Origin of the sequence: Micromonospora sp. DT47 (assembly GCF_049844475.1) — a bacterium.
In the GTDB taxonomy this organism is placed as follows: domain Bacteria; phylum Actinomycetota; class Actinomycetes; order Mycobacteriales; family Micromonosporaceae; genus Micromonospora.
The window spans coordinates 224,513-280,552 of sequence record NZ_JBNCLC010000003.1 but is presented as its reverse complement, the minus strand read 5'-3'; the positions used below and the strand labels follow the sequence as shown (position 1 = coordinate 280,552).

50 protein-coding genes and 1 pseudogene (1 of these 51 running past the window's edge) are annotated in these 56,040 nt (G+C 74.7%); 29 read left to right on the top strand and 22 right to left on the bottom strand.

What is annotated here, in order from left to right; genetic code table 11:
* Nucleotides 1-919 carry the 3' portion of a flavin-containing monooxygenase gene (locus ACLQ2U_RS06360; RefSeq protein WP_425749588.1) on the top strand. Its footprint begins 491 nt before the window's first position, so only the last 919 of its 1,410 coding nucleotides appear in the window; its start codon lies off the left edge, out of view; the stop codon is at nt 917-919.
* Nucleotides 916-1,731 carry an alpha/beta hydrolase gene (locus ACLQ2U_RS06355; RefSeq protein WP_425749587.1) on the top strand — a complete coding sequence of 272 codons (816 nt, stop codon included), beginning with the start codon at nt 916-918 and terminating at the stop codon, nt 1,729-1,731. Before ACLQ2U_RS06360 ends, ACLQ2U_RS06355 begins: the two co-directional genes overlap by 4 nt.
* Before the next feature lie 9 nt (nt 1,732-1,740).
* Here the strand turns inward: ACLQ2U_RS06355 and ACLQ2U_RS06350 are convergent, their stop codons facing one another.
* Nucleotides 1,741-3,159, bottom strand: a complete 1,419-nt coding sequence (locus ACLQ2U_RS06350) for an alpha,alpha-trehalose-phosphate synthase (UDP-forming) (RefSeq protein WP_425749586.1) — start codon at nt 3,157-3,159, stop codon at nt 1,741-1,743.
* 183 nt (nt 3,160-3,342) lie between these two features.
* Nucleotides 3,343-4,212: a DUF308 domain-containing protein gene (locus tag ACLQ2U_RS06345; protein WP_425749585.1), complete on the bottom strand. Its 870-nt coding sequence runs from the start codon at nt 4,210-4,212 to the stop codon at nt 3,343-3,345.
* Between the two features lie 246 nt (nt 4,213-4,458).
* On the opposite strand from ACLQ2U_RS06345, the gene ACLQ2U_RS06340 reads away from it, so the two are divergent.
* On the top strand, nt 4,459-5,166 hold the full coding sequence (locus ACLQ2U_RS06340; RefSeq protein WP_425749584.1) for a lysophospholipid acyltransferase family protein: 708 nt from the start codon (nt 4,459-4,461) through the stop codon (nt 5,164-5,166).
* Between the two features lie 69 nt (nt 5,167-5,235).
* On the opposite strand, the gene ACLQ2U_RS06335 is transcribed toward ACLQ2U_RS06340, so the two are convergent.
* Nucleotides 5,236-8,736 carry an adenylate/guanylate cyclase domain-containing protein gene (locus tag ACLQ2U_RS06335; protein ID WP_425749744.1) on the bottom strand — a complete coding sequence of 1,167 codons (3,501 nt, stop codon included), beginning with the start codon at nt 8,734-8,736 and terminating at the stop codon, nt 5,236-5,238.
* Between the two features lie 137 nt (nt 8,737-8,873).
* Here ACLQ2U_RS06335 and ACLQ2U_RS06330 point away from each other — a divergent pair, with 137 nt between their 5' ends.
* Nucleotides 8,874-9,152, top strand: a complete 279-nt coding sequence (locus ACLQ2U_RS06330; RefSeq protein ID WP_425749583.1) for a hypothetical protein — start codon at nt 8,874-8,876, stop codon at nt 9,150-9,152.
* An 87-nt stretch (nt 9,153-9,239) separates the two neighbouring features.
* Here the strand turns inward: ACLQ2U_RS06330 and ACLQ2U_RS06325 are convergent, their stop codons facing one another.
* Nucleotides 9,240-9,932 carry a Crp/Fnr family transcriptional regulator gene (locus tag ACLQ2U_RS06325; RefSeq protein ID WP_425749582.1) on the bottom strand — a complete coding sequence of 231 codons (693 nt, stop codon included), beginning with the start codon at nt 9,930-9,932 and terminating at the stop codon, nt 9,240-9,242.
* Nucleotides 9,933-10,214: 282 nt separating this feature from the next.
* Here ACLQ2U_RS06325 and ACLQ2U_RS06320 point away from each other — a divergent pair, with 282 nt between their 5' ends.
* From ACLQ2U_RS06320 to ACLQ2U_RS06290, 7 genes are all read left to right on the top strand, one after another.
* Complete coding sequence (locus ACLQ2U_RS06320) at nt 10,215-10,712, top strand: polyadenylate-specific 3'-exoribonuclease AS (protein WP_425749581.1); 498 nt, start codon at nt 10,215-10,217, stop codon at nt 10,710-10,712.
* Between the two features lie 107 nt (nt 10,713-10,819).
* Entirely contained in the window at nt 10,820-11,323 is a 504-nt protein-coding gene (locus tag ACLQ2U_RS06315; RefSeq protein ID WP_425749580.1) for a pyridoxamine 5'-phosphate oxidase family protein, read from the top strand.
* A 179-nt stretch (nt 11,324-11,502) separates the two neighbouring features.
* The gene (locus tag ACLQ2U_RS06310; RefSeq protein ID WP_425749743.1) at nt 11,503-12,531 is read left to right on the top strand and encodes a 6-phosphofructokinase; all 1,029 of its coding nucleotides are present in this window, start codon (nt 11,503-11,505) and stop codon (nt 12,529-12,531) included.
* A 79-nt stretch (nt 12,532-12,610) separates the two neighbouring features.
* On the top strand, nt 12,611-13,429 hold the full coding sequence (proC, locus tag ACLQ2U_RS06305; protein ID WP_425749579.1) for a pyrroline-5-carboxylate reductase: 819 nt from the start codon (nt 12,611-12,613) through the stop codon (nt 13,427-13,429).
* Between the two features lie 125 nt (nt 13,430-13,554).
* Nucleotides 13,555-13,905 (top strand): DUF2203 domain-containing protein, encoded by a 351-nt coding sequence (locus ACLQ2U_RS06300; RefSeq protein ID WP_425749578.1) that lies wholly within the window; start codon nt 13,555-13,557, stop codon nt 13,903-13,905.
* Between the two features lie 89 nt (nt 13,906-13,994).
* Nucleotides 13,995-14,531 (top strand): GNAT family N-acetyltransferase, encoded by a 537-nt coding sequence (locus ACLQ2U_RS06295; protein WP_425749577.1) that lies wholly within the window; start codon nt 13,995-13,997, stop codon nt 14,529-14,531.
* On the top strand, nt 14,513-15,064 hold the full coding sequence (locus ACLQ2U_RS06290) for a GNAT family N-acetyltransferase (protein ID WP_425749576.1): 552 nt from the start codon (nt 14,513-14,515) through the stop codon (nt 15,062-15,064). The genes ACLQ2U_RS06295 and ACLQ2U_RS06290 overlap by 19 nt, the downstream gene beginning before the upstream one ends.
* Before the next feature lie 55 nt (nt 15,065-15,119).
* Here the strand turns inward: ACLQ2U_RS06290 and ACLQ2U_RS06285 are convergent, their stop codons facing one another.
* Entirely contained in the window at nt 15,120-15,806 is a 687-nt protein-coding gene (locus ACLQ2U_RS06285) for an NADPH-dependent F420 reductase (protein ID WP_425749575.1), read from the bottom strand.
* Between the two features lie 117 nt (nt 15,807-15,923).
* On the opposite strand from ACLQ2U_RS06285, the gene ACLQ2U_RS06280 reads away from it, so the two are divergent.
* Nucleotides 15,924-16,400 carry a DUF4259 domain-containing protein gene (locus ACLQ2U_RS06280; RefSeq protein ID WP_425749574.1) on the top strand — a complete coding sequence of 159 codons (477 nt, stop codon included), beginning with the start codon at nt 15,924-15,926 and terminating at the stop codon, nt 16,398-16,400.
* Between the two features lie 6 nt (nt 16,401-16,406).
* On the opposite strand, the gene ACLQ2U_RS06275 is transcribed toward ACLQ2U_RS06280, so the two are convergent.
* Both ACLQ2U_RS06275 and ACLQ2U_RS06270 read right to left on the bottom strand, forming a co-directional pair.
* Nucleotides 16,407-16,808 (bottom strand): hypothetical protein, encoded by a 402-nt coding sequence (locus ACLQ2U_RS06275; RefSeq protein ID WP_425749573.1) that lies wholly within the window; start codon nt 16,806-16,808, stop codon nt 16,407-16,409.
* An 85-nt stretch (nt 16,809-16,893) separates the two neighbouring features.
* Complete coding sequence (locus ACLQ2U_RS06270; protein ID WP_425749572.1) at nt 16,894-17,385, bottom strand: glutathione peroxidase; 492 nt, start codon at nt 17,383-17,385, stop codon at nt 16,894-16,896.
* 143 nt (nt 17,386-17,528) lie between these two features.
* Between ACLQ2U_RS06270 and ACLQ2U_RS06265 the strand changes: the two genes are divergently transcribed.
* Nucleotides 17,529-19,175 carry a glycosyl hydrolase family 18 protein gene (locus tag ACLQ2U_RS06265; RefSeq protein WP_425749571.1) on the top strand — a complete coding sequence of 549 codons (1,647 nt, stop codon included), beginning with the start codon at nt 17,529-17,531 and terminating at the stop codon, nt 19,173-19,175.
* 73 nt (nt 19,176-19,248) lie between these two features.
* Here ACLQ2U_RS06265 and ACLQ2U_RS06260 read toward each other — a convergent pair whose 3' ends face one another.
* The gene (locus ACLQ2U_RS06260; protein ID WP_425749742.1) at nt 19,249-19,407 is read right to left on the bottom strand and encodes a helix-turn-helix domain-containing protein; all 159 of its coding nucleotides are present in this window, start codon (nt 19,405-19,407) and stop codon (nt 19,249-19,251) included.
* A 127-nt stretch (nt 19,408-19,534) separates the two neighbouring features.
* Here ACLQ2U_RS06260 and ACLQ2U_RS06255 point away from each other — a divergent pair, with 127 nt between their 5' ends.
* From ACLQ2U_RS06255 to ACLQ2U_RS06245, 3 genes are all read left to right on the top strand, one after another.
* Nucleotides 19,535-20,023 carry a hypothetical protein gene (locus ACLQ2U_RS06255; RefSeq protein WP_425749570.1) on the top strand — a complete coding sequence of 163 codons (489 nt, stop codon included), beginning with the start codon at nt 19,535-19,537 and terminating at the stop codon, nt 20,021-20,023.
* 69 nt (nt 20,024-20,092) lie between these two features.
* Nucleotides 20,093-21,499 carry a class II 3-deoxy-7-phosphoheptulonate synthase gene (locus ACLQ2U_RS06250; protein WP_425749569.1) on the top strand — a complete coding sequence of 469 codons (1,407 nt, stop codon included), beginning with the start codon at nt 20,093-20,095 and terminating at the stop codon, nt 21,497-21,499.
* Nucleotides 21,492-22,520, top strand: coding sequence for a threonine aldolase family protein (locus ACLQ2U_RS06245; protein WP_425749568.1), 1,029 nt, complete (start codon nt 21,492-21,494; stop codon nt 22,518-22,520). Before ACLQ2U_RS06250 ends, ACLQ2U_RS06245 begins: the two co-directional genes overlap by 8 nt.
* Before the next feature lie 129 nt (nt 22,521-22,649).
* Here the strand turns inward: ACLQ2U_RS06245 and ACLQ2U_RS06240 are convergent, their stop codons facing one another.
* Complete coding sequence (locus tag ACLQ2U_RS06240; protein ID WP_425749567.1) at nt 22,650-23,513, bottom strand: deoxyribonuclease IV; 864 nt, start codon at nt 23,511-23,513, stop codon at nt 22,650-22,652.
* 2 nt (nt 23,514-23,515) lie between these two features.
* The gene (gene pknB / locus ACLQ2U_RS06235) at nt 23,516-25,498 is read right to left on the bottom strand and encodes a Stk1 family PASTA domain-containing Ser/Thr kinase (RefSeq protein WP_425749566.1); all 1,983 of its coding nucleotides are present in this window, start codon (nt 25,496-25,498) and stop codon (nt 23,516-23,518) included.
* A 142-nt stretch (nt 25,499-25,640) separates the two neighbouring features.
* On the opposite strand from pknB, the gene ACLQ2U_RS06230 reads away from it, so the two are divergent.
* Nucleotides 25,641-26,030, top strand: coding sequence for an Rv2175c family DNA-binding protein (locus ACLQ2U_RS06230; RefSeq protein WP_425749565.1), 390 nt, complete (start codon nt 25,641-25,643; stop codon nt 26,028-26,030).
* Nucleotides 26,031-26,148: 118 nt separating this feature from the next.
* On the opposite strand, the gene ACLQ2U_RS06225 is transcribed toward ACLQ2U_RS06230, so the two are convergent.
* Nucleotides 26,149-27,231, bottom strand: a complete 1,083-nt coding sequence (locus ACLQ2U_RS06225) for a polyprenyl synthetase family protein (RefSeq protein WP_425749564.1) — start codon at nt 27,229-27,231, stop codon at nt 26,149-26,151.
* A gap of 9 nt (nt 27,232-27,240) precedes the next feature.
* Nucleotides 27,241-28,647 carry a helix-turn-helix domain-containing protein gene (locus ACLQ2U_RS06220; protein WP_425749563.1) on the bottom strand — a complete coding sequence of 469 codons (1,407 nt, stop codon included), beginning with the start codon at nt 28,645-28,647 and terminating at the stop codon, nt 27,241-27,243.
* 250 nt (nt 28,648-28,897) lie between these two features.
* Here ACLQ2U_RS06220 and metF point away from each other — a divergent pair, with 250 nt between their 5' ends.
* On the top strand, nt 28,898-29,815 hold the full coding sequence (gene metF / locus ACLQ2U_RS06215) for a methylenetetrahydrofolate reductase [NAD(P)H] (protein ID WP_425749562.1): 918 nt from the start codon (nt 28,898-28,900) through the stop codon (nt 29,813-29,815).
* Nucleotides 29,816-29,862: 47 nt separating this feature from the next.
* Nucleotides 29,863-30,549 carry a CDP-alcohol phosphatidyltransferase family protein gene (locus ACLQ2U_RS06210; RefSeq protein ID WP_425749561.1) on the top strand — a complete coding sequence of 229 codons (687 nt, stop codon included), beginning with the start codon at nt 29,863-29,865 and terminating at the stop codon, nt 30,547-30,549.
* 121 nt (nt 30,550-30,670) lie between these two features.
* Here the strand turns inward: ACLQ2U_RS06210 and ACLQ2U_RS06205 are convergent, their stop codons facing one another.
* From ACLQ2U_RS06205 to ACLQ2U_RS06175, 7 genes are all read right to left on the bottom strand, one after another.
* The gene (locus ACLQ2U_RS06205) at nt 30,671-32,155 is read right to left on the bottom strand and encodes a phytoene desaturase family protein (RefSeq protein ID WP_425749560.1); all 1,485 of its coding nucleotides are present in this window, start codon (nt 32,153-32,155) and stop codon (nt 30,671-30,673) included.
* 12 nt (nt 32,156-32,167) lie between these two features.
* Nucleotides 32,168-33,295, bottom strand: a complete 1,128-nt coding sequence (locus ACLQ2U_RS06200; protein WP_425749559.1) for a glycosyltransferase — start codon at nt 33,293-33,295, stop codon at nt 32,168-32,170.
* A complete protein-coding gene (locus ACLQ2U_RS06195; RefSeq protein WP_425749558.1) occupies nt 33,292-34,110 on the bottom strand; it encodes a carotenoid biosynthesis protein in 819 nt (272 codons plus the stop codon). The genes ACLQ2U_RS06200 and ACLQ2U_RS06195 overlap by 4 nt, the downstream gene beginning before the upstream one ends.
* Nucleotides 34,107-34,694: a GNAT family N-acetyltransferase gene (locus tag ACLQ2U_RS06190; RefSeq protein ID WP_425749557.1), complete on the bottom strand. Its 588-nt coding sequence runs from the start codon at nt 34,692-34,694 to the stop codon at nt 34,107-34,109. Before ACLQ2U_RS06190 ends, ACLQ2U_RS06195 begins: the two co-directional genes overlap by 4 nt.
* Nucleotides 34,691-35,449, bottom strand: a complete 759-nt coding sequence (locus ACLQ2U_RS06185; RefSeq protein WP_425749556.1) for a monooxygenase — start codon at nt 35,447-35,449, stop codon at nt 34,691-34,693. Before ACLQ2U_RS06185 ends, ACLQ2U_RS06190 begins: the two co-directional genes overlap by 4 nt.
* Nucleotides 35,446-35,934 (bottom strand): YbaK/EbsC family protein, encoded by a 489-nt coding sequence (locus ACLQ2U_RS06180; RefSeq protein ID WP_425749555.1) that lies wholly within the window; start codon nt 35,932-35,934, stop codon nt 35,446-35,448. Before ACLQ2U_RS06180 ends, ACLQ2U_RS06185 begins: the two co-directional genes overlap by 4 nt.
* Before the next feature lie 215 nt (nt 35,935-36,149).
* Nucleotides 36,150-36,401, bottom strand: coding sequence for a hypothetical protein (locus tag ACLQ2U_RS06175; protein ID WP_425749554.1), 252 nt, complete (start codon nt 36,399-36,401; stop codon nt 36,150-36,152).
* Between the two features lie 519 nt (nt 36,402-36,920).
* Between ACLQ2U_RS06175 and ACLQ2U_RS06170 the strand changes: the two genes are divergently transcribed.
* From ACLQ2U_RS06170 to ACLQ2U_RS06130, 9 genes are all read left to right on the top strand, one after another.
* Nucleotides 36,921-37,370, top strand: a complete 450-nt coding sequence (locus tag ACLQ2U_RS06170) for an SAV_6107 family HEPN domain-containing protein (RefSeq protein WP_425749553.1) — start codon at nt 36,921-36,923, stop codon at nt 37,368-37,370.
* A gap of 100 nt (nt 37,371-37,470) precedes the next feature.
* Nucleotides 37,471-38,253: a hypothetical protein gene (locus ACLQ2U_RS06165; RefSeq protein WP_425749552.1), complete on the top strand. Its 783-nt coding sequence runs from the start codon at nt 37,471-37,473 to the stop codon at nt 38,251-38,253.
* On the top strand, nt 38,250-39,860 hold the full coding sequence (locus tag ACLQ2U_RS06160; protein WP_425749551.1) for a DNA polymerase Y family protein: 1,611 nt from the start codon (nt 38,250-38,252) through the stop codon (nt 39,858-39,860). Before ACLQ2U_RS06165 ends, ACLQ2U_RS06160 begins: the two co-directional genes overlap by 4 nt.
* Before the next feature lie 309 nt (nt 39,861-40,169).
* Complete coding sequence (locus tag ACLQ2U_RS06155) at nt 40,170-43,595, top strand: error-prone DNA polymerase (protein WP_425749550.1); 3,426 nt, start codon at nt 40,170-40,172, stop codon at nt 43,593-43,595.
* A 97-nt stretch (nt 43,596-43,692) separates the two neighbouring features.
* Nucleotides 43,693-43,869 carry a hypothetical protein gene (locus ACLQ2U_RS06150; RefSeq protein WP_425749549.1) on the top strand — a complete coding sequence of 59 codons (177 nt, stop codon included), beginning with the start codon at nt 43,693-43,695 and terminating at the stop codon, nt 43,867-43,869.
* A 46-nt stretch (nt 43,870-43,915) separates the two neighbouring features.
* Nucleotides 43,916-44,683 (top strand): class I SAM-dependent methyltransferase, encoded by a 768-nt coding sequence (locus tag ACLQ2U_RS06145; protein WP_425749548.1) that lies wholly within the window; start codon nt 43,916-43,918, stop codon nt 44,681-44,683.
* Nucleotides 44,680-45,855 carry an alkaline phosphatase family protein gene (locus ACLQ2U_RS06140; protein ID WP_425749547.1) on the top strand — a complete coding sequence of 392 codons (1,176 nt, stop codon included), beginning with the start codon at nt 44,680-44,682 and terminating at the stop codon, nt 45,853-45,855. Before ACLQ2U_RS06145 ends, ACLQ2U_RS06140 begins: the two co-directional genes overlap by 4 nt.
* A gap of 38 nt (nt 45,856-45,893) precedes the next feature.
* A complete protein-coding gene (locus ACLQ2U_RS06135) occupies nt 45,894-47,153 on the top strand; it encodes a DNA polymerase IV (RefSeq protein WP_425749546.1) in 1,260 nt (419 codons plus the stop codon).
* Nucleotides 47,154-47,268: 115 nt separating this feature from the next.
* Nucleotides 47,269-47,664 (top strand): DUF3040 domain-containing protein, encoded by a 396-nt coding sequence (locus ACLQ2U_RS06130; protein ID WP_425749545.1) that lies wholly within the window; start codon nt 47,269-47,271, stop codon nt 47,662-47,664.
* A gap of 235 nt (nt 47,665-47,899) precedes the next feature.
* Here the strand turns inward: ACLQ2U_RS06130 and ACLQ2U_RS06125 are convergent.
* The 3 genes and pseudogenes from ACLQ2U_RS06125 to ACLQ2U_RS06115 all read right to left on the bottom strand — a co-directional run bounded on the left by ACLQ2U_RS06125 (nt 47,900) and on the right by ACLQ2U_RS06115 (nt 52,749).
* Nucleotides 47,900-50,397 (bottom strand): annotated as a pseudogene (locus ACLQ2U_RS06125) (transglutaminase TgpA family protein).
* Nucleotides 50,394-51,692, bottom strand: coding sequence for a DUF58 domain-containing protein (locus ACLQ2U_RS06120; RefSeq protein WP_425749544.1), 1,299 nt, complete (start codon nt 51,690-51,692; stop codon nt 50,394-50,396). Before ACLQ2U_RS06120 ends, ACLQ2U_RS06125 begins: the two are co-directional and overlap by 4 nt.
* A 1-nt stretch (nt 51,693) precedes the next feature.
* A complete protein-coding gene (locus tag ACLQ2U_RS06115; protein ID WP_425749543.1) occupies nt 51,694-52,749 on the bottom strand; it encodes an AAA family ATPase in 1,056 nt (351 codons plus the stop codon).
* A 450-nt stretch (nt 52,750-53,199) separates the two neighbouring features.
* Here ACLQ2U_RS06115 and leuS point away from each other — a divergent pair, with 450 nt between their 5' ends.
* On the top strand, nt 53,200-56,040 hold the full coding sequence (gene leuS, locus ACLQ2U_RS06110; RefSeq protein WP_425749542.1) for a leucine--tRNA ligase: 2,841 nt from the start codon (nt 53,200-53,202) through the stop codon (nt 56,038-56,040).

The window sequence follows — 56,040 nt, the reverse complement described above, 5'->3', positions numbered from 1 at the left end:
GGCGGTGGTGGTGGCCAACGGGCACAACTGGTCGCCGAAGCTGCCCCGCTACGAGGGGCTGGAGGAGTTCCGGGGCGAGATCATGCACGCCTCGTCCTACAAGGACCCGGCGCAGCTGCGCGGCAAGCGGGTGCTGGTGGTCGGCGCCGGCAACACCGGCTGCGACATCGCCGTGGAGGCCGCCCAGCAGGCGTCCCGCTGCTGGCACTCCACCCGCCGCGGCTACTGGTACGCCCCGAAGTACGTCCTCGGCCGCCCGGCCGACCAGGTCAACGACACCCTGCTGGCGCTGCGGGTGCCACTGCGGATCCGGCAGTGGCTCTACCACCGGACGCTGCGGCTGACCGTCGGCGACCTGACCCGGTTCGGGCTGCCGAAGCCGGACCACCGGGTCTACGAGACCCATCCGATCGCCAACAGCCAGCTGGTCTACTACGTCGGCCACGGCGAGATCACCCCGGTGCCGGACGTCGCCCGGTTCCACGCCGGCGGGGTGACCCTCACCGACGGCCGGGAGATCGACCCGGAGCTGGTCGTCTTCGCCACCGGCTACCTGCCGCGCTTCGAGTTCCTCGAACCGAAGATCCTGGGTGACGAGGACGGTTCGGGCCGGCCCCGGCTCTGGCTGAACGCCTTCGCCCCCGGCCATCCGACCCTCGCGGTGGCCGGCCTGGTGCAGCCCGACTCCGGCATCTTCACCCTGTCGCACTGGCAGACCGTGCTCTTCGCCCGGCTGCTCCTGCTGCGGCTGAGCCGGCCGGACCGGGCCGCGGCCTTCGCGGCGAAGGTGGCGGCCGGCGCGGGGGAGCGGTACTCGGGGAAGGTCAAGGACAGCAGCCGGCACTGGTTCGAGGTGGGCCACGCCGACTACCTGCGCGCGGTGCAGCGCGCCCTCGACGAGCTGGAGAAGACCTCATGAGCGAGCGGCTGCGGATCATGCGGGGCCGGGAGTGGGCCCGCCCGGTCCGCCCGGTCCGGCGGGAGGTGCTGGGCGCGGCCCCGGAGCTGGAGGAGGGGCGGCCGCCGCTGCTCTTCGTACCGGGATTCGGGCACGGGGCCTGGGCGTTCGCCGAGCACTGGCTGGAGCACGCCGCGTCCCGCGGCTTCCCGGCGTACGCGCTGAGCCTGCGCGGGCACGGCGGCAGCGGGCCGGCGCCGGACGCGACGCTCCAGTCGTACACCCATGACGTGGTCCAGGTGGCGGCGGGCCTGCCGCGCCAGGCGGTGCTGGTGGGGCACGGCGCCGGGGCGCTGGTGGTGACCCACGCGCTGGCCCGCTACCCGGCCCGGGCCGCGGCGCTGGTCTCGCCGGTGCTGGGCGGCTGGTCGACGTTCGGCGCGGCGCTGCGCCACAACCCGGTCGGTACGCTGCCCGCGCTGGTCGGCGGGGCGCTGCGGCTCAACCGGAGACAGCTGTTCAGCCGGGAGCTGCCGGAGGCCGACGCGCGGCGGCACGTCGCCCGGCTCGGCCGGGCCGGGCGGCGCGCCCAGTGGGAGCTGCTGGCCGGCCGGGAGGCCGAGCCGGCGGTGGGCCGGCCGCCGGTGCTGGTGCTGGGCAGCCCGGACGACCGGGTGGTCCCGTCGTCCGCGCTGACCCGGGCCGCCCGCCGGTACGCCTCGGCGCCGCTGCTCTTTCCCGGCATGGGGCACGACCTGATGCTCGACGCCCGCTGGCGGGAGCCGATCGACGCGATCCTCGACTGGCTGGTGAAGGACCCGCAGCGGGCGTGACCCGGTCGGTCAGCCGGTGGTGCCGAGCCGGGTCACCAGCGAGCCGGACTCGTCCAGGGCGCTGAGGTAGGAGCGGGCCCAGGCCCGGATGTCGTGCCGGTGCAGGTGCGCGCGCATCGCCCGCATCCGGTCGCCGGCGTCCTCCGGGCCGGCCCGCAGCGCCGCCAGCAGCTCCTGCTTGAGGCCGTCCAGGTCGTGCGGGTTGACCAGGTACGCCTGGGTCAGCTCGGTGGCCGCGCCGGCGAACTCGCTGAGCAGCAGCGCGCCGGTGTCGTCGACCCGGGCCGCCACGTACTCCTTGGCGACCAGGTTCATCCCCTCCCGCAGCGGGGTGACCGCCATGACGTCGGCGACCCGGTAGAGGGCGGCCAGCTCGACGCGGTCGAACGGCTGGTTGAGGTAGTGGATCGCCGGTTCGCCGACCCGGCCGAACTCGCCGTTGATCCGGCCGACCTCGCGCTCCACCCGGTCCCGCAGGATCTGGTACTGCGCCACCCGCTCCCGGCTCGGCACCGCCACCTGGACCAGCACCGTGTCCCGGACCTTGACGTCACCGCTGGCGAGCAGCTCGCTGTAGGCCTTCAGTCGCTGCTCGATGCCCTTGGTGTAGTCCATCCGGTCGACGCTCAGGATCACCTGCGCGGGATCGCCGAGGTCCTGACGCAGCCGGCGGGCCCGCGCCGTCACGTCGGGCCGCCCGGCCAGCGCGGCCATCTCCGCGGTGTCGATCGAGACCGGGTACGCCCCGATCCGGACCACCCGGTCGTCGACGCCGATCCGCCGGTCGGTGGCCGGCAGCTCGAGGACCTTGGCCACCAGCTGGGCGAAGTTGTGCGCCGCCTGGGCCCGCTGGAACCCGATCAGGTCGGCGCCGAGGATGCCGCGCAGCAGCTCGGCCCGGCGGGGTAGCTGCATGAACAGCTCCGGTGGCGGGAAGGGCACGTGCAGGAAGAAGCCGATCCGCAGGTCGGGGCGGAGCTCGCGGAGCAGGCCGGGGACCAGTTGCAGGTGGTAGTCCTGCACCCAGACCACGGCGCCCGGCTCGGCCACTGCCGCCGTGGCCTCGGCGAACCGCTGGTTGACCCGCTGGTACGCCTCCCACCAGCGGCGGTGGTATTCGGGTTGCTCGATGGCGTCGTGGTAGAGCGGCCAGAGGGTCGCGTTGGAGAACCCCTCGTAGTGGTCGCGCAGGTCCTCGGGGCTGAGCGGGACGGTGTGCATGCGGACGCCGTCGACGTCCGGGAGGGCGGGGGCCGGCCCGCTGCCGCCGGCCCAGCCGACCCAGGTGGCCGGGGTGTGCCGCAGCAACGGGTGCAGCGCGCTGACCAGCCCGCCGGGGCTGCGGCGCCACTCGCAGGCGCCGTCGGGTGCCACGCTGTCGTCGATGGGCAGCCGGTTGGCCACCACCACGAGGGAACTCTGTCGCATCTCGGGCATTCCGATCCGCAGCGGACCGACCGCCGCGAGCAAGGAACAACCGGACAGTCGGTGAAGGAAGTGACGTACAGCGATATTCCTACTGACCGTAAGTTACACCACTGTTATGCGGCTGTCCGGGCCGGCCGGCGTCCCGGGATACGGGCGGCCGGCTCCGCCGGCGGGCGCCGAGGGTCAGACGACCGCGCCGTCGTCGGGGTCGTGATCGTCCTCGTCGCCGGGGCGCAGCCGCCAGATCAGCGTGACGAAGCCGGCGAGGATGCCGGTGAAGCCGAGCAGGGTGACGACCGAGGCGTCCACCGGCAGCAGCGCCGGGTTGAGGAAGAGCACGAACCCGACGACGATCGCCAGGACGCCGACCACGGCGTACTTCGACACCCGGGGCAGCGGCGGGGGCGGCGGCGGGGTGTAGCCCTCCTCCGCGTCGTCCGGCAGGTCGGCGCCGAAGGTGTCCAGCCCGTCCAGCAGGGACGGCTCCTCGTGCCGGTCCCGGCTCACCGAGATGCCGGAGATGTCGGCCGCGTACGGCAGCCGCCGCACGTCCGTGGCGGTGGGGCCGGTGGGCTCGTCGGCGCGGGACGCGGTCGGGCCGCCGGCCGGGCCGGCCGGGTCGGCGGGGTCGGCGGGGTCGGCGGGGTCGGCGGGGTCGTCCGCGACGTCCTCCGCCGCCGGCCAGGGGTGGCTGCCGGCCGCCGGGGCGTCGTGGAAGGCGGCGACGATCCGGTCCCACTCGGCGTCGACGTCCGGCTCGGCGCGCGGCGGCTCGGGGGTCGACTCGTCGGCGAGTTGGGTGAGGTAGTCCCGGGCGGTGATCAGGTGCGAGCGGTCCACGTAGAGCCGGTCGACCGGCCGGGACGGCACGGTGGTGGTGCGGGTGATCGGGTTGAGGTCGGCCGAGGGCTGCAGGTAGGCGGCGATGCCGCCGGCCGCGAGTACGTCGAGCAGGTGCTCGCCGACGCGCGGATCGACGTCGCCCGCGACGGCGTAGTCGCTCGCGTCGAGCCCGTTGTCCCGCCGTCCCCGGCGGGCCCCACCCGCTGACACCGGACATCCTCCTCCGCGCACCTCGCGGTGCGGTCGCATCGGCGCCCCGTACGCCGTGCCCTGAATCGTGACACGTCAGGACCCGGTTCCGGGAGTGCGTTGTGGCGTGCCGCTCTCGGTTCGTAGGCTCAGGGCCGACGATCCCGTCCGCCGACGGCGCCTCCGGCGGGGTCGCCGGGTCCCCCCGGCGGCCCGGCCCGCCCGACCGGCGATGGTGTCGCCGCCACCTCCTCGGGAAGGACACCGTTGCTGTACTGGCTGATGAAGTACATCATCCTCGGCCCGCTGCTCAAGCTGATCTTCCGTCCGCAGGTCGAGGGCCTGCACCACCTGCCCACCAGTGGTCCGGTGATCCTCGCCAGCAACCACCTCTCCTTCTCCGACTCGATCTTCACGCCGCTGGTCGTCCCGCGAAAAGTCACTTTCATCGCCAAAGCGGAATACTTCACCGGTAAGGGCATCAAGGGCTGGCTCACCAAGGCATTCTTCGCCGGCACCGGCTGCATCCCGGTCGACCGCACCGGCGGCCGGGCCGCCCAGGCGGCGCTGGACACCCAGCTGAAGGTGCTGCGGGCCGGCGGCGTCGCCGGCATCTACCCGGAGGGCACCCGCTCGCCGGACGGGCGGCTCTTCCGGGGCAAGACCGGGGTGGCGCGGCTGGCCCAGGAGAGCGGTGCCCCGGTGGTCCCGATGGCCATGCTCAACTCCGACGAGATCCAGCCGACCGGGAAGATCATCCCGAACCTCGGCCGGGTGCGGATCCGGTTCGGTGCTCCGCTGGACTTCTCCCGCTACGCCGGGATGGCCGGCGACCGGTTCGTCGAGCGGGCCGTCACCGACGAGATCATGTACGAGCTGATGGAACTCTCCGGTCGCGAGTACGTCGACATGTACGCCGCGAAGCTGAAGAACCAGCCGGCCGACCCGGCGCCGCGGGAACCCGTCGCCGCCTGAGCCGGGGACGCCCGCGCGGGGCACGCCTGACGTGGTGCCGCCCGCCGCGCCGGGGCGCCGCCCGGACCGTCAGGCCCGACGCGCCGGGGCCGGGTCGGCGAGCCGGAGCAGACCCGGCACCCGGTTGCGGTCGGCGAACTCGCGTACCCGCTCCCGCACGGCCGCCGCCGCCACCGGGTCGACGGCGGCCAGCGCGCCCACCGAGAGCGCGGCGGTCAACACGTGGTCGGTGGTGTCGGTCATCCGCGCGTAGCTCTCCGCCGCCGCACCGAACAACCGCGCGGCGGTGCCCGGGTCGCCCTCGGCCAGGGCCAGCGTCGCGTCGGCGACCTGCCCGGCCGCCCCGGCCCAGGGCGTCATCCGGGGCGCCCGGCCGAGCATGTCGTGGACCAGCCGGGCCGCGTCCGGGCCGAGCACCGCGGCGACGTGGCCCACCGCCGGCACCCACTCGGCGAACGGGATCATCCGGGTCCGCCGCCAGTCCTCGTCCAGCTCCGTCAGCAGCCGCATCGCCTCGTCCCGCAGGCCGCGTACCGCCCGGCAGAGCGCGGCGTGCGCCAGCGTCGAGCGCAGCACCCGGTGGAACCCGCTGCGCCGGGCGGCGACCAGCGCGCGTGCCACGTGGTCCGGCTCGCCGCGCCGGCCCTCGGCCGGGACGACCGGACCGGCCGGGACGTCGGTGCGCAGCGCCCGCATCCAGCCGGAGACGGCGACGATGTGCAGGTCCCACTCGGCCGTGGTGGGGTGGCGGGTCGACTCGGCGGCCATCTCCAGCGCCGACACCCAGTCGCCGGCGTAGTAGGCCCGGGCCCACTGGTCGGCGAAGCTCGTCACCAGGCTGCGCCCGCCGCCCAGATCCAGCGAGCGCTGCTCGTCCACCAGCCGGGCCGAACCGGCCAGGTCGCCCTCCTCCTGCGCCGCCCAGGCTAGGTTCTGCACCGCCCGGCGCCGGCTGGTCAGCCGCTCCACCCGGCAGTGCTCGGTCACCTCGGCCAGCTCCGCGTACCCGTCCCGCTCGCCGGCCATGAACCGGGCCACGGCCAGGGTGATCCGGGCGTTCGCGCGGACCTCGCTCAGCTGGAGCCGTTCGGCCAGCTCGGCCGCCGACCGGGCCGCCGCGCACGCCGGATCGGTCTCCGCGTTGAACATCCGGACCCGGGCCAGCTCCAGCAGGGCCTCCGCCTTCTCCTCGGTGTCCGGCAGGTCGGCGTAGATGCCGATCGCCCGGTCGAGGCAGCGCAGCGTCTCCGACCGGTCGGCCCGGGTCCAGGCGGCCGTGGCCAGCAGCGTCCAGGCCCGGGCCGCACCCGTCCGGTCGCCGGCGTCGTCCAGCTGGCCGGCCAGCTCGGTCAGCGTCGCGGTCCCGCCGTCGACCAGGAACGCGTCGCTGTCGCGGTAGAGCGCCAGCTCGGCCGCGAAGAGCTCCAGCCTCGGGTCCGGGTCGGGGCTGACCGCGAGGGCCCGGTCGACCAGCGTCGCGGCGTTGTCCAGCGCGTGCAGCGCGTACGCCCGGCGGGCGGCCCGGTGCAGGGCGGTCCGGGCCGCCGCGGCGTACGGGGCCGGGTCCAGGCCGATCGTGCGGGCGATCTCATGCGCGGTCCAGCGGTGGTTGGCGAGTATCTCGGCCAGGTCGTGCTGCCGCCCGTCGGTCAGCTGCTCCAGCCAGTCGGCGGTGCGCTGGTGCCGCACCACCCGCTCGGCACGGGGCAGCCGCTGGTAGCAGACGTCCCGCACCAGGATGTGCCGGAACCGGTACTCCGGCTGCCCGGGCATGGTGGCGGCGGGTAGCTCGTACACCATGTCCCGGCGTTGCAGCCGGTCCAGCGCCCGCTCCACCCACTCCACCGGGCGGCCCAGCGCGGTCGCCACCGGCGCCGGCCAGAACTGCACCCCGACCACCGCGGCGGCCTGGAGCACCGCCCGGTCAGCCGGCTCGAGCAGGTCCAGCCGGTTGGCGATGACCGCCTGCACCGTGCGCGGCATGCCCGGGCTGCCGGCCGGGTCCAGCCGGGCGGCCGGCTCCAGCAGCCCGCCGTCCAGCAGCATCCGGGCGTACTCCTGGGCGTAGAGCGGGTTGCCGTCGGCGAACTCGATCAGCGGCGCCCGCGCCGCGGCCGGCAGCGCGGCCTGTCCGAGCAGCAGCGAGTAGAGGGTGTCGATGTCGCCGTCGTGCATCGGGGGCACCGAGATGGACATCGCGCCGCTGATCGTGCCGGTCCACGCCGGGTGGCGCTCCCGCAGCTCCGGCCGGGCGGTCGCCACCACCAGCAGGGGTACGCCCCGGGCGGCCGCGCCGAGCTGCTCGACGAAGGTGAGCATCGCCTGGTCGGCCCAGTGCATGTCCTCGAAGACCAGCACCGTCGGGCCCTGCGCGGCCAGGGCGAGCAGGAACCGCCGCCAGGCGGCCTCGGTCTCACCGGGGTTGAGCCGCTCCCCGGGTATCCCCAGCAGCGGGCCGAGCGCCCCGGTCAGCCGCGCGGCGTGCGGATCGGCGAGCTGGCCGAGCCGGCGCCGCAGCCGGTCCCGCAGCGCCTCCGGGTCGTCGGTCTCCGGTACGCCCACCCAGCCCTTGACGATGTCCGCCAGCGCGGCGTAGGTGACGTTCTCGCCGAACGGCGGGCACTGGCCGACCAGCCAGGTCACCCGGTGCCCGGGGAGGTTGGCGGCGTGCCGGGACAGCTCGCGCAGCAGCCGGCTCTTGCCCACCCCGGCCGGGCCGAAGACGGTCAGCAGCTGGGAGGTGCGCTCGTTGACGCTGCGGTGCAGCGCGCTGACCAGCAGGCCGCGCTCGTGGTCCCGGTCCACCATCGGGGTCAGCTCGGCGCCGCGCGGGTCGGTACGCGGCCGGGGCCGCACCGCCAGCCAGATCCGGCTCACCGCGCTGCGGCCGCGCAGGGTGACCGGCGGGCGGTCCACGTACTCCATCTCGTGCCGGGTGGCCGACCAGGTGCTCTCGTCGACGACCACGCCGCCGGGCGGTGCGAGGGCCTGCAACCGGGAGGCCGTGTTGACCACGTCCCCGGTGACGAAGGCCTGCCCGCCGTCGCGGGTGGCGGAGAGGTCGACCAGCGCCTCGCCGGTGGCGATCCCGACCCGGAAGCCGAGCGGCGGCTGCGGGCCGGCGGCCTGACGGGTCAGGTTGCGTTGCAGCTCCAGGCCGGCCCGGACGCAGCGCAGCGCGTCGTTGTCGGTGGCGACGGGGGCGCCGAAGAGCGCCATCACCGCGTCGCCGATGTACTTCTCCACCACCCCGCCATACTGGTGGACCAGCTTGCGGACGGTGGCGAAGTACGCCTGCTGCAGGCTGCGCGCCTGCTCCGGGTCGGCCCGCTCGGCGTACGTGGTGAAGTCGACGATGTCGATGAAGAGCACGCTGACCTGACGGCGGTCCTCCTGCATCACGGTCACGTGGTCGCGCAGCGGCTGGCCACAGTTGGTGCAGAAGTTGGCCTCCGGGCTGTTGACGTGCCCGCAACCGGAGCAGCCGAGCGCCAGCGCCTGTCCGCAGCCGCCGCAGAAGCGGTCGTCCGGCCCTGCCGCCCGGGAGCAGTGTCCACACTTGAGGTCGATGACGAGCTCCGTACGTGAGGAGGCCCCAGTATCCGGCGCCTGCGGTCAGTCGGGTACCCGACGTGCGGGCGGACCCTGCGACTGAACGGCCGGGACTAGTGTTCCCCACGAGGAAATTTCGCCGTCAGGAGAGTGCCGTGCAGGTACGACTGTCCGCCTTCTGGACCGACCCGGACGGGACGGTCCGGTCCCCGGGCGAAGCGGTAGACGTTGACGCGGTCACTCTCGCCAGACTGGAGGAGCAGGGCATGGTAGAGAACCCGGACGGCCGGACCAGCGCGCCGGACCCGACCACCACCAGCACGTCGACGACCACGTCGACCGATCCGCAGAAGATCGGCCCCGGGCCGACCACGCCGCCGGAGAAGATCGGTCCCGGCCCGACCGCCCCGCCCGCGGACGAGACCAGCGAGTGACCCACCGGCGCGGCCGGCGGACCGACGATCCGCCGGCCGCGCCGCGTTTCCGGCCCGGCCAGCGCCGGCCATGGTGGACGGAGCTGGTCAGCGATCGTTCATGCCGGCGCGCCGGCGCAGCGCCGAGACGTCGGTGACCACGATCCGCCGGCCCTCGGTGCGCAGCCAGCCCCGGCTGGCGAAGGACCCGATCGCCTGGTTGACGCTCTGCCGGGAGCCGCCGGCCATCTCCGCCAGCTGGCTCTGGTTGAGCTCGATGGTGATCATCGGGGCCTGGCTCTCGCCGGCCAGCCGGACCAGCGTCTTGGCCACCCGGCCGGGCAGGTCCAGGAAGACGTGGTCGGCGTTCTGCTCGGTCAGCCGGCGGATCAGGCCGCCGAGCGAGCGCATCACCGCGTCGAGGATGCGCGGGTTGGAGTGCACCAGCTCCATGAACGCGCCCCGGCTCAGCGCCAGCGCGGCCGTGTCCTCGATCGCCTCGGCGGACGTCGACCGGGTCGAGGCGTCCAGCAGCGAGACCTCACCCAGCACGTCCGGCGGACGCATCACGGTCAGGATGGCCCGTTCGCCCGTGGTCGCGGTCCGGAAGACGGCGACCGCCCCGCGGCGCAGCACGATCAACGACTCGCCGGGGTCGTTCTCGACGAAGAGCAGCTGACCCTTGCGGTAGGTGCGTGGCACCGCCGCGGCGATCACCCGCTGCCGCACCTCCGGTTCGAGCCCGGCGAACATCTCCACGCCCGTCAGGGCGTCACCCGGCTCCGGCAGGCGCATCTCCACGGCCCAACCCCTCCCCGGTCACGGACCACAACTCGCCCACCGGGTGAACAAGGTGAACTGACACCGGTTCGGCGTCCGGTAGCGGTACACATCAGATCATGACGGTCCAGTCGCTTGCTGTACACCCCTCAAATCGCCTCCGTGACAGTCCCGAGCTTCGGTCGGCAGGCTGAGGTGCGCGGCCGGCACCGCGGGCGTCCCGACGGGCCGGGCCGCGGGCGTACGCCGGCACGCCGGACCCGCCCGGCGGCGCGTGACGGCCGTGGGCGAGGATGGGCGGCGATGGTCTACCGCTACTTCTACGACTGCGAATTCATCGAGGACGGCCGGATCGTCGACCTCGTGTCGATCGGCGTCGTCGACGAGTACGGCCGCGAGTTCTACGCGGTCTCCACCGAGTTCGACGACTCCCGGGCCGTGCCCTGGGTGCGCCGCAACGTCCTCGACAAGCTGCCGTCCCCGGCCGACCGGGCCTGGCGCTCCCGGGAGCGGATCCGCGACGACCTGTACGAGTTCCTGATGGAGCCGGTCCGGGACCGCCCCGGCGAGCAGCTGGAGCTGTGGGCCTGGTACGCCGCGTACGACCACGTGGTGCTCGCCCAGCTCTGGGGGGCGATGCCGGCCCTGCCCCGGGAGATCCCCCGGTTCACCAAGGAGCTGCGGCAGCTCTGGGACGACCGGGGCCGGCCCCGGCTGCCGGACGCCGAAGCGGACCGGCACGACGCGCTGGTCGACGCCCGGCACAACCTGTCCCGCTGGCGGGCGATGACCGGCGCCTGAGCCGGCGCCGTCCGGTGCTTCGGCCCTGGTCACTGGTAGGGAACTCCCAGGTTTGACCCGTTCCGTCCCGGGCGCCGTTTTCGGTATCCGACGCGAAGGGGTACGTCATGTCCGAGGAGCCGACCAGCACCGCCGACGCCCGACGCCGGGTGACCGAGCTGATCCGCCAGGCCCGGATCTGCATGCTGACCACGATCGGGGTGGACGGCCGGATGGTGAGCCGGCCGATGGCGCTGCAGGAGGCCGAGTTCGACGGCGACCTGCGTTTCTTCGCGTACGCCGCCTCGGCGAAGGTGCGCCAGATCCGGGTCAACCCGGAGGTCAACGTCGCCTTCTCCGACCAGAGGCAGCACGCCTGGGTGACGGTGTCGGGCACCGCCCAGGAGGGGTACGACCGGGCCCGCGCCGAGCAGCTGTGGAACCCGATCCTCACGACCTGGTTCCCGGACGGCCTGGACACCCCCGGGCTGACCCTGATCAAGGTGCACGCCAGCTCCGCGGAGTACTGGGACTCCCCGAGCAGCACGGTGGTCAACCTGTTCGGCTTCGCCAGGGCGGCGGCGACCGGCAGGCCGCCGACGGTGGGTGAGAAGCACGAGGTCAGCTACTGACGGGTAGCCGCCCCGGCGGGTGGACGGGGGCCGGGGCACGCTGTCGTCGTCCTCTCGCGGCGACTAAAGTGCGCTCTGACGGCCCGCCCCGGGCCGGCAACGGCGCCGACGGTCTGATCCGACCCATATCCTGGGGCTTATCCGGGCTTCATCTGATGCTCCAGGAGGATGAGCAGATCATGCGTATCGGCGTGCTCACCGGCGGCGGCGACTGCCCGGGTCTCAACGCGGTTATTCGGGCGGTGGTCCGTAAGGGCGTCGCCAGCTACGGTCACGAGTTCGTGGGCTTCCGGGACGGTTGGAAGGGCCCGCTGGAGGGTCTGTCCCGGCCGCTGGGCATCGCGGACGTCCGCGGCATCCTGCCGCGCGGCGGCACCATCCTCGGCTCCTCCCGCACCAACCCGTTCAAGATCGAGAACGGGGTCGAGCGGATCCAGGACAACCTCGCCGCGCAGGGCGTGGACGCGCTGATCGCGATCGGCGGCGAGGACACCCTCGGCGTCGCCACCAAGCTGCACGAGCTCGGCGTCAACGTGATCGGCGTGCCGAAGACGATCGACAACGACCTCGGCGCCACCGACTACACCTTCGGCTTCGACACCGCGGTCAACATCGCCATGGAGGCGATCGACCGGCTGCACACCACCGCCGAGAGCCACCACCGCACCCTGGTCGTCGAGGTGATGGGCCGGCACGCCGGCTGGATCGCCCTGCACGCCGGCCTGGCCGGTGGCGCCAACGTGATCCTGCTGCCGGAGCGGCAGTTCGACGTCGAGCAGGTCGCCGGCTACGTCGAGAAGCGCTTCCAGCACCAGTACGCCCCGATCGTGGTGGTCGCCGAGGGCGCCCAGCCGCTGGACGGCCAGATGGTCCTGCACAACCAGGAGCTGGACTCGTTCGGCCACGTCCGCCTCGGCGGCATCGGCCAGTGGCTCGCCGAGCAGCTGGAGGCGAGGACCGGCAAGGAGGCGCGCACCGTGGTGCTCGGCCACATCCAGCGCGGTGGCACGCCGAGCGCGTTCGACCGGGTGCTCGCCACCCGGCTCGGCCTGCAGGCGATCGACGCGGCGCACGAGGGCGACTGGGGCAAGATGGTCGCGATGCAGAGCACCGACATCGTCCGGGTGCCGCTGGCGGACGCCACCCGCGAGCTGAAGACCGTGCCGCTGGAGCGGTACGCCGAGGCCGAGGTCTTCTTCGGCAGCTGATCCGAGAGTCGGCGGAGCGGCAGGCCACCCGGTCCGCCGCACCACCGGCCCGCCGCGGCGGGGAAAGGGGTACGGCGGAATGTCACCCGGGGTGCACACGGTCGCGGTGATCGGTGCCGGCAAGATCGGCGAGCTGATGCTCTCCGGCCTGCTGCGCTCCGGCTGGCCGGTGGAGCGGCTGCTCGCCACCGCCCGGCGGCCCAGCCGCGCCGAGGAGCTGACCGCCCGGTACGGCGTACGGGTGGTCGACAACCTCACCGCAGTCGACGAGGCGGCGGTGCTGGCGATCTCAGTCAAGCCGCAGGACGCGGCGACGCTGCTCGACGAGATCGGCCCGAAGGTGCCCGCCGGCAAGCTGGTCATCTCGCTCTGCGCCGGCCTGCCCACCAGCTTCTTCGCCCGCCGGTTACCCGAGGGCACCCCGGTCGTCCGGGTCATGACCAACACTCCGGCGCTGGTCGACGAGGCGATGACCGCGATCTCGGCCGGCGCCCACGCCACCGGCGTGCACCTGGCGCTGGCCGAGGAGATGTTCCAGCCGCTGGGCGCGACGATCCGGGTGCCCGAGTCCCAGCAGGACGCGGTGACCGCCCTCTCCGGTTCCGGCCCGGCCTACTTCTACCTCCTGGTCGAGGCCATGATCGACGCGGGCATCCTGCTCGGCCTGCCCCGGCAGGTGGCGCACGAGCTGATCGTGCAGACCGCGATCGGCTCGGCGGTGATGCTGCGGGACTCGGGTGAACACCCCGTCAAGCTGCGCGAGGCGGTCACCTCGCCGGCCGGTACCACCATCTCCGCCGTCCGCGAGCTGGAGAAGCACGGCGTACGGGCCGCCCTGCTGGCCGCGCTGGAGGCGGCCCGAGACCGGGCGCGCGAGCTGGCCGCCGAGTCCGGCTGAGGCCGGCTGCGCATTGACCGGGCGCGCGAGCTGGCCGCCGAGTCCGGCTGAGGCGGGCTGCGCATTGACCGGGCGCGCGAGCTGGCCGCCCTGTCCGGCTGAGGTCCGTGCCCCATACTGGCCCGGTGTTCACTCTCGCCCAGTCGCGCCACCTGGTGGCCACCCTGCGCCCGCGCGTCGCCGAGCTGATCCGGCTCCGCGCCGACCTGGCCGAGCTTCGCGCCGACCTGGCCGACCGGGGTGCCAGCCCGTTCGGCGGCCTACCCGAGGTCAAGGGGCTGGAGGCCCGGCTGCACGCGATCGTGGACGAGCTGAACGAGCACGAGATCCAGGTCAAGGGCATCGCCCCGGTGCTGCTCGACTTCCCCGGCGAGCGGGACGGCCGGCCGGTGCTCTGGTGCTGGCTGGAGGGGGACTCCGACGTGCGCTGGTACCACCGGCTCGAGTGCGGCTTCGCCGGCCGCCGCCCCGTCTGAGCTCGGCGGGGACGCCCGACCCGGGGCCCACCGGGGTCTCCTCTTATCCCGGTGGCGCCGGCCCGTAGGCCGTCGCTACGGTCCTGGTCATGATCGAAGCACGCCGGGCCACGGCCGACGACGCGTCCGAGATCGTCCGGCTTCGGGGCGTGATGCTGGCGTCGCTGGCCGGGGCCGATCCGGCGCCCGGCCCGTGGCAGCAGGCCGCCCGGGAGACGCTGCGCGAGCGGCTGACGGACCCGGCGGAGCTGATGGCCGCGTTCGTCGTCGACGCGCCGGACCGGGGCGGGGAGCTGGCGGCCTGCGCGGTCGGCACCGTTGAACGCCGCCTCGGCGGCCCGGGCAACCCCAGCGGCCTGACCGGGTACGTCTTCAACGTGGTCACCGATCCCGGCCATCGCCGGCGGGGCTGCTCCCGGGCGTGTATGGAGGCGCTGCTGGACTGGTACCGGCGGCTCGGCGTGCTGAGGGTCGACCTGCGGGCGTCCGAGCACGGCGAGCCGCTCTACCGGTCGCTCGGGTTCCGGCCCACCTCCGGACCTACGATGCGGCTGACCCTGCCGGTCACCCACCCCAGCACCCTCGAACCGATGACCGGGAGGCCCGGATGTTCGCCCTGCCCCTGACCGCCGACGCCGAGCTGAGGCCGCTGCATCCCTGGCAGGCGCAGGAGTTCCTCGCCCACCTCGAGCGGGCCCGGGAGCACATCGCGCCCTGGGTGTCGCCGGCGTTCGTGGCGACCGACCTCGACTCGGCGCGCGCCGTGCTGCAGCGCTACGCCGACCGCTCGGCGCGGGACGCCGGCGGGATCTGGGGCATCTGGTGGGAGGGCATCCTCGTCGGCGGGGTGATGTTCGTGTCGTTCGACGCGGCGCTGGGCATCTGCGAGGCGGGCTGCTGGCTGGAGCCGGGCGCGGAGGGCCGCGGGCTGGTCACCCGGGCGGTCGAGCGGGTGGTCGACTGGGCGGTGGGGGAGCGCGGCATCCAGCGGGTGGAGTGGCGCACCAACGCCGGCAACGTACGCAGCATCAAGGCGGCTCGGCGGCTGGGCATGACCCGCGACGGCACGCTGCGGCAGGTCTACCCGGACGGCGCCGGGGGCCGGATCGACCTGGAGGTCTGGTCGGTGCTGGCCGCCGAGTGGCGGGCGCGCGGCTGACCCGGCGCCGAGCGGGGCCCGACCGGCTCCCGTCGTCCGGTCGGGCCCGGGCCCGTCAGTTGTCGGCGTACCGGCGGGCGGCGGCCAGCGCGGCGCGCAGCTTGTCGGTGCCGGTCGGTGCGGCCCGTTCCCAGTCGGTCGGGTCGGCCGAGTAGAGCGCGGCGTAGGCGGTGGTGTCCCGCTGGAAGCGCCATCCTTCGGCGAGCGGACCCACGTCGACCGCGTCGTAGCCGAGCGAGTCGAGGAACGCGGTGACGGTGGCCTTCGCCCCGGCGTCGTCGCCGGCGATCGGCAGAGCGCTCCGGTCCGCCGCGCCGCCCGGTCGGGCCAGGGCCAGCAGGTGCTTGAAGTAGACGTTGTTGAAGCCCTTGACCACCGTGGACTCCGGCAGGTGCCGCTGGAGCAGTTCGCTGGTGGTGGTCGACTCGTCGTCCAGCTCGGGGAAGCTCCCGTCCCGCTCCGGGTAGTAGTTGTTCGTGTCGATGACGATCTTGCCGGCCAGCGGCTCCACCGGTACCCCGCGGTAGGCCCGCAGCGGGATGGTGACAACGACCAGGTCGCCCGCCGCTGCGGCCTCGGTGGCGGTGGCCGCCCGGGCCCGCGGGCCCAGATCGTCCACCAGGTCCTTGAGCGTCTCCGGTCCGCGCGAGTTGCTGAGCACCACGTCGTGGCCGGCGGCGACCGCCAGCCTCGCCACGGTGCCGCCGATGTTGCCGCTGCCGATCAGTCCCACAGTTGTCATGTCCGTGCCAACCGCCACGGGCCCGACGGAATTCCCGACCGGGACGGTAGGGAAGGCCATGACCCCGGCCACGATGTCAGGCGTCGTGGATAGCCTGCGGGCTCCACAGGGGAGCGGATGACGGAGGAATCGATGGGGACCTGGGCGGCGGGACCGTTCGACAACGACGTGGCGGCGGACTGGTGCGATGACCTGGACGAGGCGTCGCCGGAGGAGCGTCCGGCACTGGTGGAGCAGGCGCTTCAGGAGACGGTTGACGAGACGGCCCATCTCGACGCGGTGCCCGCCACCGAGGCGGTGGCCGCGGCGGCCGTCGTCGCCGCTCACCTGCCCGGCGGTCCGTCCATCGAATCGTCGTACGCGCCGGATTTCCTCACCTCCGGTGGCCGGCTCACGTTGCCCGGGCACCTTCCCGCGCTGGCCCTGCGGGCGCTGGACCGGGTGCTCGCCGACGACTCCGAGCTGGCCGAGCTCTGGGCCGAATCGGGAGAGCTGGACGAGTTTCTCGCCGCGCTCGCCCCGATCAGGGCTGTGCTGGCGCCCAGGGCAGACGCCGTGCCGGGGGCCGAGAGGATCACCGGATGGACGTGGTGACGCGGCTCACCGCTCGCCCGGGCCCGGTACGCCGCGCCAGACCGCGACCACCACTCGTTCCCGCCGCTCGCCGGTGGCCGGGTCGGCCCAGACGAAGACCACCGGCAGCGCGGCGGCGAACAGCTCCCAGACGAACGGGGGCAGGTCCTCGGCCGCCATCCGGATGAAGCCGCTGGCCGCGTCGACCTGCCCGAGCAGGTGGTCGAGGACGAAGCGCCGCCGGTCCGCCGGATCGAGGCCCTCGGGGACCGGCGGCAGCCGCCGGACCCGGCCGTGTTCCCGCAGCACGTCCTCGGGGACCTCGGCGTCCAGGGTCACCCGCCCGCGGTCCAGGGCGTGCTGGATGCTCACGTGGTGGGCGGCCGGTACGAGGTCCGGCGGCAGCATCCCCTGCACGGCGAAGTACATGACCGCCCCCTCGGTACACCTCGTCGCTCATCGTATTTCGGTGCGTACGCAGCGACTGGCCCGGCGGCGGTCGGATGTCCGACGGTCAGGCGGCGGGGAGCACCTTCTCGACCGCGGCGCGCAGCTCGGCGGAGTCCGGCGTGACGGTCGGCGCGAACCGGGCCGCCACCGTGCCGTCCGGCGCGACGAGGAACTTCTCGAAGTTCCACCGGACGTCGCCGGTGTGGCCCTCGGCGTCGGGAGTGTCCACCAGCGACGCGTAGAGCGGGTGCCGCGCAGGGCCGTTGACGTCGACCTTTTCGGTCAGCGGGAAGGTGACTCCGTAGTTCACCTGGCAGAACTCGCCGATCTCGTCCGCCGTGCCCGGCTCCTGGCCGGCGAACTGGTTGCACGGCACGCCGAGCACCACCAGGCCGCGGTCGGTGTACTGCTCGTACAGCTCCTGGAGTCCGGCGTACTGCGGGGTGAGGCCGCAGCGGGACGCCACGTTCACCACCAGCAGCGCACGGCCGCGGTAGTCGGCGAGGTGGGCCGGGCCGCCGGCCAGGGCGTCGATCTCGGTGTCGAAGACGGTCATGTGGCGAGGCTACGCGCCAGCGACGGCTGGCCGGGCCAGGGGAGAAGAAATCGATACATGCGCATCTTGACTAACTGATGACGGCGTGAGTAGCGTCTCACCATCCTTTTGGAAAGTTTCCTAACTGTTTGGGGAGACGCCACATGAAGAGATCGCTCCGCCGGGCCCTCTGGGCCGGCGCCGTGGTCGCGGTGACCGTCGCGACGGTTCCGATGGCCACCGCGTTCGGCGCCGGGAGTGTGACCGCCACGTTCGCCAAGGTCCAGGACTGGGGGACCGGTCACGAGACGAAGGTGACGGTCGCCAACGGCTCCAGCACCACCGTGGACACCTGGCGCATCGAGTTCGACCTGCCCTCGGGCACCACCATCGGCAGCTTCTGGGACGCCGACGTCACCAGCAGCGGCAACCACTACGTCGCGGTCAAGAAGAGCTGGGCCGGCGGGCTCGCCCCCGGCGCGACCTTCAGCTGGGGCTACAACGGCACCGGGCCGTGGAAGGCCCCGCTGAACTGCACCATCAACGGCGCGTCCTGCGGTGGTGGCGGCACCCCGACGACCAGCGCGCCGCCGCCCACCACGGCACCGCCCACCACCGCACCGCCGACGACGGCGCCGCCCACGACCACCCCGCCGACCACCACGCCGCCCCCCACCACGGCCCCGCCGGACCCGGGCGGCAAGAAGGTGGTCGGCTACTTCGCCGAGTGGGGCGTCTACGGCCGCAACTACCACGTCAAGAACATCGCCACCAGCGGGTCGGCCGCCAAGCTGACCCACATCCTGTACGCCTTCGGCAACACCACCGGCGGGCGCTGCACGATCGGCGACAGCTACGCCGACTACGACAAGGCGTACACCGCGGCCGACAGCGTGGACGGTGTCGCCGACACCTGGGACCAGCCGCTGCGCGGCAGCTTCAACCAGCTGCGCAAGCTCAAGCAGATGTACCCGCACCTGAAGGTGATCTGGTCCTTCGGCGGCTGGACCTGGTCGGCCGGCTTCACCCAGGCCGCGCAGAACCCGACCGCGTTCGCCGACTCCTGCTACAACCTGGTCGAGGACCCGCGCTGGGCGGACGTCTTCGACGGCATCGACGTCGACTGGGAGTACCCCAACGCCTGCGGCCTGCAGTGCGACGCCAGCGGCCCGAACGCCTTCAAGAACGTGGTCGGCGCGCTGCGCGCCAGGTTCGGCTCGTCCGCGCTGGTCACCGCCGCCATTACCGCCGACGGCAGTGCCGGCGGCAAGATCGACGCCACCGACTACGCCGGGGCGGCGCCGTCGCTGAACTGGCTCATGCCGATGACGTACGACTACTTCGGCGCCTTCAACGCGCAGGGCCCGACCGCCCCGCACTCGCCGCTCACCTCGTACGCCGGGATCCCGCAGCAGGGCTTCAACTCGGACGCCGCGATCCAGAAGCTCAAGGCCAAGGGCATCCCGGCGAGCAAGCTGCTGCTCGGTATCGGCTTCTACGGCCGGGGCTGGACCGGGGTGACCCAGGCCGCCCCGGGCGGCATGGCCACCGGCGCCGCGCCGGGCACCTACGAGGCGGGCATCGAGGACTACAAGGTCCTCAAGAACACCTGCCCGGCCACCAGCACCGTCGCCGGCACGGCGTACGCGCTCTGCGGCACCAACTGGTGGAGCTACGACACCCCGTCCACCATCAACGGCAAGATGACGTACGCGAAGAACCAGGGCCTCGGTGGCGCCTTCTTCTGGGAGCTCTCCGGTGACACCGGCACCGGCGAGCTGATCGGCGCCATCAAGGGCGGTCTCGGCTGAGCCGAGCGCCGACGCACCACCCGCCGGGCGGGGAGGGACCACCCACCGGTCCCTCCCCGCCCGGCGGGTGCGCTCAACGTCGCGCGGCCCGGTCGCGGTGCTCGCGAGGCGAGAGCCCGTAGGCGGCCCGGAAGGCCCGGCCGAAGTGGGCCGGGTCGCGGAACCCGGAGCGGGCGGCGACCTCGTGCACGGTCAGGTGGGCCGATGCGGGGTCGGCCCGCCGGCTGGAGATCCATTGCTCCTAACAGTTAAGAGTGTTAACTGAAAGTTTCGGGTACGACGGCCTGCCATGCAATTACGTCGATGTGACAGACTCGCCGCTCGACGTCTCTCGACAGCGCACCCGGGGGGAGGACCTCATGGGCCCGAGGCACCGCAGATGGGCCGGCGGCGTGGCCGCCCTCGCGTTCCTGCCGCTCACCCTGCTCGGCTGCGGGTTCGGCGGCGACGACGAGGAGGGGGGCGCCGAGGCGACCCCGCGGGCCCCCGCGGAGGAGGCCGCCAACAAGTCCCGCGAACGGGTGCAGGCCTACCTCGACGCGATGGCCGCCAAGGACGTCGACGCCGGCCGCAGCCAGCTCTGCGCGCCCATGCACGAGGCCTTCGACGCGGCGGCCACCGGCCCGAACGGCGACTTCGCCGACCACTTCGAGGTGCCGAAGGCGGCCATCACCGACGTCCGCCCCGGCGCGCGCGGGCAGGAGGTCAGCACCTCCATCACCGTCTCGGTGGGGTCGCGGGAGCTCACCAAGCCGCTGCTGTTCACGGTCACCCGCGGCGGCGCCGACTGGTGCATCTCCGGCGAGGCGCCCGGCGGGGCCACCCCCGCCCCGGCCGTCACCCCCTGACCCTCCCATCTGCCGGAACCCTTACCCTCGCCGCCGGGCCACCCCGGCCGTCGCCGTACGCTTCCTGTCATGCGCCATGAGTGGCATCAGCTGAGCTATCCCGCCGTGAGCAGCCCCGGGCTGCAGACCAGCCGACCCACCGTCGACTCAGCCGAGGACGCCGCCCTCGGCCTGGACCGATGGCGGGACCTGCCCCGGGCGCAGACCCCGCCGTGGTCCGACCCGGCCACCGTCGCCGAGGTCTGCCAGGTGCTCGACACCGTCCCGTCGGTCGTCGCGCCCTACGAGGTGGACCAGCTCCGGCAGAAGCTCGCGCTGGTCTGCGAGGGCAAGGCGTTCCTGCTCCAGGGCGGCGACTGCGCCGAGACCTTCGCCGACAACACCGAGAGCCACCTGCTGGCCAACGCCCGCACCCTGCTCCAGATGGCGATCGTGCTGACGTACGGAGCCTCGCTGCCGGTGGTCAAGGTCGCCCGGGTCGCCGGGCAGTACACCAAGCCCCGCTCGCTGCCGACCGACGCGCGCGGGTTGCCGGCCTACCGCGGCGACATGATCAACTCACTGGAGGTCACGCCGGAGGCGCGGGTCGCCGACCCGCAGCGCATGATCCGGGCGTACGCGAACTCGGCCGCGGCGATGAACATGCTCCGGGCGTACCTGGCCGGCGGGCTGGCCGACCTGCACGCGGTGCACGACTGGAACAAGGGCTTCGTCAAGAACTCCCCGGCCGGCGAGCGCTACGAGGCGATCGCCCGGGAGATCGACCGGGCGCTGGCCTTCATCCGCGCCTGCGGGATGACCGACGACGACGCGCTGCGCACGGTCACCCTCTACTGCTCCCACGAGGCCCTGGCCCTGGAGTACGACCGGGCGCTCACCCGGGTCTCCGGCCGGCAGGCGTACGGCCTCTCCGGGCACTTCCTCTGGATCGGCGAGCGCACCCGGCACATCGACGGCGCGCACATCGACTTCATCTCCCGGATCGCCAACCCGATCGGGGTCAAGCTCGGCCCGACCACCACCCCGGACGAGGCGATCGAGCTCTGCGAGAAGCTCAACCCGGAGAACATCCCCGGCCGGCTCACCCTGATCAGCCGGATGGGCAACCACAAGGTCCGCGACGCCCTGCCGCCGATCGTCGCCAAGGTCACCGCCGCCGGCGCCAAGGTGGTCTGGCAGTGCGACCCGATGCACGGCAACACCCACGAGTCCTCCAACGGCTACAAGACCCGGCACTTCGACCGGATCGTCGACGAGGTGCTCGGCTACTTCGAGGTGCACCGCGGCCTGGAAACCCACCCGGGCGGCCTGCACGTCGAGCTGACCGGCGAGGACGTCACCGAATGCCTCGGCGGCGCCCAGGGCATCGAGGACCTCGACCTGCCCGACCGGTACGAAACCGCCTGCGACCCGCGACTGAACACCCAGCAGTCGCTGGAGCTGGCCTTCCTGGTTGCGGAGATGCTGCGTGGCTGATTTCGTTGATCTTCGGTCCGACACGGTGACCCGGCCCACCGCCGGGATGCGCGAGGCGATGGCCACCGCCGAGGTCGGCGACGACGTCTACGGCGAGGACCCCACCGTCGCCGCGCTGGAGGCCGAGGTTGCCGCCCTCTTCGGGCACGAGGCGGCGCTCTTCGCCCCCACCGGCTCGATGGCCAACCAGATCGCCCTCCAGCTCGTCGTCCCGCCCGGCGACGAACTGCTCTGCGACGCCGACGCGCACGTCGTCACGTACGAGATCGGCGCGGCGGCCGCGTACGGCGGGATCTCCTCGCGGACCTGGCCGGCGGTCGGCGCGGACATCGACCCGGACGTGGTCGCCGGCATGATCCGGCCGGACGGCTACTTCGCGGTGCCGACCCGGGCGATCGCCGTCGAGCAGACCCACAACCGGGGCGGCGGCGGGGTGATCCCCCTCGCCACCCTGCGCGAGCTGCGCCGGGTCGCCGACGACAACGGCCTCGCCCTGCACTGCGACGGCGCCCGGATCTGGCACGCGCACGTCGCCGACGGCGTGCCGCTGGCCGACTACGGCGCGCTCTTCGACACCCTGTCGGTCTGCCTCTCCAAGGGCCTCGGCGCGCCGGTCGGGTCCCTGGTGCTCGGCAGCGCCGAGAAGATCGCCCGGGCCCGGTTCCTGCGCAAGCGGATGGGCGGCGGCATGCGGCAGGTCGGCGTCCTCGCCGCCGCCGGCCGGTACGCCCTCGCGCACCACGTCGACCGGCTCGCCGAGGACCACGCCAAGGCGGCCCGGCTCGCCGAGGCGATCCCCCCGTTCGGGGTGCTCGCCGGCCAGGTCCGGACGAACATCGTCCCGCTGGACCTGACCAAGCACGCGCTGGACGCCAAGGCGCTGGCCGCCGCGGCCCGGGCCGAGGGCGTACTGATCTCGGTGCTCGGCCCGCGCACCGCCCGCCTGGTCACCCACATGGACGTCGACGACCCCGCCGTCGACCGCGCGGCTACCGCCCTCACCCGCCTCCTCCGCGCCTGACCCGCCCGGCCCCGGCTCCCTGCCGACCCTCGGCGAGTTGATCAAGAAGTTTGCGCCCTCGGAAGGCCCGATCCGGGACGCAAACTTCTTGATCAACCAGGATCGTCGGCCGGGTCGGGCCGGGACGGGTCAGGGGTGGAGGCGGTTGAGGGTGGCGATGTCGGCGGCGTGACCCTCGTGCTTCTCGGTCGGGGTCTCCACCACCACCGGGACGCCGGCGGTGGCGGGATGGGCCATCAACTCGGCGAACGCCGGCTCGCCGATGCTGCCCTTGCCGATGTTCTCGTGCCGGTCCCGGGTGGAACCGCACAGGTCCTTCGAGTCGTTCGCGTGCACCAGCCGCAACCGGTCCGCCCCGACCGTGGCCACCAGGGTGTCCAGCGTCGCCGTCATGCCGCCCTCCGCGGCCAGGTCGTGCCCGGCCGCCCAGGCGTGGCAGGTGTCGAAGCAGACGCCCAGCCCCGGGTGCCGGTCCACCGCGTCGAGGTACGGGCCGAGGTGCTCGACCCGGGAGGCCAGTGACCGGCCCCCGCCCGCGCTCGGCTCCACCAGCAGCATCGGCCCGCCGGCCGCCAGCGTCTCGTCCAGCAGCGGCAGCAGCGCCTCGCGTACCTGTCGCAGGGCCGCCTCGGCGTGCCCGGCGTCGACCGCGCTGCCGGCGTGGAAGACCACGCCGCGGGCCCCGATCGCCCGGCCCCGGCGCAGCGCGTGCGCGAGGGTCTGCGCGGACCGCTCGACCGTCGCCGCGGTGGGGGAGCCGAGGTTCACCAGCAGCGACGCGTGGATGAAGACCGGCACGTCCCGCGCGGCGCAGCCGTCCCGGAAGAGGCCGTCCTGCGTCGGGTCGCCGGCGGGCAGCGCCCAGCCCCGGGAGTTGGAGACGTAGACCTGCACCACCCGGGAGCCGGCCGCGTCCAGGTACGGCAGTGCCGCCTTCGCCAAACCACCCGAGGTGGGGGTGTGCGAGCCGACCGGTCGGAGGTTCGCCGCCATGGTCACAGGCACCCGATGGTCACCGGCGTGCCCGGGGGCACCGGCGCGTTCTCGCCCGGGTTCTGGAAGCGGACGATGCCGTTCGGGTTGAACTGCACGGTCACCGGGAAGCCGAGGCCCTGCAGCTGCTGCTGGGCCTGCGGGCAGGGCAGGTCGACCACCCGGGGGACCACCACCGGGGCCGGACCCTTGCTGACATCGAGCTTGACCTGGGCGCCCTTCTCGACCCCGGTGCCGTCGGCCGGGCTCTGCCCGAGGATCTCGTCCTTCGGCTTGTCCGAGTCCTTGTACGTCTCCACCGGCACCAGCTCGAGCTGCGCCAGCGTCGCCCGCGCCTCGTTGACGTTCTTGCCGACCAGGTTCGGCACCGAGATCGGCGCCCGGCCCTTGCTCAGGATGACGGTGATCCGCGCGCCCGGCTTCACCTCGGCGCCCGCCTTCGGGTTGGTCGCCACCACCACCCCGGCCGGCAGGTTGTCGTCGTAGCGGGCGGCGCCCTTGGCCACCGTCAGCTTCGCGCCCGTCAGCTCCGCCTCGGCCAGCTCGAACTCCTTGCCCACCATGTCCGGCAGCGGGAACCGCTCGGGGCCCAGCGACAGGGTGAGCGTGATGGTGCCGCCCTTGAGGATCTTCGCCGCCGAGCTCGGGTCCTGCGCGACGACGCCGTCCCGGGGGACCTTCTCGTCGTACCGGGGCGGGGCGTAGGCGAGGGTGAAACCGGCGCGGTCCGCCTGCGTCTGCGCCTCGGCCTTGCTCAGGTTCACCAGCTGCGGCGCGACCGTGTAGCGGCCCACCCCGACCCACCAGCCGCCCATCGCGGCGAGCAGGCCGAGCACCACCACCGCGGCGGCCACCGAGAGCCGACCCCGGGGGTTGCCCATCACCCGGTGGCGCAGCTCGGCCAGCCGGGCCCCCGGGTCGCCGCCCTGGGCGGCCCGGCGCCGGTGCGGTCGCTGCGGCTGCCCCTCGGGGAGCCGGGCCCACGCCGGCCGCTCGGCCGGCCGGACCGCCGCCACCACCATGGTCGGCTGGGACACCGCCGAGGCGTCGTCGGTGACCCGGCCCAGCACCGAGGTGTGCGTGTTCGGGTTGCCCAGGTCGTCCCGGGTCACCTGCACCTCGGCCAGCAGGGCACCGGCGTCGGCCGGCCGGGCGCCCGGATCACGCCGGGTGGCCCGCTGGACCAGGTCGTCGAGGGCCCGGGGCAGGCCGGGCACCAGGGTCGACGGGGCCGGTACGTCGCGATCGACGTGCTGCCAGGCCACGTCCACCGGCCGGTCGCCGTCGTACGGGACCCGGCCGGTGAGCATCTCGAACAGCACGATGCCGGCCGAGTAGACGTCCGTTCGCGGGTCCGCGTGCCCGTCGGTGACCAGCTCGGGCGCCACGTACGCCACGGTGGCCATCAGCTGGTTGCCGTCGGCCTCGTCGGCGCTGGCCTCGACGGCGCGGGCCAGCCCGAAGTCGGCCACCTTCACCACGCTGTCGACCAGGTTGGCCGCGCCGCCGGTGGGCGCCTCGGCGACCAGCACGTTCTCCGGCTTGACGTCCCGGTGGACCAGCCCGGCCCGGTGGGCGGCGCCGATCGCGGCGAGCATCTGCTCCATGATCGCGAGCGCCTCGTCCGGGTTGAGCCGGCGCCGCTCGGCCAGCACGTCGCGCAGGGTGCGACCCCGGACGTACTCCATCACCAGGTAGGGCAGCCCGCCGTGGGTGCCCTGGTCGTAGACCGCCACCACGTTCGGGTGGGTCAACCGGGCGATGGTTTTGGCCTCGTCGGTGAACCGGTCCACGAAGCCGGCCAGCCGGGTCCGCGTCTCGGGCACCTGGGTCGGGTGAATGATCTTGACCGCCACGGTGCGCTCCAGGCGCTCGTCGGTGGCGGTGTACACGGTCGCCATGCCGCCACGGGCGACGCGACCGCGAATGCGGTAGCGCCCGTCGAGCAGCGAGCCCAGCAACGTGTCGGCGACCTGTGTGTCCATCGGCAGGCAGTCTATGTGTCCGGAGGGTGAAGGATGAACAGGATGCTACAGGCGGGGTCGAATCCGGGTGGCCCCGCCGCGCTCGCGCAGGCCACCCGGGGTCCGGTGCGCCCGGGCCGGGGCGACATGGCAGGGTGGTCGGGTGACCGATTCCGTACCCGCCGACCAGGCGCCCGGCGCCGACCTCGCCGGCCCGACCGACCCGGCCGACTGGCTGACCCTGCCCGACGTGGCCGAGCGGCTTGACCTGTCGATCAGCAAGATCCACCAGATGATCCGGGACCGCGAGCTGATCGCCGTCCGCCGCGACGGCGTACGGCGCATCCCTGCCGACCTGGTGGCCAACAAGACGGCGCTCAAGCACCTGCCCGGCGTGCTGAACCTGCTGGCCGACGCCGGCTACGACGACGAGGCCGCCCTGCGCTGGCTCTACCAGCCCGACGACACCCTGACCGGCGGCACCGCGGCGGTCACCCTCGGCGGCGACCATGCCCGCGAGGTCAAGCGCCGCGCCCAGGCCCTCGGCTTCTGACCCACTCCACCCACCCACCCCATCCACCCGGAGGGGGCCAGTTTCACGGAAAGAGTGACCATTCTCGGCCGGATGGCCACTCTTTCCGTAAAAGTGCGTGGTCGGTTGGTCGGGGTGGTCAGTCGGCGCGGCGAGTGGCGGCGATCGCCAGGTCGACCAGCGCCTGGCGGGCCTCGGTGTCGAGGTCGACGGTGGTCAGCGCGGCCAGGGCGGTGTCGGTGAGGGTGACGATCCGCTGCTCGGTACGGGCCAGCGCGCCGCTGCCGCTGATCAGCTCCCGCAGCCGGGCCACCCCGGCCTCGTCCAGCTCCGGATCGCCCAGCCGGCCGAGCAGCAGCTCCCGGCCGGCGTCGTCGGTCGCCTCGACGGCCGCCGCCACCAGATAGGTGCGCTTGCCCTCGCGCAGGTCGTCGCCGGCCGGCTTGCCGGTCTGCGCCGGATCGCCGAAGACCCCCAGCACGTCGTCGCGGAGCTGGAACGCCTCGCCCAGCGGCAGCCCGTACGCCGAGTACGCCGTCCGGACGTCCGCCGGCGCGTCGGCCAGCGCGGCGCCGAGCAGCAACGGCCGCTCGACGGTGTACTTCGCCGACTTGTAGCGGGCCACCTTGCTGGCCCGCTCCACCGAGGTGTCCCCGGTGACCTGGGTCAGCACGTCGAGGTACTGCCCGACGGTGACCTCGGTGCGCATCTCGTCGAAGACCGGCCGGGCCCGGGCCACCGTCCGCGGATCCAGCCCGGCGGAGTGCAGCAGCTCGTCCGACCAGACCAGGCACAGGTCGCCGAGGAGGATCGCGGCGGCATCGCCGAACCCGTCCGGGTCACCGCCCCAGCCGGCGGCCCGGTGCCGGGCGGCGAACCGCCGGTGCACGGCCGGCTCGCCGCGCCGGGTGTCCGAGCGGTCCATCAGGTCGTCGTGGATCAGGGCGCTGGCCTGCACGAACTCCAGGGCCGCCAGGGCGGTCACCACCTGGTCGGCGTCCACCCCGCCGGCGCCCCGGAACCCCCAGTACGCGAAGGCCGGGCGCAGCCGCTTGCCGCCGCCGAGCACGAACGCCTCGATCGCCTCGGCGACCGGCGCCAGGGCGTCGTCGACGCCGGCCATCCAGGTGCGCTGGTTGGCCAGGAACTCGGCCAGGGCCTTGTCCACCCGCTGGCGCAGGCCGGCACGGTCGACGGGGGAGACGGGAGCAGCGTCGGTCACGCCACGACGCTAGCCGGTCCCCGCTGGTCGCGCCCCACCACCGGGTCGGCGCGTCGCGCCCGGCCGGGTGGTCGCCGCCCCGGGTGCCCCGCCCGAGGCGGGCCGGGCCGCCCGCGGCGGGGTGGCGGCCGGGGGCAGGAACGGGCGGGCGTCGGCGCGCAGCGCGGCGTAGCGGCGTACCGCCGGCTCGGTGCGGTGCGCGGCCAGCCGCCGCTCCAGCTCGGCCAGCGGGGTCGCGGCCCGCGCCGACCCGGCACGGACCGCGTCCAGCAGCGCGTCCCCGGCCACCGCGCAGGCCTGCTCCACCTCGCCGAGCTGGAGCAGCCCCCGGGCCAGCCAGCCGCCGTAGATCGCCGCGCTGCGGGGCCGGCCGCGGTGCCCGACGGCCCGTAGCAGCGGCACGGCCGACCCGGGGCGGCCGAGCGCGACCAGGGTGCGGCCGGTCATCGCGGCCAGCTCGGCCTCGTCGAGCCAGTAGAGCCAGGGCGGCTCGGCGCCCGGCGCCACGGCGGTGCGCCGGGCCGCGTCGAGGGCCTGCCGGGCGGCCCCCGCCCGGCCGCCGAGTGCGGCCGCCAACGCCACCCGGTGCAGCAGCAGCGCCCGCAGGCCCGGGCTGGCCGACCGCCGGGCGCCGGCGTACCCGGCGCGGGCCAGCAGCAGTGCGCCGGCCGGGTCGCCGGCGCCGGCCAGCAGGTGGCTGGCCGACCCGAGCACGTGCCCGGCGAACGCCGGGTCGCCGGCCGCAGCGGCGGCGCGCAGCCCCAGCCGGTAGGCGTCCAGCCCGCCGGCGAGGTCACCGGCGTCCGCGCTCAGCCAGCCGGCGAGCTGGGCCGTCTCGGCCAGCACCGGCAGCAGCCGCCGGCGGCCGGTCGGGCCCGCCCCGGACAGCGCCCGGACCGCCCGCCGCAGCCGGTGCGCCCCGGTCGGGGCCAGGTCGGCCCCGCCGGCGAGGTCGTCGAGCCGGCGCAGCCGGGCCAGCGCGTCGGCGTCGGGCAGGCCGGCCGCGACCCACCCGCCGGCCGGCGGAGCGTCCGCCGCCGGCCTCGACCGGTCCACCGCCGCCGGCGCGACGAGCAGCGGGGCGGACGGATCCGCCGACCAGCGCTGCGCCAGGGCCAGCAGGGCGGCCCGGGACCGGGACCCGGCGGGCCCGACCGGCGCGTCGGGCCGGCGGCTGCGCGCCGCGGCGTCGGCCAGCAGCGCGGCCGGCACGCCGAGGACGGGGGCGAGCCGGCCCAGCCAGCGGTCGCCCGGCAGTCGCGCCTGGCGCTCCCAGCGGGAGATCTCGTGCCGGGTCAGGGTCGGCACGCCGGCGGCGGCGCAGAGCTCGGCGGCGAGCCGCTGCTGGCTCCAGCCACGGGCCAGCCGCAGCTGGGCGATCAGCGGCCCGAGCAGGCGGGGGTCGGGCGGGGTCATCGGTCCTCCGGTCGGGCGTCGGCGCGGCGCCGGCCGTCCGGCAGGACGGGACGGCGCGCCGCTGGGCGGTGCTGACCCCCGCGCGTGCCCCCGGGCGCCGGCCCACGACCGGCGCCACCCGCGCTGGGTCCTGTCTACCCCGGGGGTACGACGACCCGCCGGACCCGCCGTGCGGCGATCCGGTGACGATCCTCGATCGCCGGATGGGAAGACCATGGGTACGACGGGCGTCGCCCGCTAGAGTCGGGGGGTGGCGCTCGGTCTTCCCTCCATCCTCCCCAATCCGCAGCCGGCGATCGGGGAGCTCATCCGTGACCGCCAGCCGACCTTCTCGTTCGAGTTCTTCCCGCCCAAGACCCGGGAGGGCGAGCGGCTGCTCTGGCAGGCGATCCGGGAGCTGGAGCCGCTGCAGCCCTCGTTCGTCTCCATCACCTACGGCGCCGGCGGGTCCACCCGGGACACCACCGTCGCGGTGACCGAGCGGATCGCGACCGAGACCACGCTCCTGCCGATGGCGCACCTGACCGCGGTCAACCACTCCGTCGCCGAGCTGCGCAACGTGATCGGCCGGCTGGCCGGCGTCGGGGTGCGCAACGTGCTGGCGGTGCGGGGCGACCCGCCGGGCGACCCTGGCGGCGAGTGGATCCGCCACCCGGAGGGCGTGCTCTACGCCGAGGACCTGGTCCGCGTGGTCCGGGAAGCCGGTGACTTCAGCGTCGGGGTGGCCGCCTTCCCCTACAAGCACCCGCGCTCACCCGACGTCGACAGCGACACCGCGCACTTCGTCCGCAAGTGCCGGGCCGGCGCCCAGTTCGCGATCACCCAGATGTTCTTCGACGCAGACGACTACCTGCGGCTGCGCGACCGGGTGGCGGCCGCCGGCTGCGACACCCCGATCCTGGCCGGCGTGATGCCGGTCACCCAGATCGGCACCATCGAGCGGTCCGTGCAGCTCTCCGGCGCGCCGTTCCCGCGCGCGCTGGCCGAGCGCTTCGAACGGGTCGCCGACGACCCGGAGGCGGTCCGCCGGCTCGGCATCGAGCAGGCCAGCGAGATGTGCGCGAGGCTGCTCGACGAGGGGGTCCCGGGGATCCACTTCATCACCCTCAACCGGTCCACCGCGACCCGCGAGGTGTGGCGCAGCCTGCGGGCCGACGCACGCGTGTGAACACCCCGACCCCGACACCCGAACCAGGCCGCGACGGTTGATCCACGGTGGGCACCCAGCTGAAGTGGGACGACTACGCGACCGCGTGGGCGCGGCTGCACGGCGGCTTCGACCCGCGGGCCGCGGCGCCGGTGGTCCGCGCCTGGCTGCGCTCCGCCTACCACGTCGGGTACGTCCTCGGTCGGCTCCGGGTCGCCCCGACCGCGGTCACCGTGGCCGGGGTGCTGCTCTGCTTCTGCGTACCGCTGTTCGCCGTCCGGTCGGAGACCGGGCCGATCGTCGGGGCGCTCTTCGTGCTGCTCGCCTCGGTGGCCGACAGCGTCGACGGCGCGGTGGCGGTGACCACCAACCGGACCACCCGGCTCGGCTACGTCTACGACTCGGTCGCCGACCGGCTCGGCGAGATCGCCTGGCTGGTCGCCTTCTGGCTGGTCGGCGCGCCGGGGGCGCTGGTGGTCGCCGGGGGCGCGCTGTCCTGGCTGCACGAGTTCGTCCGGGCCCGCGCGGTGGCCGCCGGGATGCGGGAGATCGGCGCGGTGACCGTGGGGGAGCGGCCCACCCGGGTCTGCGTGGCCCTGGTCGGGCTGCTGCTGGCCGGGCTGACCGGGCTGATCGACCCGGACCTGGCGGCCGGCACCGTCACCATGGCCACCGCCGTCTGGGTGCTGCTGGCCGGTTTCGGCCTCGGCCAGCTCCTGTCGACCGTGCGCCGCGCCCTGATCGACGCCGGCTGACGCCCACGGCCGCGCCCTCCCCGTGGCCGGCATGATCGACACCGGATCGCCGAAATGGCACGGTTCCCGGGCGGGCGGACACCGCCACATCTCCGGAATGGAGTGGATCAGAGGCCGGAGATCACCAGGCGGGGCCGATCTCGTCGGCGACGATCTGCGCCGACATGGTCACCATCGGCAGGCCGCCGCCGGGGTGGCTGGAGCCGCCGACCAGCCACAGCCCGTGGGCCGGGCCCCGGTTGGCCGGGCGGAGCAGCCCACCCGCGGTGCCGTAGATCGCCCCGCCCGGGGCGCCGGTCGCGGCATCCAGGTCGGCCGGGGTACGGACCTCCCGGAACACCAGCCGGTCCCGCACGTCCACTCCCCGCTCGGCGAGCACGTCGAGGATCCGGTCGGCGTACGCCTCGGCCAGCCCCGGCCGGCGCCAGTCCACGGCGCCGGTGGCGGTGCCGTGCCGGGCGGCGTTGACCAGCACGAACCACGCCTCGTGCCCGGCCGGGCGGATCATCGGGTCGTCGGCGACGGTGACGAAGACGGTCGGGTCGACCGCCGGGCGGGCCCGTACCCCGCGCCCCGGGTCGCCGAAGACCGCGTCGAACTCGGCGTCGTGGTCGCGCGGGAAGAAGACGTTGTGGTGGGCCAGCCCGGTGTCGCCGCGTACCCCGAGCAGCAGCACGAAGCCGGCCAGGCTGCGGTCGGTCAGCCCGGCCAGCCGGCGCGGGCTGGGCAGCAGGTCCCGGTAGAGGGTGAGCGCGTCCACGTTGGCCACCACCGCGTCGGCCGGTTCGGGGGCGGCCACGCCGGCGAGGCGTACCCCGTGCACCCGGCCGCCCGCGGCGTCGATCCGGGTGACCGTGGTGTCGGTCCGCACCACCACGCCGAGGTCCAGGCAGCGCCACAGCAGCGCGTCGGCCAGGGTGCCCAGCCCGCCGCGCAGGTACCAGCCGCCGAAGGCCAGCTCCGCGTAGGGGACGGCGACCAGTGCGGCCGGGGCCCGGCGCGGGTCGGCGCCGGTGTAGGTGGCGTACCGGTCGAGCAGCATCCGCAGCCGCGGGTCGGACAGGTGGCTGCGGCCCAGCCCGCGCAGGGTCCGGCCGGGTCCGATCGCGGCCAGGTCGCCCAGTCGCCAGGCCAGCGCGGCCAGGTCGCGGGGCGAGTCGACGGCGCGGCGCAGGATGTCCCGGTGCGAGGCCGCCCAGACCCGGGCGGCCCGGCGCCACAGCCGCTGCCAGTCGGCGGCGGACCGGTCGCCGAGGGCGGCGCCGATCCGGGCGGTGAACTCGTCCGGGTCGGCGCAGGAGTCCAGGGTCGGGCCGTCCAGGAAGACGTGCCGCACGATCGGGTCCAGCGGCACCAGGTCGAGGTACTCGTCGAGCTTGGCCCCGGTCGCCTCGAACAGGTCGTGGAAGACCTCGGGCAGGGTGAGCAGGCTCGGCCCGGTGTCGAAGTGGAACGACCCGTCCGGGGTGTCGTGGGTGTACCGGCCGAGCTTGCCGCCGACGGTCTCCGCCCGCTCGAAGACGGTGACCTGGTGTCCGGTGACGGCCAGCCGGGCGGCGGTGGCCAGCCCGCCCACGCCGGCGCCGATGACCACGATGCGCGCCATGCCGCGCCCCTCCTAGCTGACCGGGCGACCACGCCAGGACAGGCGGCGCCGCTTCCGCAGATGGTACGACCGCAGGGTCAGCCAACCGAGGACCACGACCGACACGGGGTGCACCAGCGCGTCGGGCCACGCCCGGCCGCCGGTCGCCCGGGCGCTGAGCACCCGCCCGGCGACCCCGAGCAGGTAGCCGACCCCGGCGAGCGCGGCCAGCGCCGGCGCGCCCGCCGCCAGCGCCGCGCCGGCGACCAGCGGGGGCACGGTGTAGAGCAGGAGCAGCAGGGTCACCACGGTCGCCGCCGCGCTCGGGTGGCCGAAGGAGGCCCAGAGCGACTTGGTGTAGCCGTCGCGCAGCTGCGGCCAGTCGTCGTACATCCGGCAGGCGGCCAGCCGGGAGCCGTCGGCCAGCGCGATTCCGCCGCCGGACCGCTTGACCGCCCGGGCCAGCTCGATGTCCTCCAGCACCTTGTCCGCCACCGCGGCGTGCCCGCCGGCCCGGTCGTACCCGGCCCGGTCCACCACCAGGAACTGCCCGCCCGCCGCGGCCAGCGACGGTCGCGGCGAGCGCTCCATCGCGCGCAGCGGCAGGAAGGTCAGCCACAACCACTGCAGCAGCGGCTGGACCAGCCGGTCGGCCGCCGTCCGCACCAGGATCCGGGGGTACGGGGAGAGCAGCGTCGCTCCGGCGGCGCGCAGCTCGGTCACCGCCGCCGCGACCGCGTACGGGGTGAGCACCACGTCGGCGTCGACGAAGGCCAGCGCGGTGGCCGCCGGATCGGCGCGGGTGGCGAGCTGGTGGCAGGCGTGCGGCTTGCCCAGCCAGCCCGGCGGCGGGGCGACCCCGGTGAGCAGGGTGACCCGGGGATCGTCCCCGGTGACCGCGCGGACCACGTCGGCGGTACCGTCGGTCGAGCCGTCGTCGAGCACCACGATCCGCAACCCGGGTACGCCACGCTGGGCGAGCAGCGACCGTAGGCACGGGGTGACCCGCGCGGCCTCGTCGCGCAGCGGCAGCAGCACCGCCACCGGCTCGGCGACCTCGACCGGGCCCTCGGCGGGGCGGCGCAGCCAGCGGCCCGCGTTGACCCAGGTGTGCGCGGTCAGCGCGGCGACCGCGACGACCAGGGCGAGGACCGCTGTCATGCCGTCGCGTCGACGCCGGTGCGCCGGGACCGGCCAGGCTCCCGCCGCTCGGCACCGCGCCAATGGGCCCGTACGAGCGTCACCGCCAGCGGCACCGCCGCCACCGACATGCCCGCCGCGCCCCAGACCGCCGAGGCCGGCAGGTCGAGGAAGACCGCGTGCGCCAGCACGCTGGAGAAGTACGTCCAGAGGTAGAGCGCGAACATCGGGTCGTCCCGCGCGTCGACCCGGGCGACGGCCGGCCCGGCCAGCGGCCGCAGCGCGCTCATCAGCAGCACCGCGAAGAGCAGCCAGCCCAGGTAGTTGCTGACCGGGATGCCGGGCAGCCCGGGCAGGGCCGGGTCGGCGTCCCGCCAGACCCAGTACCCCTCGGCCACCATCTGCGGGTCGAGGAAGAGGTCCCAGGCGGCCAGCCCGACGGCGGCCAGCGCGATCCGGCCCGGCACGGACCCGGTGAGCCGGACCGCGGTCAGCCAGGCCGGCCAGGCCATCCAGGTCCAGGCGAGCGGGATGATCAGCGGCACCCCGGCCAGCTTCGGGCCCAGCTCGCCGGAGTAGTCGTAGCTGCCGAACGGGAAGCCGGTGGCGACCCCGAGCGCCTCGATGGCGAAGCCGCCGCCGGTGGCCACCGCGACCAGCGCCGCCGCCGTACGCGGACCGCGGTTGAGCAGCGCGTGGCCCACCGCGAGCAGGTAGCCCAGCACGACCGTGGCGACGGTCAGCCGGGCCCGGGTCCCGCCGGTGGTGAGGGGATAGTAGATCTGGGCGAGGACGAGGACGGCCAGCACCGCCCAGGAGAACCGCTGCCGGATCACCGCACGGCCGGACCGGGTTCGGCGGGCGCCGCCCCCGGGCCGGGCGGGGCCAGCGGCAGGTCCCGGCCGAGCACGCCGAAGGGGCGCTCGTCGCCGGGGAAGTGGAAGTGCCGCAGCAGGTCGACGAAGCCGAACCGGCGGTACAGCCGCCAGGCCCGGGAGGTCCGCTCGTCGGCTTCCGGGGTGGAGAGCAGGGTGGTCGTCCCCTCGGCGAGGCTGAGCAGGGCGTGCAGCTGGCGGGCGCCGAGGCCGTGCCCCTGCGCGGGCGGCCGGACGTGCAGCTCGACCACCTCGAAGCAGTCGGTCAGCCAGCGCCGGCGGGCCTCCGGGGCCAGCGCCCGGTGCACCTGGTCGTGCCACCACTGCCCGGCGGCGCCCAGGTAGCCGTACCCGAAGCCGGCCAGGTGGCCCTCGGTGGTGAGGCTGGCGACGGCGCGGAACCCGGGGCGGCGCACGTGGTTGGCGATGTAGCCGCGCCGGGCCATCAGCAGGTCGGTGCGGTAACCCATCGCCTCCCCGTAGACGGCGACCACGTCGTCCAGCCGCCGGACCAGATCGTCCGGCGTCCAGCGCACCAACCTCATGCGTGTCCCTTCACCGTTCCCGGGTCGCCGTCGGCGACCCACCCGAGCACCGTCCGGTCGCCGACCACGCCGCGCACCTCGAACCGCGCGAAGAGCTCCTCCGCGTACCACCCCTCAGTGGGGGTGCGGGTGATCGCGGCGCGGTGCTCCGGGTGACGGTACGCGAACGCCACCAGGTCCGTCGGGTCCCGCCACACGCTGACCGTGCCCTGCCAGCCCAGCGGGGCCTCGCCGACGCCGAACCGGGCGAGCAGCCCGGGCGCGGCGTGCAGCGCGGCGGCCACCGGCGGGATCGCCCTCCAGAAGGTGGCCGCCCGGCGGGGGCGCAGCCGGGCCCGGGTCAGTGCCAGCACGGGCCCGTCGACCCGGCCGCCCGGCGGGTCGCCGAACGGGCGCCGCCCCGACCACTCGCCGCGGCTGGACACCGGGCGCAGGTCGACCCGGGCGCGCGAGCGGGCGATCCGAGCCCAGGCCCGGCCCACCGGGGAGTCGTCGAAGCCGTCGGCCGCGGCCGGGGAGTCCCAGACGGTCAGCGCCGCCCACCGGGTCAGGTCGGCGTCGCCCGGCCCGAAGCCGGTACCGGTCCCGGTGCCGAGCAGCTTGCCGAACCGTGCGCCGGGGGTGGCGCGCAGCCGGCGCGGGTCGAGCGCCATCCGGGTCAGCGCCCGGGGCAGCGCGGCCTGGGAGATCCGCCACACGTGCAGGGTGACCAGCTCGGGGACGGTGTCGCGGGTCGCCTCGGGGTGCGCGCTCACGCCACCTCGGCCGGGGTGCCGGCGGTGATCCGCAGCAGGTCGGCGTACGTGGTGGGGAAGACCGCCTGCGGCACCCCACCGGCCGCCCAGATCTCGTCGTACCCCCCTAGCGCGGTGTCGACCAGGGTGCGCAGCGGGCGCGGGTGGCCCAGCGGGGCGACCCCGCCGATCACCTGGCCGGTGTGCTCCCGGACGAACTCCGGGGTGGCCCGGCGCAGCCGGGTGACCCCGATGCCGGCGGCCAGCCCGGCGGTGTCCACCCGGTGCGCGCCGGAGGTCAGCACCAGCAGCGGTGCGCCGTCGGCCTCGAAGACCAGCGAGTTGGCGATCGCGCCGACCTCGACGCCGAGCGCCTCGGCGGCCGCGGCCGCGGTGTGGACCGCCTCGGGCAGCAGACGGACCCGGCTGGGCCCGCCGGAGCCGTCCCGGGCGTCCGCCGCGTCGAGCGCGTCCTGCACCGCCTGCACGTTCGGGTGTGGCTGCATATCGGTCATTCTCCCGGTGCGTCCCGGCCGGCCGCAGCCGGCCACGCCGTGTCCCGCCGGTCCGGCGTCCGGGTCTTCCCCGGTCCGCGGGGCCGCGGTCAGGGTCGGCTATTCGGCGCGGGTCTGAGCCGCCGGTCGGGTTCCGGGCCAGTTCGGGGTGGCCCGGACCCGACCGGCGGCGTCCACCAGCAGGGCCGCGTACCCGTCCAGGGCGGTCAACCAGTCCAGGGCCCCGACACCTGGATGAGCATCAGATCGGCGCTGAGCAGGCCGGTGAGCCGGCCGGCGGAGGTGAGGCCGGAGGCCAGCCCGCCCAGCAGTTCCTGCACTCCCCGGTCGGCGGTCCAGAGCGCGGTGACGACCAGCAGGCTGAGCACCGCCGCGCCGCCGGCGACGTCGGCCCACCAGCCGGGCGCGGTGGACAGTGGCCGGTACGTGGTGCGTCGGTCGAGGACGGTGGCGCTCATCCGACGGTCGTTTCGGCAGGTCGGTCTGTCATGGGTTCCACCCTGCGGGGACGACCTACCTGCCGGCTCTGCCGTTGCTGTGCGCGCCCTGAGAATCGCCCCGCCGGCGTCGTCCGGCACGCCGTACGCCGCACGTTGCGTTTTCGTCGGTGGCAGGGTGTACTGTCAGGGCAGTTAGAACGAGTGTTCGATTGAGTCGTACGCCCGTTCCAACGCACCCGGGAGAGGCGTTTCGCGGCGCCGGATCCCGGGCGGTGCGGTTTCGCGGACCGCACCCGGGTTCCGGGCAGTCGCGAGCCCGGTCCCATCAGGCAGGATCGTCGTCCGCCGCCCACGACCCCCGGGCGGCGGGCGACGAACCCGCCGGTTCGCCGGCCGGGTGTGGTGTGGGGAAGCGTCCACACCCGGCCGGCCCCCACACCGGTGCGTCTTCCTCCGCACCACCCGCCCCGGGCGCTCCGCCGACGGATCCGATCCGTCGCGCGTCGCGCCCGCCCCGGCCACGTGGAGGAGACAGTCATGCCGACCAACCCGGCCCAGGCACCGACGGTGCCGGCGCACGTGCTGCCCCACCGCACCCCGGCCCAACTCCTCGCGGTGGCCCGGCACGGGCTCGCCGAGGCCGCCCAGACCCGCCCCGACGGCCTGCGCTACGCGGCCGCCCACCTGGCGGCACTGCGCGCGGCCGCCGCCCTGCTCGCCGCCCGCGCCCGCCCCGCGCCCTCCCGACGCAACCGGATCACCAGCGTCTGGGTCCTGCTCTCCACCGTCGCCCCCGAGCTCGACGAGTGGTCCCGCTACTTCGCCGCCGGGGCCGGCAAGCGCGCCGCCGCCGAGGCGGGCATACCCCGGGTGGTGACCGCTCGGGAGGCCGACGACCTGCTCCGGGCCGCCGAGCAGTTCGTGGCGGTGGTGGAGGTCGCGCTCGGGCTGGCACACCAACCCGCCCTCGACGGCCTCGCCGCCTGACCCGGCCCCGCCCGGGTCCCTCGCCGGGCGCCGCCCGGCCTCTTCATCCGCTCCAGCAGCGACACCTGATCCAGCAGCAACACGACGGGGGGTAGGTCCCATGGCGGGCCGCATGGTGGTCGGTTCCGCCGCACTGGCCGGTCTGGTGCGCCCGGCGAGCGCGCCGGACCCGGCGGGCGGTCACCGGGTGCTCCCGGTGGCGCCCGAGCTGACCGGCCTGCTACCCAACCGGGGCCTGCGCCGGGGCAGCACGATCGCGGTCTCCGCCGGCCAGCCCCGGTGCAGCGGGGGGACCTCCCTGGTCCTGGCGCTGCTCGCCGAGGCGTCCCGGGCCGGTTCGTGGTGCGCGGTGGTCGGGGTGCCGACCTTCGGGGCCGGCGCGGCCGCCGAGGTCGGCATCGCGCTGGACCGACTGGCCCTGGTACCGAACCCGGGTCCGGAGTGGCCCACCGTCGTCGCCGCGTTGATCGACGGGGTCGACGTGGTGGTGACCGCCGTGCCGCACGCCGTCTCCGCCTCGGTCGCCGACCGGCTGGCCGCCCGCGCCCGGCAGCGCGGCTGCGTGCTCGTCCCGTACGGCCGGTGGGACGGCGCGGACGTCACGCTCCGGGTGGTCCGGGGCGTCTGGGAGGGGCTCGGGCCGGGCCGCGGCCGGCTGCGCCGCCGCGAGGTGACCGTCTCGGCGCGCGGGCGCGGCGCGGCCGCCCGCCCCAAGGAGATCAAGGTCTGGCTGCCCGGCGACGGGCTCACCCGGGTCATTCCCCGCGCCGCCGCCGCTGCGGCCGGGTCCACCCCCGGCCGGCTCCGCCCGGTGTCGCCGGCCACCCCGCCCGCCCCCGCCGCGTCCCGGCGGGGCCCGCTCACCGTGGTCGGGTCGGCGTGACCGACGCGCCGGTGCGCACCCTGCTGCTCTGGTGCCCGGACTGGCCGGTCATCGCCGCCGAGATCGTCGACGGGGTGCCCGCCACCGGCCCGGTCGCCGTGCTGCACGCCAACCGGGTGGTGGCCTGCTCCGAACGGGCCCGCGCCGACGGGGTGCGCCGGGGCCTGCGCCGGCGGGAGGCGCAGGGGCGCTGCCCGCAGCTGACCGTCGTCGACCACGACCCGGGGCGGGACGCCCGCGCCTTCGAACCGGTGGTCGCCGCCGTCGAGGAGGTGGCCGCCGGGGTCGAGGTGGTACGCCCCGGCGCCTGCGCGCTCGCCGCCCGTGGCCCCAGCCGATACCTCGGCGGCGAGGAGGCGGCCGCCGAGCGGATCGTCGAGCAGGTGGCCCAGGCCTGCGCGGTGGAGAGCCAGGTGGGGATCGCCGACGGGGTCTTCGCCGCCGGGCTCGCCGCGCGCGACGGCCGGGTCGTACCGCCCGGCGGGACGCCGGAGTTCCTCGCCGGGCTGCCGGTCGAGGCGCTCGGCCGCCCGGCCCTGACCGACCTGCTGCGCCGGCTCGGGGTGCGTACCCTCGGCGACTTCGCCGCGCTGCCCGCCGGCGACGTGCTGGCCCGGTTCGGGTTCGACGGGGCGCTCGCCCACCGGCTCGCCGCCGGGCGGGACCACCGGCCGCTGGCGGTCCGGCAACCCCCGGTCGACCTGGCGGTGACCGCCGACCACGACGAGCCGCTCGACCGGGTCGACGCGGCGGCCTTCGCCGCCCGCGCGCTGGCCGAGCAGCTGCACGACCGGCTGGCCGCGCACGGGCTGGCCTGCACCCGGCTCGGCATCGAGGCGGTCACCGCGCACGGGCAGGAGCTGCACCGGGTCTGGCGGCACGACGGGCTGCTCACCGCCGCGGCCATCGCCGACCGGGTCCGCTGGCAGCTCGACGGGTGGCTCTCCGGCAGCACCGGGCGGGCCGGTGCCCGTCCGGCCCGCCCGACCGCCGGGATCGTCCGGCTGCGGCTGGTCCCCGACGGGGTGCTCGCCCGCTCGGGGCTGCAACCCGGCCTGTGGGGGGAGATCGGCGAGGAGCGGGAGCGGGCGCACCGGGCGTTGAGCCGGGTGCAGGGCATCCTCGGTCCGGAGGCGGTGGTCACCGCCGTGCTCGGCGGCGGCCGGTCCCCGGCCGACCAGACGCACCTGGTGCCGTGGGGCGACGAGCGGCTGCCCGCCCGTCCCGGCCCGCCACCGCTGCCGGGCGAGCCGGCCGCCGGTGGTGCCGCTGCCGGCACCCCGCCCTGGCCGGGCCGGCTGCCGCCGCCCGCGCCGGCCGTGGTGCTGCCCAGCCCGCTCGCCGCGACCGTGCACGACACCGCCGGCGAGCCCGTCGTGGTCAACGCGCGCCTGGCGGTGAGCGCCGCGCCGGCCCGGCTGACCGTCGGTACGGCCCGACCGGTCGAGATTGTCGGCTGGGCCGGCCCGTGGCCGGTGGACGAGCGGTGGTGGGCCCCCGCCGAGGCCCGGCGCCGGGCACGGTTCCAGGTCTGCCTGGCCGACGGCGCCGCCCTGCTGCTGGCCGTGGAGGCCGGTCATTGGCTGGTGGAGGCGATCTATGACTGAGCGCCCGCCCGCGCGCCCTTCCGCCCGGCACGGACGCGGGCGGTGGGCCGGCCCCGATGAGCTTCGCCGGGCGGCTCACGTCCCCGCCCGGCCGGTCCGTTGCGCGCCGGTCCGTTGCGCGTCGGGGCGATGTTTCCTCACGAGCGACATGACGGTGAGTCATATTTATGACCCAGCGTCATGTCGCTCACCGGGGAATCCGTCCCCGGCGACACCGGCCGGCACCGCCCGGGCACCGGTCCCCGGAAGCGCTCCGGGCCGGCCGCCGCAGCTGCTGCCACGCGTCGCGACCGTTCCCGGGGTGGCCGGATGAGCTTCCACAACCCGGAGCTGCCCTGGTCGGAGCTGGAGCGGGTGCTCTCCGGCCGTCCGGGCGACGGCAGATCCGGCGACGGCAGATCCGGCGACGGCAGATCCGGCGACGGCAGATCCCGCGGCGGGCGGTCGCGCGAGGAGCGGCACCTGCACGTGGTGGATCCCCTCGCCGTCGACGCCGACGGCGGCGACGCCCCGGCCTGGAGCCGCAAGCGCCAGCAGTACGAGCCGCCCGAGCTGCCCCGCCCGGACGGCACGGTCCCGTACGCCGAGCTGCACGCGCACAGCAACTTCAGCTTCCTCGACGGAGCCAGCCACCCGGAGGAGCTGGCCGAGGAGGCCGCCCGGCTGGGGCTCACCGCGCTCGCCGTCACCGACCACGACGGCTTCTACGGCGTGGTCCGCTTCGCCGAGGCGGCCCGCGCGCTGCACCTGCCGACGATCTTCGGCGCCGAGCTCTCCCTCGGGCTGCCCGGCCCGCAGAACGGCGAGCCCGACCCGCACGGGCGGCACCTGCTGGTGCTCGCCCACGGGCACGAGGGGTACGCCCGGCTGGCCGCGACGATCTCCCGCGCCCAGCTGCGCGGCGGTGAGAAGGGCCGCCCGGTCTACGGCGAGCTGGAGGAGGTCGCCGCCGAGCTGCGCGATCACGTGCTGGTGCTCACCGGCTGCCGCAAGGGGCACGTGCCGGGCGCGCTGCTCACCGAGGGCGTCGACGCGGCGGCCCGCGAGCTGGACCGGTTGACCGCGCTCTTCGGCGCCGAGACGGTGGCGGTGGAGCTGACCGACCACGGGCACCCGGTCGACGCCGACCGCAACGACGCCCTCGCCGAGCTGGCCGGCGCCGCCGGACTGCCCACGGTGGCCACCAACAACGTGCACTACGCCACCCCCGGCCGGCGCCGGCTGGCCACCACCCTGGCCGCCGTCCGGGCCCGGCGCAGCCTGGACGAGATCGACGGCTGGCTGCCCGCCGCGGCCACCGCCCACCTGCGCAGCGGCGCCGAGATGGCGGCCCGGTTCGCCGCGTACCCGGGGGCGGTGGCCCGGGCCGCCGAGTTCGGCGCCGAGCTCGCCTTCGACCTCCAGCTGGTCGCGCCGCGGCTGCCGGCGTACCCGGTGCCGCCGGGGCACACCGAGATGAGCTGGCTGCGCCACCTGACCGAGCAGGGCGCCCGGGAGCGGTACGGCCCGCGCGCGGCGCATCCGGAGGCGTACCAGCAGCTCGACCACGAGCTGAAGATGATCGAGGAGCTGGGCTTCCCCGGCTACTTCCTGGTGGTCTACGACATCGTCACGTTCTGCCGCGAGCAGGACATCTACTGCCAGGGCCGGGGTTCGGCGGCGAACTCGGCGGTCTGCTACGCGCTGCGGATCACCAACGTGGACGCCGTCCGGCACCGGCTGCTCTTCGAGCGCTTCCTCGCCCCGGAACGGGACGGCCCGCCGGACATCGACGTGGACATCGAGTCCGACCGCCGGGAGGAGGTCATCCAGCACGTCTACGCCCGGTACGGCCGGGAGCACACCGCCCAGGTCGCCAACGTCATCTCGTACCGGCCCCGGTCGGCGGTGCGGGACGTGGCCAAGGCGTTCGGCTTCTCGCCCGGGCAGCAGGACGCCTGGAGCAAGCAGATCGACCGGTGGGGCTCGGTGGCGTCGGTCGACGTCGAGGACATCCCCGAGCAGGTCGTCGCGTACGCGAACGAGCTGCAGACCTTCCCCCGACATCTGGGCATCCACTCCGGCGGCATGGTGATCTGCGACCGGCCGGTGATCGAGGTCTGCCCGGTGGAGTGGGGTCGGATGCCCGGCCGCAGCGTGCTCCAGTGGGACAAGGACGACTGCGCGGCGGTCGGCCTGGTCAAGTTCGACCTGCTCGGGCTCGGCATGCTCTCCGCGCTGCACTACGGCTACGACATGATCGGCACGACCCTCGACCTGGGCGACATGACCCTGGACGACCCCGAGGTCTACGACATGCTCTGCCGGGCCGACTCGGTCGGGGTGTTCCAGGTGGAGAGCCGGGCCCAGATGGCCACCCTGCCGAGGTTGAAGCCGCGTGCGTTCTACGACCTGGTGGTCGAGGTGGCGCTGATCCGGCCCGGCCCGATCCAGGGCGGCTCGGTGCACCCGTACATCCGGCGCAAGAACGGCCTGGAGCCGGTGGAGTACGCCCACCCGCTGATGCGCAACGCGCTGGAGAAGACCCTCGGTGTGCCGCTGTTCCAGGAGCAGCTGATGCAGCTGGCGATCGACCTGGCCGGCTTCGACGCGGCCGGCGCCGACCAGCTGCGCCGGGCGATGGGGTCGAAGCGGTCGGCGGAGCGGATGGCGCAGATCGCCGACCGGCTCTACGCCGGGATGGCCGAGCGGGGGATCACCGGCGATCTGGCCGAGGACGTCTTCCACAAGCTCTCCGCGTTCGCCAGCTACGGCTTCCCGGAGAGCCACGCGATGAGCTTCGCCTACCTGGTCTACGCCAGCTCCTGGCTCAAGCGCCACCACCCGGGGCCGTTCCTGGCCGCGCTGCTCAACGCCCAGCCGATGGGCTTCTACTCGCCGCAGACCCTGGTCGACGACGCGCGCCGGCACGGCGTCGAGGTCCGCCGCCCGGACATCAACGCCAGCGGCGCCAAGGCGGTGCTGGAGTCCACCCCGACCACCCGGTGGGGGAGCCAGCCGGGCGAGCCGCCGCACGAGTGGGGGCTGGGTGGGCCGGCGGTCCGGCTCGGGCTCTCCAGCGTGCGTACCCTCGGCGACGGGGTGGCCGAGCGGATCGAGGCGGAGCGGGTGGCGCGCGGGCCGTATCGGGACATGCCTGACCTGGCCCGGCGGGTCGGTCTCACCGCCGCGCAGCTGGAGGCGCTGGCCACCGCGGACGCCTTCGCCTGCTTCGGGCTGACCCGGCGGCAGGCGCTCTGGGCCGCCGGCGCGGCGGCCCAGGACCGGCCGGGCCGGCTGCCCGGCACGGTGACCGGCGCGGCCGCGCCCACCCTGCCCGGGATGGAGGCGGTGGACCGGCTGGTCGCCGACGTCTGGGCCACCGGCCTGTCGCCGGAGAGCCACCCGGCCCGGTTCATCCGGGACCGGCTCGACGCCCTGGGCGCGGTGCCGATCGCCCGGCTCGGCCGGGTGGAGCCGGGCCAGCGGATCCGGGTCGGCGGGATCGTCACCCACCGGCAGCGCCCGGCGACCGCGGGCGGGGTCACCTTCCTCAACCTGGAGGACGAGACCGGGATGCTCAATGTCACTTGCTCCCCGGGCCTGTGGCAGCGCTATCGTCGAATCGCCCGCACCAGCGCCGCCCTCGTGGTCCGCGGCCGGTTGCAGCGGCACGAGGGGGTCACCAGCCTCACCGCCGACCGGCTGGACGCGATCGAGCCGCCGGTGAGCCCGGCGTCCCGGGATTTCCGGTGACCGGAGTGATCCACATTACGGTTTCCGGAGCCGGTAGGCGGGAGACTTCGAGGCCGCGCGGGCAGAGTGGCCCGCTCGCCGCAAGGGAGAAAGACCAGTGACGGGGAACAGCACCACCGGTGGAGTAGCGAACGTCCGGCGCACCCGGCTGGGTGCCGGCTGGGCGCCGGCGCAGGACGCCGAGCCGCGTGAGTACCAGGTGACCGACGGACCGGTGGCGAACGCCAACCGGTCCCGCGCGGAGGAGGACCCCGCCGGCGGCGGCGAGTCCTGACCTGATCGAAGAGCCCACCACCGGTACGGGGGATCGGGTGGCGCGGGTGACTAGGCTCGGCCGGGTGGAGCAGACCCGAGGCCGGTTCACCGGGCCGCCGCTGACCCCCCGTACCGCTGTCATCTGGTCGGTGCTCGCCGCCGAGCTGGACCGCCGCGCCGGCACCGAGCTGACCGTGCTCGACGTCGGCGGCGGCACCGGCGGATTCGCCGTCCCGCTCGCCCAGGCCGGGCACCGGGTCACCGTGGTCGACGCCAGCCTGGACGCGCTCGCCGCGCTGACCCGCCGGGCCGCCGAGGCCGGGGTCGCCGACCGGGTACGCGCCGTCCAGGGCGACGGCGACGCGATGGCCGGGCTGGTCGAGCCGGCCTCCGCCGACCTGGTGCTCTGCCACTCCGTGCTGGAGGTGGTCGACGACCCGGCGCCGGTGGTGGCCGCGCTGGCCACCGCGCTGCGTCCCGGGGGCGCGGCCAGCGTGCTGGTCGCCGGGCGGGCCGCCGCGGTGCTGGGCCGGGCGATGAACGGTCACCTGGACGTCGCCGCCGCGCTCGCCGCCGCCCCGGGCGGCTCCGCCGGCCCGCGGGACACCCTGCGCCGGCGCTTCGACGCCGAGGGCGCCGCCGCGCTGCTGGGCGCCGCCGGGCTCACCGTGGAGGAGATCCACGGGGTACGCGTCCTCGCCGACCTGCTCCCCGCCGCGGTGGCCGACGGCCAGCCGGGCGCCCTGGTCGAGCTGGAACGGGCCCTCGCCGCCCGGTCGCCGTACCGGGATCTCGCCGCCCAGCTGCACCTCTTCGCCCGCCGCCCGGCATGACCGGGCCGGGGCCGACGGGCACGGCCGACCCGCTCGCGGTCGTGCCGCCGCACTACGGCGGCGGCAGCCTGGCCGACGTGCTGCCCAGCGCGCTGGCCGTGCTCGGCGTCCCCGGCGCGGTCGACCTGCTCGGGCTCGCCCCGCGGCTCGCCGGGGTCCGCCGGATCGCCGTCCTGCTCGTGGACGGGCTCGGCTGGTACCAGATCCCTACCGCCGCCCGGTACGCGCCGACCCTGGCCGGGCTCGCCGCCACGGTGGGCCGGCCGCTGACCGCCGGTTTCCCGTCCACCACCCCGACCAGCCTGGTGAGCCTCGGCACCGGCGCCGCACCCGGGGCGCACGGCGTGCTCGGCTTCACCGTCCGGGTGCCCGGCACCGAGCGGGTGCTCAACCACATCGAGTGGGACGGCGACCCGGAGCCGCTGCGCTGGCAGCCGGTCCGCACCCAGTGGGAGCGGGCCCGTGCCACCGGGGTCGCGGTGACCGTGGTCAGCCGACCCGAGTACGCCGGCAGCGGGCTGACCCTGGCCGCCAACCGGGGCGGCGACTACCGGGGCGCTGCCGGCGTCGACGCGCTGGCCCGGACGATGCGCGCCGCGCTGGCCGCTGGCCCGGGGCCGACCCTGGTCTCCGGCTACCACCCCGACCTGGACCGGCACGGCCACCTCACCGGTGTCGACTCGGCGCCCTGGCGGATCGCCGCCGCCGAGGTGGACGCGCTGCTCGCCCGGCTGGTCGACGGCCTCCCGCCGGACGCCGCGCTGCTGGTCACCGCCGACCACGGGCAGCTCGATGTGCCCGCCGGGCACCGCTTCGACCTGGACACCGACTTCCGGCTGCGGGCCGGGGTGCGGGTCGTCGCCGGTGAGCCGCGGGTGCGCTACCTGCACGTCGCGCCGGGCGCGGTCGACGACGTGGTGGCCGCCTGGTCGGCGGTGCTCGGGCCGGCCGCCCGGGTGGAGACCCGCGACGAGGTGGTGGCCGGCGGCCGGTTCGGCCCGGTCCCCGAGGAGCACCTGCGGCGTATCGGCGACGTGGTGGTGACCTGCCGCGACACGTACGCGGTGCTGGCCACCCGCTCCGAGCCGCCGGCGGTGTCCCGGCTGGTGGCGTACCACGGGGCGGACACCGCGACCGAGATGACCATCCCGCTGCTGGTGGTGCGGGGCTGACCTGGGGGGCTGTCGTACCGGCCGGCTAGCCTGCGGGAATGGGTCGGAGCCAGTCGTTGCCGCGCGGCGGTGACCCGCGCTTCGGGCCGGACGCGGACGACTCCGGCAGCCAGGTCCTGCACGTCGACATGGACGCCTTCTTCGCCTCGGTCGAGGTGCGCCGTCGCCCCGAGCTGCGCGGCCGGCCGGTGGTGGTCGGCGGCGTCGGGCCGCGCGGCGTGGTCAGCTCCGCCAGCTACGAGGCCCGGCGGTACGGCGTTCGCAGCGCGATGCCCACCATGCGGGCCCGGGCGATCTGCCCGCACGCGGTCTACCTGCCGCCTGACTTCTCGCAGTACACCGCCGCCTCCCGGGCGGTGATGCAGATCTTCCGGGACGTCACCCCCCTGGTGGAGCCGCTCTCCCTGGACGAGGCGTTCCTCGACGTGGCGGGCGCCCGGCGGTTGTTCGGCCCGCCGGCCGCCATCGCCCGCCGGATCCGCGAGCGGGTGGCCACCGAGCAGGGGCTGACCTGCTCGGTGGGGGTGGCACCGAGCAAGTTCGTGGCCAAGCTCGGCTCGACCCGGGCCAAGCCGGACGGCCTGCTGGTGGTGCCCGCCGACCGGGTGCTGGAGTTCCTCCACCCGCTGCCGGTCGGTGCGCTCTGGGGGGTGGGGGAGCGCTCCGCCGAGACGCTGCGCCGGCTCGGCCTGGCCACCATCGGCGACCTCGCCGAGGCGCCCTTCGGCATGCTCCGCAAGGCCCTGGGCGCGGCGTCCGCCACCCACCTGCACGAGCTCGCCCGGGGGCGCGACCCGCGGTCGGTCAGCCCGGAGCACGTGGAGAAGTCGATCGGCGCCGAGGTGACCTTCGACGCCGACGTGGACGATCCGGTGGAGATCCGCCAGGCCCTGCTCGCCCTCAGCGAGAAGGTCGGCGTCCGGCTGCGCCGGGCCGGGCAGGTCGGGCGGACGGTGTCGCTCAAGGTCCGGCTGGCCGACTTCCGCACGGTCAACCGGTCCCGCACCCTCGGCGTGCCGACCGACGTGGCCCGGGAACTGTTCGACACGGCGTGGGCGCTTTACACCGCCTTGGACCCAGGGGAGCGGATCCGGCTGGTGGGCGTACGGGCGGAGGGGCTGGCCGCCGTGGCGGAGACGCCCCGACAGCTCACCCTCGGCGCGCCCGAGCACGGCTGGCGGGAGGCGGAAGCGGCCGCCGACGCCGCGGCTGCCCGATTCGGGCGGTCCGTCATAGGTCCGGCCAGTCTGCTCGGGAAGCGAGATCCCCGGCGCGGCGAAAATCAACCCCGGCCGTAGGTCGTCCCGCTTTCCGACGCGCGACCCCCCTCGTAGACTTGGCGGTAAGCAGCCGGTTGGCTGCTACGGTCTGTCGGCCCGACCGGGCCGACCAACGTGACCGGGGAGGAGTGCCGTGCCGCTCTCGGAGCACGAGCAGCGGCTGTTCGAGCAGATCGAGCGGTCGCTTGCCGAGGACCCCAAATTCGCCTCGGCCGTGCGCGCCAGCGACCCGCGTTTCCACGCGCGGCGTCGCCTGCTCGTCGCTGCCGGTGTGGTCGTCGTCGGCCTGGCCCTGTTGGTCTACGGCGCGGTGATCAAGACTCCGCCACTGGCAGTGGCGGGCTTCGTCGTCATGCTGGCCGCGCTGGGCTACGCGGTGCAGTCGCACCGCAAGGCACAGTCACCCGACCTGCACGTGGTGGGTGGCACGACGAGCCGTCGTCGTCCGCGCGGGCGGGCGGGTCGACGGCCGTCGTTGCTGGACCGCATGGAGGACCGGTGGCGGCAGCGCCCGGAGGGACATCGCTGAACGCCACCCACCCCTGAGGTGGGCGGGCGCCACCGCGACGGTGGGTGCCGGACCGGGTCCGGCCACCTCCGTCGTATCGCCATGTCCGGACCAGGGACAGCCACCCCTGCCACCACCCTGACCTGCGGGCTGCGGGACTGACCCCGGCCCGCTGGGTGAGGGGCGGGGAGAGGCGACGACACGACGAGGCCCGCCGGGCTGACGGGTGGGTCAGCCGGCGGGCCGGAGTCGCGGGTCAGGCGCGCCGGGTCGTCCGGCCGGCGAGCAGTCGGCGCGGGCTGAAGCGTTGCGCCCGGTAGCGGGCCCGCCCGCCCGTCGCCACCCAGCGGGACGACGAGTCGCCGATCGCGAGCCGCCAGCGCAGCAGCACCGACGGCGGCAGGACGGTCGCCAGGAGACGGGTCCGCCGGTCGGACCGGGCGGCCAGTGTGCCCCGGACGATCCGCAGCGCCGGGTGCAGCGGCTCGCCGGTCAGCGGGTCGCGGGCGTACCGGGCCCGCTCCTCGGCCCGGCCGAGCAGCCGTACCGCCGCCGTCGACTCCGCGTCGTCGCCGACCGCCTCCCGGACCAGGCGCTCCGCGGTGGACCGCGGGGTCTCCGTCCGGTCGACCCGGACCCGGTAGTCGATCAGGGTGTCGAGCAGCTCGTCCCAGGCGGCGTGGGCGTCCGCCCGGGCCCGGTCGGCGTCCGCCCCGACCACGATCATCGGGGTGGCGCCGCCGTCGCCGGCACCAGCCTCCATCGCCGCCGGCACGGGGACCGGCCGGCCGTGCCGGCGGCGCCGCAGCGCCGCCCGGCGCAGCGCCGGCATGGCGAGCAGGGTCAGCAGGGCGAGCAGCGCCCCGGCCGTCCACCACGGCCAGGTCGGCGCCCGCTCGACGGGGGCACCGGTCAGCGGGTCGAAGCCGGTGTCGGTTTCCCGGTCGGCGGCGTCCTCCCGATTCGGCCCGGCCGAGGCGGCGGGGTCGCCGGGGGCGGCCGGCGCGGCGGTGTCCGAGGGCTCCGGGTCCGGCGCGTCGCTGTCCGGCGCCCACACCGACCGGGTCGAGCCCTGCACGCCGTACGCCGGGGTGGCGTCGAACGGCACCCAGCCCATCCCGTCGAAGTAGACCTCCGTCCAGGCGTGCAGGTTCCGGTTGGTCAGCACGTACGTGCCACCGCCGGAGTTGCTGCCGTTGGTGAAGCCGAACGCCACCCGGGCCGGGATGCCGGCGGCCCGGACCAGCCAGGCCATCGCCGCCGCGTACTGCTGGCAGTAGCCGACCTTGTTGGTCAGGAAGTCGACGATCTCCGTGCCGCTGGTGCCGCCCTTGGTGCTCAGCGAGTAGCCGAAGCCGTTCTCCCGGGAGAAGTAGTCGTAGATCGCCCGTACCCTGTCGTAGTCGGTGGACTTCCCCTCCACCAGCCGGGAGACCAGCACTTCGACCTGCTGGACCGCCGGCGTCTGGGTCTGCTGCAGGGCGATCGGGTGCTCGGCCGGCAGCGACCGGGCCTTGCGCAGCGCCGTCGGGGAGTACGTCGAGCGCACGTACTCGAATGAGTAGCGCTTGCCCCGGGAGTTGTCCCGGTTGGAGAAGACCACCCCGAGGTTCGCGTCGTACGACCAGTTGCCGCTGAGCCCGTCGGTGCGCACCGGGTCGGCGTAGATCGGCAGCAGCGGCATGGTGAGGTTCCGGGTGACCTCCACGCTGGCCCGGTAGGTCTGCTGCTGCACCCCCTGCCGGACCCGGTCCGCCGGGTCGGGCAGCTGCCGGTTGACCGGCCGCCCGTTCGGGTTGCGCACCCGGAAGCCGTCCGGGCGCAGCTCGTCGGCCACGCCGAAGCGCAGGTAGAACGGGCTCGGCTCGTTGGTGCTGACCTTGACCAGGTCGGCCACCTCGGACTGGTTGAGCTGCCCGCTGAGCGCGGCGAACAGGTCTATCCGGCCCGGGCTGCCGCCCTGACCGGGCCGCCCGTTGCCGGTGCCCTCGCCGGTGGAGTTGAACTGGTCGAGCAGGCCGCCGGTCATCCCCGGCACGGCCAGCGGCAGCACCACGGCCAGCGCCACGCCGACGGCCGCGAGCCGGCGCCCGGCCGCGGCCAGCGGCGAGGACTCCCAGACGTCGACGTCGCGCCCCTCGCCGGTGAACCGGCGGCCGAACCGGCGCACCCGGTCGACGTTGTCGGTGACCAGCAGCCAGAGGTAGCCGCAGGCGCCGATCACGAACGGCAGCGCCGGGACGTTGTCCACGTAGACGGCCACCGGCACCGAGTAGATCGCCAGCATCGGCAGGCCGGCCAGCGCCGGCCGGCGCAGCCCGACGGCCAGCACGTCCACCACGATCGCCACCGCGCCCACCCCCAGCACGGCGATGAACAGCAGTGGCGTGGTGTCCGGCACCTCGACCCCGTACGAGCGCATGTCCTGCAGGGAGCCCTGGAGGAGCTCACCGAAATGGACCAGGGTGCTCGGCGTGGGCAGGAAGGCGATCAGCTCGGTACCGCCGGGGAAGAGCCAGGTCAGGGCGAGCAGCAGCCCGGCCAGCATGCCCAGCACCTGGCCCCAGAGCGGGGCCCGGACCAGCCGGGTCAACGCGGCCACGCCGGCCACCACGGCGACCGCGATGGCCGCCTCGATCAGCCAGGTCCAGCGCTGGAAGATCGACGACAGCGGCGCCGCGGCGAGCAGTGTCGCCGCGGCGGCCACGAAGCCGAGGTTCCGGGAGGCGATCACGACGCCCTCCTCCTTCTCATCGGACGCCGCCGGCCACCGTCTCGGCGAGCGCCGCGCGCAGCGCGAAGCCCTGCGAGCCGCGCGCCGCCTGCGGCCAGAGCACCGGCAGTCGGCCGTCGTGGTCCACCCCGATCACTCGCCAGCCGCCGTGGAGCATGGCCAGCGCGGCGGCGCCGTGGGTCTGGTCGGCCTCGAACCGGGCCTTGTCCGGCAGGTTGAGCCAGGTGGAACTGTTCAGCAGGAAGCCCACGCAGGTCGCGCCGTTGCCGCGCAGCCCGGCCAGCAGTTCCGCCTCGGTGGTGCTCAGCGAGCCGAACAGGGCGATGATCAGACCCCCGTCGGCGCGTTGCCGGACCCGCTGCACCAGGCTCGCGACGTCGCCGCGCTGGTCCAGCCGGACGTCGGCGAGGTGGTCGAGGAGCAGCCCGTCCCCGGCGCCCTCGGTCGCGTTGACGTCCGCGCCCGAACCGGTGACCAGGCGCAGCTTGTAGCCCGCCTGCCGCAGGTGCACGGCGATGCTCGCGGCGGCCGAGACCGCCCACTCGAAGCTCGCCGTGGGACCGTCGCCGCGGTGGCCGTACGCCCGGGTGTCCAGGACGACGGTGGCGCGGCTCTCCCAGGGCTGCTCCTCCCGGCGCACCATCAGCTCGCCCGTGCGGGCGGTCGACTTCCAGTGCACCCGGCGCAGGTCGTCGCCCCTCCGGTACTCCCGGGTGGCCGCGTCGTCCTCGCCGTGCACGGCCACCGACCGGGCCCGGCTGTCGCCGCTGCCGGCGTACTCGCCGGGCAGGCGCACCGAGGGCAGCGGGGTGACCTGGGGGATGACGGTCAGGTTGTCGGTGCTGGGAAAGGCCCGGGTCAGCTCGCAGAGGCCGAACGGGTCGGTCATCCGGACCACCAGCGGACCCACCTCGTACCGGCCGCGCACGTCGGCGCGGACCGTGTACGCCACCGAGCTGGCCTGGTGCGCGCCGAGCCGCTCCAGCACCACCCGGGGCCGGCTGCCCAGCGCGTACGGCAGCCGGTCCTCCAGCAGCAGGGTGCCGGTGGGCAGCCGCGACATGTTCTGCAGCCGCAGCACCACCCGGGAGCTGGCCCCGACCGGCACCCGGTGCGGTTCCAGCGAGCGGTTGCAGGCCAGCTTGTAGCGGCTGCGTCCGACGTAGAGCGCGGCGAGCAGCGGCAGCACGGCGAGCAGCACGGCCACCCGCAGCAGGTCCCTCTCGCCGAGGATGCCGGCGGAGACCGCCGCCGCGACCGCGGCCGCCAGGAACGAGCGGCCGCGGGTGGTCAGCCCACGCAGCCCGTCGCGCACGTCACGGCCTCCGCGGCTCGTACGGCCCGCGGCCGTTGCCGGCGGCCGGCCGGGGCGGGTCGTACGGGGTGCGCCTGCGCTCCTGCGGCAGCGCCAGGCGGTGCACCAGGTCGGAGACGATCGCGTCGGTGGTGCGCCGGGCCAGCTGGGCGTCGGCGGTCGGGATGATCCGGTGCGCCAGCACCGGCACGGACAGGGCCTGCAGGTCGTCGGGGAGGACGTAGTCGCGCCCCTCGAGCGCGGCCACCGCGCGAGCGGTCCGCAGCAGCTGCAGGGTGGCCCGGGGCGAGGCGCCGAGCCGCAGGTCGGGGGCCTCGCGGGTGGCGGTGACCAGGTCGACGGCGTACTGCTTGATCGCGTCCGCGACGTGCACCTGGCGGACCGTGGAGATCAGCCGGCGGACGGTGTCGGCGTCGGAGACCGCGCGCAGCTCCTGCAGCGGGTCGGCCGCGCCGTGACCGTCCAGCATGGCCAGCTCGGCGCTGGCGTCCGGGTAGCCCATGGCGATCCGGGCGGTGAACCGGTCGCGCTGCGCCTCGGGGAGGGGGTAGGTGCCCTCCATCTCGATCGGGTTCTGGGTGGCGATCACCATGAACGGCGTCTGCAGCTGGTAGGTGACGCCGTCGACGGTGACCTGCCGCTCCTCCATGCACTCCAGCAGGGCGGACTGGGTCTTCGGCGAGGCCCGGTTGATCTCGTCGCCGACCACCAGGTTGGCGAAGACGGCGCCCGGCCGGAACTCGAAGTCGTGCGTCTCCTGGTTGTAGACGCTGACCCCGGTGACGTCGCTGGGCAGCAGGTCGGGGGTGAACTGGATCCGGCGGACGGAGCAGTCGATCGAGCGGGCCAGGGCCTTGGCCAGCTTGGTCTTGCCGACACCCGGAACGTCCTCGATGAGGAGGTGACCCTCGGCGAGCAGGACGGCCAGGGCGAGCCGGACCGTGGCGGTCTTGCCCTCGATGACCTGCTCGATGTTGGCCACGATGGCCTCGCTGGCGGCGCGGAACTCGTCGTGCGGCAACAGGCCGCCCACCTCGTCCCAGGTCTGTTGTGTCACGGGCCTCCTCCTCGTCGCCGGAACGGCAGCTCTGTTAAGAGCACCTGGACCCGTCGTTGGGTTCGCGACGCCGAGCCTCGTTTGCCGCAGAAATCTCACTGGCCTTTCAGGCTAACCATGTTTGTCGTCATCGCCGACCCCCGCAGGAAGTCGGTCGGTTACGCCCGGAATGTTCGTCAGGTCGGGGGACGTGGCGGGCGCGCGCCGCCAGCGGACGGCCACGGCGCGTCGCCGCTCCGGGCCGCCGGCGTCCCGACGCGTGGAAGCGGGCGACGTGGGGCTCCACCGGTAGGGGTACACTGCCGTTCATGGCCGGAGTCTTCCTGCTTCTTACCGGGCCGTGCTGATGCGTTGACGCGCGACAGCACGGCGGCCCCTCCTGCGCGAGGGGCTTTTTTGTGCCCGCAGCAGAGCTCCCCATATCCGACATGACCGTGCCAAGGAGACGCCATGAGTGAGGCAGCCGCACCGGCGGGCGACATCCCCCCGTTCCGGTACACCGCGGCCCTGGCCGACCAGATCGAGCACCGGTGGCAGGACATCTGGGCGCGGGAGGGAACCTTCCACGCCCCGAATCCGACCGGTCCGCTGGCCGACCCGGACCACCCGCGCTCCGGCGCGGAGAAGCTGTACGTGCTGGACATGTTCCCGTACCCCTCCGGCGCCGGCCTGCACGTCGGCCACCCGCTGGGCTACATCGGCACCGACTGCTTTGCCCGCTACCAGCGGATGGCCGGGCGCAACGTGCTGCACGCGATGGGCTTCGACGCGTTCGGCCTGCCCGCCGAGCAGTACGCGGTGCAGACCGGCACCCACCCGCGCACCACCACCGTGGCGAACATCGAGCGCTACAAGGAGCAGCTGCGCCGGCTGGGCCTGGCCCACGACGAGCGCCGCTCGGTGGCCACCATCGACACCGACTTCTACCGCTGGACGCAGTGGATCTTCCTGCAGATCTTCAACTCCTGGTACGACCCGCAGGCGCGCAGGGCCCGACCGGTGGCCGAGCTGATCGCCGAGTTCGAGGGCGGCACCCGGCCCACCCCGGACGAGCGGCCCTGGGCCGAGCTGACCGTGGCCGAGCGGCGGCAGATCGTCGACGACCACCGGCTGGCGTACGTCTCGCAGGCGCCGGTGAACTGGTGCCCGGGCCTGGGCACCGTGCTGGCCAACGAGGAGGTCACCGCCGACGGCCGCTCGGAGCGGGGCAACTTCCCGGTCTTCAAGCGGAACCTGAAGCAGTGGATGATGCGGATCACCGCGTACGGCGACCGGCTGCTGGACGACCTGGACACCCTGGACTGGCCGGAGCCGATCAAGCTGCAGCAGCGCAACTGGATCGGCCGGTCCCAGGGCGCGCACATCGACTTCCCGACGACCGTCGAGCCGGTGCGGGTGTTCACGACCCGGCCGGACACCATCTTCGGCGCCACCTACGTGGTGCTGGCCCCGGAGCACCAGCTGGTCGACGCGCTGGTGCCGGCCGCCTGGCCGGAGGGGACCAGGGACGCCTGGACCGGTGGGCACGCCAGCCCGCGGGCGGCGGTCGAGGCGTACCGGAAGGCGGCGGCGGCCAAGACCGACGTGGAGCGGCAGGCCGAGACCAGGGAGAAGACCGGCGTCTTCGTCGGCGCGTACGCCACCAACCCGGTCACCGGGGGGCAGATCCCGGTCTTCATCGCGGACTACGTGCTGGCCGGCTACGGCACCGGCGCGATCATGGCGGTGCCCGGTCAGGACGTGCGGGACTGGGACTTCGCCGAGGTCTTCGAGCTGCCGATCGTGCGCACCGTGCAGCCGTCGGAGGGCTTCGACGGCAAGGCGTACACCGGGGACGGCCCGGCGATCAACAGCGCCGCGCCCGACCGCGGCCTGGACCTGAACGGCCTGGGGGTCGCCGACGCGAAGGCCCGGATCATCGCCTGGCTGGAGGCGAACGGGCACGGCGCCGGCGCGGTGACCTGGCGGCTGCGGGACTGGCTGTTCTCCCGGCAGCGCTACTGGGGCGAGCCCTTCCCGATCGTCTACGACGAGACCGGCGCGCCGATCGCGCTGCCCGAGTCGATGCTGCCGGTCGAGCTGCCCGAGGTGGACGACTTCTCGCCCAAGACGTTCGACCCGGAGGCCGCCGACAGCAACCCGGAGACCCCGCTGTCCCGTCGGCGCGACTGGGTGGAGGTGGAGCTGGACCTGGGTGACGGGCCGAAGCGCTACACCCGGGAGACCAACGTGATGCCGCAGTGGGCCGGCTCCTGCTGGTACGAGCTGCGCTACCTGGACCCGACGAACAGCGAGCGCTTCGTCGACGCGGAGAACGAGCGGTACTGGATGGGGCCGCGCGCTGCGGGCGACTGCGGGGGCACCGACCTGTACGTCGGCGGCGCCGAGCACGCCGTGCTGCACCTGCTGTACGCCCGTTTCTGGCACAAGGTCCTGTACGACCTGGGCCACGTCTCCAGCTTCGAGCCGTTCCGGAAGCTGTTCAACCAGGGCTACATCCAGGCCTACGCCTACACCGACGCCCGCGGCGCCTACGTGTCCGCCGAGGAGGTCGTGGAGCGCGAGGGCGGCTTCTACCTGGGCGACACGCAGGTGAATCGCGAGTACGGCAAGATGGGCAAGTCACTGAGGAACGTGGTCACGCCGGACGAGATGTGCGCGGCCTACGGCGCGGACACCTTCCGGGTCTACGAGATGTCGATGGGCCCGCTGGAGGTGTCCCGGCCCTGGGACACCCGGGCGGTGGTCGGCTCGTACCGCTTCCTGCAGCGGGTCTGGCGGGCGGTGGTCGACGAGCAGACCGGCGAGCCGCGGGTCACCGACGTGCCAGCCGACGAGGCGACCCGTCGGCTGCTGCACAAGGTGATCGACGGTGTCCGCGCCGACATGGACGGGATGCGGTTCAACACCGCGATCGCCAAGCTGATCGAGCTGACCAACGGGCTGACCCGGCTGTCGGCCACGCCGCGTGAGGTGGCCGAGCCGCTGGTGCTGATGCTGGCGCCGTTCGCCCCGCACGCGGCCGAGGAGCTGTGGCGGCGGCTGGGTCACGACGCCTCGCTGACGTACGCGGACTTCCCGACCGCCGACCCGGCGCTGCTGGTCGCCGAGACGGTCACCTACCCGGTGCAGATCAACGGCAAGGTCCGCGGCCGGGTCGAGGTCCCCGCCGACGCGGATGAGGAGACGGTACGCGCGGCGGCCCTGGCGGCGGTCGATGGTGCGCTGGACGGCAGGGTGCCCCGCAAGGTCATCGTGGTGAAGGGCCGGATGGTCTCCATCGTCGCCTGA

Excerpts from the sequence above, each read along its gene's own strand:
- ACLQ2U_RS06320 (WP_425749581.1), top strand. The coding sequence starts at position 10,215 with ATGGTCTACCGCTACTTCTACGACTGCGAATTCATCGAGGACGGCCGG.
- ACLQ2U_RS06220 (WP_425749563.1), bottom strand. The coding sequence starts at position 28,647 with ATGACCCCGCCCGACCCCCGCCTGCTCGGGCCGCTGATCGCCCAGCTG.
- ACLQ2U_RS06315 (WP_425749580.1), top strand. The coding sequence starts at position 10,820 with ATGTCCGAGGAGCCGACCAGCACCGCCGACGCCCGACGCCGGGTGACC.
- ACLQ2U_RS06295 (WP_425749577.1), top strand. The coding sequence starts at position 13,995 with ATGATCGAAGCACGCCGGGCCACGGCCGACGACGCGTCCGAGATCGTC.
- ACLQ2U_RS06205 (WP_425749560.1), bottom strand. The coding sequence starts at position 32,155 with ATGGCGCGCATCGTGGTCATCGGCGCCGGCGTGGGCGGGCTGGCCACC.
- ACLQ2U_RS06285 (WP_425749575.1), bottom strand. The coding sequence starts at position 15,806 with ATGACAACTGTGGGACTGATCGGCAGCGGCAACATCGGCGGCACCGTG.
- ACLQ2U_RS06190 (WP_425749557.1), bottom strand. The coding sequence starts at position 34,694 with ATGAGGTTGGTGCGCTGGACGCCGGACGATCTGGTCCGGCGGCTGGAC.
- ACLQ2U_RS06170 (WP_425749553.1), top strand. The coding sequence starts at position 36,921 with ATGCCGACCAACCCGGCCCAGGCACCGACGGTGCCGGCGCACGTGCTG.
- pknB (WP_425749566.1), bottom strand. The coding sequence starts at position 25,498 with ATGGACACACAGGTCGCCGACACGTTGCTGGGCTCGCTGCTCGACGGG.
- ACLQ2U_RS06165 (WP_425749552.1), top strand. The coding sequence starts at position 37,471 with ATGGCGGGCCGCATGGTGGTCGGTTCCGCCGCACTGGCCGGTCTGGTG.
- ACLQ2U_RS06290 (WP_425749576.1), top strand. The coding sequence starts at position 14,513 with ATGTTCGCCCTGCCCCTGACCGCCGACGCCGAGCTGAGGCCGCTGCAT.
- ACLQ2U_RS06280 (WP_425749574.1), top strand. The coding sequence starts at position 15,924 with ATGACGGAGGAATCGATGGGGACCTGGGCGGCGGGACCGTTCGACAAC.
- ACLQ2U_RS06250 (WP_425749569.1), top strand. The coding sequence starts at position 20,093 with ATGCGCCATGAGTGGCATCAGCTGAGCTATCCCGCCGTGAGCAGCCCC.
- ACLQ2U_RS06255 (WP_425749570.1), top strand. The coding sequence starts at position 19,535 with ATGGGCCCGAGGCACCGCAGATGGGCCGGCGGCGTGGCCGCCCTCGCG.
- ACLQ2U_RS06310 (WP_425749743.1), top strand. The coding sequence starts at position 11,503 with ATGCGTATCGGCGTGCTCACCGGCGGCGGCGACTGCCCGGGTCTCAAC.
- ACLQ2U_RS06140 (WP_425749547.1), top strand. The coding sequence starts at position 44,680 with ATGACCGGGCCGGGGCCGACGGGCACGGCCGACCCGCTCGCGGTCGTG.
- ACLQ2U_RS06135 (WP_425749546.1), top strand. The coding sequence starts at position 45,894 with ATGGGTCGGAGCCAGTCGTTGCCGCGCGGCGGTGACCCGCGCTTCGGG.
- ACLQ2U_RS06175 (WP_425749554.1), bottom strand. The coding sequence starts at position 36,401 with ATGAGCGCCACCGTCCTCGACCGACGCACCACGTACCGGCCACTGTCC.
- proC (WP_425749579.1), top strand. The coding sequence starts at position 12,611 with ATGTCACCCGGGGTGCACACGGTCGCGGTGATCGGTGCCGGCAAGATC.
- ACLQ2U_RS06270 (WP_425749572.1), bottom strand. The coding sequence starts at position 17,385 with ATGACCGTCTTCGACACCGAGATCGACGCCCTGGCCGGCGGCCCGGCC.
- ACLQ2U_RS06355 (WP_425749587.1), top strand. The coding sequence starts at position 916 with ATGAGCGAGCGGCTGCGGATCATGCGGGGCCGGGAGTGGGCCCGCCCG.
- ACLQ2U_RS06180 (WP_425749555.1), bottom strand. The coding sequence starts at position 35,934 with ATGCAGCCACACCCGAACGTGCAGGCGGTGCAGGACGCGCTCGACGCG.
- ACLQ2U_RS06155 (WP_425749550.1), top strand. The coding sequence starts at position 40,170 with ATGAGCTTCCACAACCCGGAGCTGCCCTGGTCGGAGCTGGAGCGGGTG.
- ACLQ2U_RS06350 (WP_425749586.1), bottom strand. The coding sequence starts at position 3,159 with ATGCGACAGAGTTCCCTCGTGGTGGTGGCCAACCGGCTGCCCATCGAC.
- ACLQ2U_RS06275 (WP_425749573.1), bottom strand. The coding sequence starts at position 16,808 with ATGTACTTCGCCGTGCAGGGGATGCTGCCGCCGGACCTCGTACCGGCC.
- ACLQ2U_RS06200 (WP_425749559.1), bottom strand. The coding sequence starts at position 33,295 with ATGACAGCGGTCCTCGCCCTGGTCGTCGCGGTCGCCGCGCTGACCGCG.
- ACLQ2U_RS06265 (WP_425749571.1), top strand. The coding sequence starts at position 17,529 with ATGAAGAGATCGCTCCGCCGGGCCCTCTGGGCCGGCGCCGTGGTCGCG.
- ACLQ2U_RS06240 (WP_425749567.1), bottom strand. The coding sequence starts at position 23,513 with ATGGCGGCGAACCTCCGACCGGTCGGCTCGCACACCCCCACCTCGGGT.
- leuS (WP_425749542.1), top strand. The coding sequence starts at position 53,200 with ATGAGTGAGGCAGCCGCACCGGCGGGCGACATCCCCCCGTTCCGGTAC.